At 43.8% G+C, this 45893-nt stretch carries 38 protein-coding genes and 5 tRNA genes (1 of these 43 cut by a window edge); 32 read left to right on the top strand and 11 right to left on the bottom strand.

Going from position 1 to position 45893, the window contains the following annotated elements; all coding sequences use genetic code 11:
* Positions 1 to 9: 9 nt before the first annotated feature.
* A tRNA-Trp gene (locus tag PR799_RS14965) sits at positions 10 to 85 on the top strand.
* A 313-nt stretch (positions 86 to 398) separates the two neighbouring features.
* On the opposite strand, the gene hdfR is transcribed toward PR799_RS14965, so the two are convergent.
* Positions 399 to 1229, bottom strand: a complete 831-nt coding sequence (gene hdfR / locus PR799_RS14960) for an HTH-type transcriptional regulator HdfR (RefSeq protein WP_272522603.1) — start codon at positions 1227 to 1229, stop codon at positions 399 to 401.
* A 111-nt stretch (positions 1230 to 1340) separates the two neighbouring features.
* On the opposite strand from hdfR, the gene PR799_RS14955 reads away from it, so the two are divergent.
* Positions 1341 to 1679, top strand: a complete 339-nt coding sequence (locus PR799_RS14955; protein WP_154603099.1) for a DUF413 domain-containing protein — start codon at positions 1341 to 1343, stop codon at positions 1677 to 1679.
* Positions 1680 to 1776: 97 nt separating this feature from the next.
* Here the strand turns inward: PR799_RS14955 and PR799_RS14950 are convergent, their stop codons facing one another.
* Positions 1777 to 3303 carry a YifB family Mg chelatase-like AAA ATPase gene (locus tag PR799_RS14950; protein WP_272522598.1) on the bottom strand — a complete coding sequence of 509 codons (1527 nt, stop codon included), beginning with the start codon at positions 3301 to 3303 and terminating at the stop codon, positions 1777 to 1779.
* Positions 3304 to 3783: 480 nt separating this feature from the next.
* Here PR799_RS14950 and ilvL point away from each other — a divergent pair, with 480 nt between their 5' ends.
* The 6 genes from ilvL to ilvA all read left to right on the top strand — a co-directional run bounded on the left by ilvL (position 3784) and on the right by ilvA (position 10358).
* Positions 3784 to 3882: an ilv operon leader peptide gene (gene ilvL / locus PR799_RS14945; protein WP_112837475.1), complete on the top strand. Its 99-nt coding sequence runs from the start codon at positions 3784 to 3786 to the stop codon at positions 3880 to 3882.
* A gap of 132 nt (positions 3883 to 4014) precedes the next feature.
* Positions 4015 to 5661: an acetolactate synthase 2 catalytic subunit gene (gene ilvG, locus PR799_RS14940; RefSeq protein WP_154628885.1), complete on the top strand. Its 1647-nt coding sequence runs from the start codon at positions 4015 to 4017 to the stop codon at positions 5659 to 5661.
* A complete protein-coding gene (gene ilvM / locus PR799_RS14935) occupies positions 5658 to 5927 on the top strand; it encodes an acetolactate synthase 2 small subunit (RefSeq protein WP_036948778.1) in 270 nt (89 codons plus the stop codon). The genes ilvG and ilvM overlap by 4 nt, the downstream gene beginning before the upstream one ends.
* A 12-nt stretch (positions 5928 to 5939) precedes the next feature.
* Positions 5940 to 6869 (top strand): branched-chain amino acid transaminase, encoded by a 930-nt coding sequence (locus PR799_RS14930; RefSeq protein WP_006658220.1) that lies wholly within the window; start codon positions 5940 to 5942, stop codon positions 6867 to 6869.
* A 61-nt stretch (positions 6870 to 6930) separates the two neighbouring features.
* Entirely contained in the window at positions 6931 to 8781 is a 1851-nt protein-coding gene (ilvD, locus tag PR799_RS14925; protein ID WP_154628884.1) for a dihydroxy-acid dehydratase, read from the top strand.
* Between the two features lie 2 nt (positions 8782 to 8783).
* On the top strand, positions 8784 to 10358 hold the full coding sequence (ilvA, locus tag PR799_RS14920) for a threonine ammonia-lyase, biosynthetic (RefSeq protein ID WP_272522596.1): 1575 nt from the start codon (positions 8784 to 8786) through the stop codon (positions 10356 to 10358).
* Here the strand turns inward: ilvA and ilvY are convergent.
* Complete coding sequence (gene ilvY, locus PR799_RS14915; RefSeq protein WP_154603095.1) at positions 10350 to 11246, bottom strand: HTH-type transcriptional activator IlvY; 897 nt, start codon at positions 11244 to 11246, stop codon at positions 10350 to 10352. The two genes, ilvA and ilvY, sit on opposite strands and share 9 nt — an antisense overlap.
* A gap of 188 nt (positions 11247 to 11434) precedes the next feature.
* Here ilvY and ilvC point away from each other — a divergent pair, with 188 nt between their 5' ends.
* On the top strand, positions 11435 to 12910 hold the full coding sequence (gene ilvC / locus PR799_RS14910) for a ketol-acid reductoisomerase (protein WP_154628883.1): 1476 nt from the start codon (positions 11435 to 11437) through the stop codon (positions 12908 to 12910).
* A gap of 308 nt (positions 12911 to 13218) precedes the next feature.
* Positions 13219 to 15246: a DNA helicase Rep gene (rep, locus tag PR799_RS14905; RefSeq protein ID WP_154628882.1), complete on the top strand. Its 2028-nt coding sequence runs from the start codon at positions 13219 to 13221 to the stop codon at positions 15244 to 15246.
* 66 nt (positions 15247 to 15312) lie between these two features.
* Here rep and gppA read toward each other — a convergent pair whose 3' ends face one another.
* Positions 15313 to 16815: a guanosine-5'-triphosphate,3'-diphosphate diphosphatase gene (gene gppA / locus PR799_RS14900; protein WP_154628881.1), complete on the bottom strand. Its 1503-nt coding sequence runs from the start codon at positions 16813 to 16815 to the stop codon at positions 15313 to 15315.
* A gap of 11 nt (positions 16816 to 16826) precedes the next feature.
* The gene (gene rhlB, locus PR799_RS14895; protein ID WP_154603091.1) at positions 16827 to 18113 is read right to left on the bottom strand and encodes an ATP-dependent RNA helicase RhlB; all 1287 of its coding nucleotides are present in this window, start codon (positions 18111 to 18113) and stop codon (positions 16827 to 16829) included.
* Positions 18114 to 18230: 117 nt separating this feature from the next.
* On the opposite strand from rhlB, the gene trxA reads away from it, so the two are divergent.
* From trxA to PR799_RS14800, 19 genes are all read left to right on the top strand, one after another.
* Entirely contained in the window at positions 18231 to 18557 is a 327-nt protein-coding gene (gene trxA, locus PR799_RS14890) for a thioredoxin TrxA (protein WP_036948804.1), read from the top strand.
* A gap of 581 nt (positions 18558 to 19138) precedes the next feature.
* Entirely contained in the window at positions 19139 to 20398 is a 1260-nt protein-coding gene (gene rho, locus PR799_RS14885; protein WP_004915469.1) for a transcription termination factor Rho, read from the top strand.
* Between the two features lie 517 nt (positions 20399 to 20915).
* Complete coding sequence (wecA, locus tag PR799_RS14880) at positions 20916 to 22001, top strand: UDP-N-acetylglucosamine--undecaprenyl-phosphate N-acetylglucosaminephosphotransferase (RefSeq protein ID WP_272522594.1); 1086 nt, start codon at positions 20916 to 20918, stop codon at positions 21999 to 22001.
* A 29-nt stretch (positions 22002 to 22030) separates the two neighbouring features.
* Positions 22031 to 23089 carry an ECA polysaccharide chain length modulation protein gene (gene wzzE, locus PR799_RS14875; RefSeq protein ID WP_181477695.1) on the top strand — a complete coding sequence of 353 codons (1059 nt, stop codon included), beginning with the start codon at positions 22031 to 22033 and terminating at the stop codon, positions 23087 to 23089.
* A gap of 96 nt (positions 23090 to 23185) precedes the next feature.
* Positions 23186 to 24316: a non-hydrolyzing UDP-N-acetylglucosamine 2-epimerase gene (wecB, locus tag PR799_RS14870; RefSeq protein ID WP_272522592.1), complete on the top strand. Its 1131-nt coding sequence runs from the start codon at positions 23186 to 23188 to the stop codon at positions 24314 to 24316.
* Positions 24313 to 25575, top strand: a complete 1263-nt coding sequence (wecC, locus tag PR799_RS14865) for a UDP-N-acetyl-D-mannosamine dehydrogenase (protein ID WP_036948818.1) — start codon at positions 24313 to 24315, stop codon at positions 25573 to 25575. The genes wecB and wecC overlap by 4 nt, the downstream gene beginning before the upstream one ends.
* Positions 25566 to 26639, top strand: a complete 1074-nt coding sequence (gene rffG, locus PR799_RS14860) for a dTDP-glucose 4,6-dehydratase (RefSeq protein ID WP_181477694.1) — start codon at positions 25566 to 25568, stop codon at positions 26637 to 26639. Before wecC ends, rffG begins: the two co-directional genes overlap by 10 nt.
* 8 nt (positions 26640 to 26647) lie before the next feature.
* Positions 26648 to 27529 carry a glucose-1-phosphate thymidylyltransferase RfbA gene (gene rfbA, locus PR799_RS14855; protein ID WP_154603089.1) on the top strand — a complete coding sequence of 294 codons (882 nt, stop codon included), beginning with the start codon at positions 26648 to 26650 and terminating at the stop codon, positions 27527 to 27529.
* Positions 27507 to 28247 (top strand): dTDP-4-amino-4,6-dideoxy-D-galactose acyltransferase, encoded by a 741-nt coding sequence (gene rffC, locus PR799_RS14850; RefSeq protein WP_272522590.1) that lies wholly within the window; start codon positions 27507 to 27509, stop codon positions 28245 to 28247. Before rfbA ends, rffC begins: the two co-directional genes overlap by 23 nt.
* Positions 28234 to 29364: a dTDP-4-amino-4,6-dideoxygalactose transaminase gene (gene rffA, locus PR799_RS14845; RefSeq protein ID WP_154603088.1), complete on the top strand. Its 1131-nt coding sequence runs from the start codon at positions 28234 to 28236 to the stop codon at positions 29362 to 29364. The genes rffC and rffA overlap by 14 nt, the downstream gene beginning before the upstream one ends.
* A complete protein-coding gene (wzxE, locus tag PR799_RS14840) occupies positions 29364 to 30614 on the top strand; it encodes a lipid III flippase WzxE (protein ID WP_272522588.1) in 1251 nt (416 codons plus the stop codon). Before rffA ends, wzxE begins: the two co-directional genes overlap by 1 nt.
* Positions 30611 to 31693 carry a TDP-N-acetylfucosamine:lipid II N-acetylfucosaminyltransferase gene (locus PR799_RS14835; protein WP_272522587.1) on the top strand — a complete coding sequence of 361 codons (1083 nt, stop codon included), beginning with the start codon at positions 30611 to 30613 and terminating at the stop codon, positions 31691 to 31693. The genes wzxE and PR799_RS14835 overlap by 4 nt, the downstream gene beginning before the upstream one ends.
* Entirely contained in the window at positions 31690 to 33045 is a 1356-nt protein-coding gene (wzyE, locus tag PR799_RS14830; RefSeq protein ID WP_154628875.1) for an ECA oligosaccharide polymerase, read from the top strand. Before PR799_RS14835 ends, wzyE begins: the two co-directional genes overlap by 4 nt.
* A gap of 10 nt (positions 33046 to 33055) precedes the next feature.
* The gene (wecG, locus tag PR799_RS14825; protein ID WP_036948834.1) at positions 33056 to 33793 is read left to right on the top strand and encodes a lipopolysaccharide N-acetylmannosaminouronosyltransferase; all 738 of its coding nucleotides are present in this window, start codon (positions 33056 to 33058) and stop codon (positions 33791 to 33793) included.
* A gap of 232 nt (positions 33794 to 34025) precedes the next feature.
* Positions 34026 to 35405, top strand: a complete 1380-nt coding sequence (gene thrP, locus PR799_RS14820) for a bifunctional threonine/serine APC transporter ThrP (RefSeq protein WP_108478785.1) — start codon at positions 34026 to 34028, stop codon at positions 35403 to 35405.
* Positions 35406 to 35569: 164 nt separating this feature from the next.
* A tRNA-Arg gene (locus PR799_RS14815) sits at positions 35570 to 35646 on the top strand.
* Between the two features lie 79 nt (positions 35647 to 35725).
* Positions 35726 to 35801, top strand: a tRNA-His gene (locus tag PR799_RS14810).
* Between the two features lie 16 nt (positions 35802 to 35817).
* Positions 35818 to 35903, top strand: a tRNA-Leu gene (locus PR799_RS14805).
* 43 nt (positions 35904 to 35946) lie between these two features.
* A tRNA-Pro gene (locus tag PR799_RS14800) sits at positions 35947 to 36023 on the top strand.
* A 778-nt stretch (positions 36024 to 36801) separates the two neighbouring features.
* Here the strand turns inward: PR799_RS14800 and PR799_RS14795 are convergent.
* From PR799_RS14795 to hemC, 5 genes are all read right to left on the bottom strand, one after another.
* Positions 36802 to 37032 carry a DUF4014 domain-containing protein gene (locus PR799_RS14795; protein WP_006658197.1) on the bottom strand — a complete coding sequence of 77 codons (231 nt, stop codon included), beginning with the start codon at positions 37030 to 37032 and terminating at the stop codon, positions 36802 to 36804.
* Between the two features lie 223 nt (positions 37033 to 37255).
* Entirely contained in the window at positions 37256 to 38455 is a 1200-nt protein-coding gene (hemY, locus tag PR799_RS14790; RefSeq protein WP_272522586.1) for a protoheme IX biogenesis protein HemY, read from the bottom strand.
* 2 nt (positions 38456 to 38457) lie between these two features.
* Positions 38458 to 39723 carry a uroporphyrinogen-III C-methyltransferase gene (hemX, locus tag PR799_RS14785; protein WP_272522585.1) on the bottom strand — a complete coding sequence of 422 codons (1266 nt, stop codon included), beginning with the start codon at positions 39721 to 39723 and terminating at the stop codon, positions 38458 to 38460.
* Between the two features lie 3 nt (positions 39724 to 39726).
* A complete protein-coding gene (locus tag PR799_RS14780) occupies positions 39727 to 40482 on the bottom strand; it encodes a uroporphyrinogen-III synthase (protein WP_272522584.1) in 756 nt (251 codons plus the stop codon).
* Positions 40479 to 41423 carry a hydroxymethylbilane synthase gene (hemC, locus tag PR799_RS14775; RefSeq protein ID WP_272522583.1) on the bottom strand — a complete coding sequence of 315 codons (945 nt, stop codon included), beginning with the start codon at positions 41421 to 41423 and terminating at the stop codon, positions 40479 to 40481. The genes PR799_RS14780 and hemC overlap by 4 nt, the downstream gene beginning before the upstream one ends.
* A gap of 615 nt (positions 41424 to 42038) precedes the next feature.
* On the opposite strand from hemC, the gene PR799_RS14770 reads away from it, so the two are divergent.
* The gene (locus tag PR799_RS14770; protein WP_272522582.1) at positions 42039 to 44630 is read left to right on the top strand and encodes a class I adenylate cyclase; all 2592 of its coding nucleotides are present in this window, start codon (positions 42039 to 42041) and stop codon (positions 44628 to 44630) included.
* 82 nt (positions 44631 to 44712) lie between these two features.
* On the opposite strand, the gene cyaY is transcribed toward PR799_RS14770, so the two are convergent.
* Positions 44713 to 45030 carry an iron donor protein CyaY gene (cyaY, locus tag PR799_RS14765; protein ID WP_006658190.1) on the bottom strand — a complete coding sequence of 106 codons (318 nt, stop codon included), beginning with the start codon at positions 45028 to 45030 and terminating at the stop codon, positions 44713 to 44715.
* Between the two features lie 217 nt (positions 45031 to 45247).
* Here cyaY and lptM point away from each other — a divergent pair, with 217 nt between their 5' ends.
* The gene (gene lptM, locus PR799_RS14760) at positions 45248 to 45427 is read left to right on the top strand and encodes an LPS translocon maturation chaperone LptM (protein WP_036948849.1); all 180 of its coding nucleotides are present in this window, start codon (positions 45248 to 45250) and stop codon (positions 45425 to 45427) included.
* 21 nt (positions 45428 to 45448) lie between these two features.
* Positions 45449 to 45893: the 5' portion of a diaminopimelate epimerase gene (dapF, locus tag PR799_RS14755; RefSeq protein WP_181478845.1), read on the top strand. Its footprint extends 380 nt past the window's final position; the window shows 445 of its 825 coding nt (coding positions 1–445); its start codon is at positions 45449 to 45451; its stop codon lies beyond the right edge, outside the window.

Raw genomic sequence — 45893 nt, 5'->3', positions numbered from 1 at the left:
ACTTAATTTAGGGGCGTAGTTCAATTGGTAGAGCACCGGTCTCCAAAACCGGGTGTTGGGAGTTCGAGTCTCTCCGCCCCTGCCAGTTACCAATTAAGTAATAATAAAAGAAGTATCTATTGATAACCCGATTATATTAATCGGGTTTTTCTTTTTGGATCCCTTAATTTTCTTCCTAACTGTGAAATTTCTTAGTATTTTTCATATCTTCATATCTTCATATCTTCATATCTTCATATCTTCATATCTTCATATCTTCATATCTTCATATCTTCATATCTTCATATCTTCATATCTTCATATCTTCATATCTACTTTTAAGTATTATTCCATCTAAGAGACATATATTTGCAATAAAAAAGGGCGATAGCTCGCCCTATTTTTGAATTCTTTAATGCCTATTGTGTGTTTGGTATTGGTGTTTTAATAAGTTGATTAATGAGGACTTGCTGATCATTTTTTTTCAGCCAAATGGCATATAAAGGCTTAATAATAACGTTATTTGAGAGTGTTTTTAACGTTGGATAATGTTGGAGCCAATGTGCTGGTAAAAATGCCGCTGAAAGCGACACAGGCAATAATTGACGCGTAATTTCTGCAGACGTCGTAATCATTACAGGGGAATCATCTTGCAGTAGAGTTGGCTCATTTTTGGGATGAAAATCAGCTCCCCATTCTAACTTGATAAAATTATATTGAGTAAGGGCTATGTTCTTTTGGGAAGCCATTAATTGAAGTTGAATAGAACCAATGATGGTACTTTCAAATTCATCCATTTTTGGTGGTTCGATCGCTATCAGTAAGTCTAATTCTCTAGAATGTAACTGTTTTACGAGTGATTGACGTGTGGAAACGCGCGCTTCTAATCGTAGTTCATCATGTTGGCTATATAGAACCTCTAACCAGCCAGTGAGATAGCTTTCCCATAATGATGACGTAGCGCCAATAGACAGTTCTGTATGTTGGGATGCGTGTGTGATCTCTTTTTTGGCTTGAAGCCATGTATTCATTAAAGATTCAGCATAGGGAACTAAACGTTCTCCAGCAGCAGTTAAACGAATATTATTACGGTGTCGTGTGAATAGGCTTGTGCCTAATTGTGTTTCTAACTGTCTGATACGAAAGCTAACGGCAGACTGGGTTAAGTAGAGAGATTCTGCGGCTCTGCCGAAGTGTCTGGTTCTACTGACTTCTAAAAAAGTTCTTAATAACTCGCTGTCCACACGTATCTCCAATAATTTTTGTCGTGATGATTTAAATGTTTTGTTTTACAGATTGTCAATGCTGTCTAATACTCCGCGCCATATAGAGTTGACCGTAATCAGTTAGGAGTGTGTCAGATGGCAGATAGCTTCATCACGACTAATCGTTTTTTTGATAATAAACATTACCCACGTGGCTTTTCTCGTCATGGTGATTTCACCATCAAAGAAGCTCAGTTGCTAGAACGTCATGGCCAAGCTTTCAATGAGCTTGATACAGGAAAACGCGCAGCGCAAACAGAAGAAGAAAAATTATTCGTCGCTGTTTGCCGTGGAGAGCGCGAACCTACAACCCTTGAAGAAAAGGTATGGGTGAAATATTCTAGCAGAATTAATCGTCCGAAGCGCTTCCATACACTATCAGGCGGTAAGCCACAGATAGATCCAACAGAAGACTATACCGATACGGATGATTAATTTCATTAGTATTAAAACAGTATAAGCATTAAAACAAATAGGGACTTCGGTCCCTTTTGTTGTTTATGTCTAATCATTAACTTTTGCCTTAATTCCTTCAGCTTACTTGTTTTTGCAAATGAAGCAATAACTTATCCATTGCTCGATACCCTAGCGCCTCTAGTAAATGTTCCCGTTGTATATTCGGTGAATAATTAAGATCTGCAATTGTTCTAGAAACTCTAAGAATTCTGTGCCAAGCACGAATAGATAGCCCTAGTTTATTAAGTGCATTCTCTAAGAATAGTGCATCCTCAGTGGCCAGTAGGCAGGTTTTTGTTGTTTCACTTGCGGTTAGCTGACTATTACTTTTACCAGCTCGATTGATTTGTTGGTTTCTTGCTTCAATAACTCGTAAGCGAATTTGTTTGCTAGTTTCGCCTTGATGCGTTTGCTGGCTTAAAGTACCTAGAGGGAGTAAAGGTATCTCAATAGAGAGATCAAACCTATCTAAGAATGGCCCTGAAACGCGTGATAAGTAACGTAGTACTTTCGCTGGAGAGGAACGACTCATTTCTCCTTGGTAATGCCCTGTGGGGCTAGGGTTCAGGGCGGCGATTAATTGGAAGTTAGCAGGAAAACACACCTTAGCCTTTGCTCTTGAAATGATAATTTGATGAGATTCTAGTGGTTCTCGTAAAGAGTCTAATACAGAGCGTGTGAATTCAGGTAATTCATCTAAAAATAATATACCGTGATGGGCGAGGGATATCTCTCCTGGCTTAGGTAATGAACCACCACCAATCAATGCGGTCATTGATGTATTGTGGTGAGGGCATCTAAATGGTCGTGTAGGCCACTTATCTATGGTTTCCATGGTTTGGCTAAGGCTATGTAATGCCATGACTTCTAGAGCTTCTTGAGGCGTTAAGGACGGCAGTAAAGTTATCAACCGGTGAGCTAACATAGTTTTACCTGTACCGGGAGGACCTAGCAATAATAAATTGTGCCCACCTGCAGCGCTGATTTCTAATGCTCGCTTTCCTTGCTCTTGGCCTATGATATCGCAAATATCGTTTTCATAGTCAGAGGGATAAGCATGTTGAATAACTTGTTGATTAGTCGATAGTGTACTTTTTTGATGCAAGTAATGACAAAGTTCCAGTAAAGATGTGGCAAAACTGACGCTGCTATCAGCTAATAAACTGAGTTGATATTGATTATCTTTCGATAGAATTAATTGCCTATTTTGACTTATTGCCGCTTGAGCGGCAGGGATCCCGCCGTTGACATAACGTATATCTCCGGAGAGCGCTAATTCACCAAGAAACTCATGGCGCTCTAATAACTGATCAGGAATTTGTCCGGATGCAGCAAGTATTGCAATCGCAATAGCTAAATCATAGCGACCACTTTCCTTCGGTAAATCTGCTGGCGCTAAGTTTACCGTCATCTTTTTTACAGGATATTCATAGCCGCTATTAACCATAGCACTCCGTACTCTATCTCGCGCTTCTTTAACTGCCGTTTCTGGTAAGCCAACTAAAGTTAACCCCGGTAGTCCATTACTAATATGCGCTTCAACAGTGACAAGTGGAGCGTCTAATCCAATAGATGCTCGAGTGTAAACAATCGCTAACGTCATAAATCATCTCCTTGATTGGCTAGCATAATATTCTGTTATGGATTAGACGTATTTTCCTATTGCGATTCCGATATCTGCGAAGCGACTCGATAATTAAATTGTTTAATTGCACGATGTTTCATTTTTTTTCGAAGCGCTTTGAAGCCTTTAATTTAGCTAGTTACATTCATTTTATTTTTTGAATAATAATAGTTTCAACAGCAAATTGGTTAAATTAAGTTAATTTTTTGGATAGGCATGATGGCGTACATTTCGCTAAATCAGAGGCAGAGAGTTGAGCTGAATCATGGGTGAATATTATTGCTAATCGCTGGATTTTTACTTTATTAATAGTTGTTTAGTCTGAATTCTTTGTAATTCATTGAATTTAAATGAGATAAAAAACTTAATCATTAAAAAAATAAATAAGGGTTGTCAAAGTAATTTTAAAATGATAACTCTTTAATAAAGATAACGATTAAAGTTGAAAAGATTAAACACATGAACAAATTCATCCAAGTGATTAGCCTAATTATTAGCGTGGTGGTGATTATTATCCCACCGTGCGGGGCTGCACTTGGACGACGAAGGCTGAAATAGTAGCCAAATCTTACGAGAACCCCGCACCGAAAGGCGCGGGGTTTTTTTTGACATAAAATTTATGCAAACCAACAAAGATAATAAAAACATAATAAATACAAGCAAATAAACAAAGGCAGATAGGTGATAAACATGAACGGAGCACAGTGGTTAGTTCAAGCATTAAGGACACAAGGCGTTGATACTGTTTTTGGATATCCAGGTGGCGCTATCATGCCTGTTTATGACGCATTGTACGATGGTGGCGTGGAACATTTGTTGTGTCGCCATGAGCAAGGTGCAGTTATCGCAGCCATCGGATATGCTCGTTCGACAGGAAAAACAGGTGTTTGCATTGCGACCTCAGGCCCTGGAGCAACAAACGTGATTACAGGGTTGGCTGACGCATTGCTCGACTCCGTCCCTGTTGTTGCTATAACAGGGCAGGTAGCTTCAGAGTTTATTGGTACAGATGCCTTTCAGGAAATTGATGTTTTAGGGTTATCTCTGGCCTGTACAAAACATAGTTTTTTGGTGGAATCCATAGAGGACTTACCTCGTATTCTCGCTGAAGCTTTCGCAATCGCAAATAGTGGGCGTCCTGGGCCAGTACTGATTGATATTCCGAAAGATATTCAGCTGCAACATGCAGATTTATCCCCCTATTTAATGCCTGTAGAGCAACAAGACTCGACTTCTGAGGATGCAATTCAGCAAGCAAGAATGCTGTTGGAGCAGTCAGAAAAACCAATGTTGTACATTGGTGGTGGAGTCGGGATGTCTGGGGCTGTAACTGAATTGAGAGCCTTTATCGAACAGACAAAGATCCCATCAGTTGTCACCTTGAAAGGTTTAGGTGCAGTGCATCCAGCAGATAAAAACTATCTCGGTATGTTGGGGATGCACGGTACGAAAGCTGCCAATATTTCAGTGCAACGTTGTGATTTACTCATCGCAGTTGGTGCGCGTTTTGACGATAGAGTCACAGGTAAATTAAACACGTTTGCTCCGAATGCGAAAGTTATTCATATCGATATCGATCACGTTGAATTGGATAAATTACGTCAAACTCATGTTGCACTATTGGGTGATGCGAAAGCGTTATTACCTCAATTGATGGTGACAAAAAATATCACGAGTTGGCAGGAAGAAGTTCAACAACTTAAGCAGGAGTTTGGTTGGCGTTATGACCACCCAGGTGAACCCATCTACGCCCCATTATTGCTGAAACAACTATCAGACAAAATGAAGCCCAATACTGTTGTGACAACAGATGTTGGCCAGCACCAAATGTGGTCTGCTCAACATATTGTTGTTGATGGACCAGAGAATTTTTTAACATCAAGCGGGTTAGGGACGATGGGCTTTGGGATCCCAGCAGCGGTGGGTGCGCAGGTTGCTCGCCCTGAAGATACCGTTCTTTGTATCTCTGGCGATGGCTCTTTCATGATGAATGTACAAGAACTAGGAACGATTAAACGCAAACAGTTACCCGTTAAGATTTTATTGTTAGATAACCAACGTTTAGGAATGGTTCGTCAATGGCAAGAGCTATTTTTCGAGCAACGCTACAGTGAAACCATTTTAACTGACAACCCAGACTTTGTTGCTTTAGCGAGCGCTTTTGGTATTCAAGGTCGCCGTATTACATGTAAATCAGAAGTGGACGCAGCACTCGATGAGCTACTGACAAGTGAAGGTGCGTTTTTATTACAGGTATCAATTAATGAATTAGAAAATGTCTGGCCATTGGTTCCACCAGGGGCTAGTAACGAAAAAATGATGGAGAAACCGTTATGATGCAGCATCAACTCTCGATATTAGCCCGTTTCCGCCCCGAGGTTTTAGAGCGTATTTTGCGAGTGACTCGCCATCGTGGATTTCGGATTAGTTCTATGAATGTGGATCAATTATCAGATAGTGATAATGTAAGTATCGAATTGACTGTCAGTAGCCAGAGACCGTTGGCACAGTTATGTGCACAGTTAACGAAGCTGGCTGATATCACTGAAGTTGAAATAAAACAACAAGAATCGCGACTATTACGCACACAAAGTGCAATGTAAGGAATAGATAAAATGACTAAGAAAGCTGACTTTATTTGGTTTAACGGTGAAATGACGCCATGGGCAGATGCTAAAGTTCATGTAATGTCTCACGCTCTGCATTACGGTACCTCCGTATTTGAAGGCGTCCGTTGCTATGATTCACACAAAGGACCTGTTGTTTTCCGTCATCGTGAACACATGCAGCGTTTACATGATTCTGCGAAAATTTACCGTATGCCAGTCAGCTACAGCGTCGATGAGTTAATGGAAGCTTGTCGTGCAACTCTGCGTAAAAATAACTTAGTCAGTGCCTATATTCGTCCATTAGTTTTCATTGGTGATGTGGGCATGGGCGTGAATCCACCAGATGGCTACAGTACTGATGTCATTTTAGCCGCATTCCCTTGGGGGGCGTATTTAGGTGAAGAGGCATTAGACCAAGGAATTGATGCAATGGTCTCTTCATGGAATCGTGTTGCACCAAATACTATTCCTACTGGTGCAAAAGCAGGTGGTAACTACCTATCTTCATTATTGGTTGGTAGCGAAGCGCGTCGTCATGGTTACCAAGAAGGTATCGCGCTGGATGTTCATGGTTATCTTTCTGAAGGCGCAGGCGAGAATATCTTTGAAGTGAAAGATGGCATTCTGTACACGCCACCGTTTACTTCATCAGCATTACCGGGGATCACCCGCGATGCCATTTTGACATTGGCGAAAGATATGGGAATCGAAGTGCGTGAACAAACGCTGTCTCGTGAATCTCTGTACTTAGCGGATGAAGTCTTTATGACAGGAACAGCTGCTGAAATCACTCCAGTTCGCAGTGTTGATGGTATCCAAGTTGGTATCGGTCGTTGTGGTCCTGTGACGAAGAAAATTCAGCAAGCATTCTTTGGTTTATTTAACGGTACAACAGAAGATAAATGGGGCTGGTTAGATCCAGTAAACCCTCAATAATTAAATACTATAAATTACAGGCGGTCGTTCCCCGCCTGTTTTAAAACTCGGGAGTTAAGATATGCCTAAGTACCGTTCAGCAACAACCACTCATGGCCGTAATATGGCAGGTGCGCGAGCATTATGGCGCGCGACAGGTATGACCGATGATGATTTTGGTAAGCCAATTATTGCCGTTGTAAACTCATTTACTCAGTTTGTTCCAGGTCATGTACATTTACGTGATTTAGGTAAACTCGTCGCAGAACAAATAGAACAAGCGGGCGGCGTCGCGAAAGAGTTTAACACTATTGCGGTGGATGACGGGATTGCGATGGGGCATGGCGGTATGCTGTATTCCTTACCTTCCCGAGAGCTAATTGCTGATTCTGTGGAATATATGGTGAATGCGCACTGTGCAGATGCCATGGTCTGTATCTCCAACTGTGACAAAATTACCCCAGGCATGTTAATGGCGTCTTTACGCCTGAACATTCCCGTGATCTTTGTTTCTGGCGGACCAATGGAAGCAGGAAAAACCAAGCTTTCAGATCAAATCATCAAACTTGACCTTGTGGATGCGATGATCCAAGGTGCAAACCCAAATGTCAGTGATGAAGATAGTGAAAAAATTGAACGTTCAGCATGTCCAACGTGTGGGTCATGCTCAGGAATGTTTACTGCGAACTCAATGAACTGTTTAACTGAGGCATTAGGTCTTTCTCAGCCAGGAAATGGTTCATTACTTGCGACTCACGCTGATCGTAAAACGTTATTTATCAACGCAGGTAAGCGAATTGTTGAACTGACTAAACGTTATTATGAGCAGAATGATGAGAGCGCATTACCGCGTAATATCGCAACAAAAGCCGCGTTTGAAAATGCGATGACATTAGATATCGCGATGGGTGGCTCCACAAATACTGTTCTGCATTTGCTGGCGGCTGCGCAAGAAGCGGAAGTGGATTTCACCATGGATGATATCGACCGCTTATCTCGCCAAGTCCCTCATTTATGTAAAGTTGCACCAAGCACCCAAAAATATCATATGGAAGATGTACACCGTGCTGGTGGCGTGATTGGTATTCTTGGGGAGCTGAGTCGTGCAGGTTTATTGCAGGAAGATGTGAAGAATATTTTAGGCCTTTCATTACCAGAAACATTGGCTCAGTACGATGTTATGTTGACGAATGATGAATCTGTAAGGTCTATGTTCTCAGCGGGACCTGCGGGTATTCGTACCACCCAAGCATTTTCTCAGAATTGCCGTTGGCCATCACTGGATACTGACCGTGAAAATGGTTGTATCCGTAACCTCGAACATGCTTATAGCTTGGATGGTGGCTTGGCGGTACTTGCTGGAAATATCGCTGAAGATGGTTGTATTGTGAAAACAGCAGGGGTTGATGAAGGTAGCTTAACTTTCCGTGGGCCTGCAAAAGTGTTTGAAAGCCAAGATGATGCGGTAGAGGCAATTTTAGGTGGAAAAGTTGTCGCTGGTGATGTTGTCGTCATCCGCTATGAAGGCCCTAAAGGCGGACCGGGTATGCAAGAAATGTTGTACCCAACTTCCTATCTGAAATCGATGGGATTAGGCAAAGATTGTGCACTGATCACCGATGGGCGTTTCTCCGGTGGAAGTTCAGGTTTATCTATCGGACATATCTCTCCTGAAGCGGCAAGCGGTGGATTACTGGCTCTGGTACAAGATGGGGATATTATCGATATCAATATTCCAAAACGTACCATGTCCCTAGATGTTAACGACAGTGAGCTGGCAAAACGTCGTGAAGCGGAATTAGCGCGTGGAGATAAAGCCTATACTCCGCGTAACCGTCAACGTGAGGTTTCTTTCGCTTTACGCGCTTATGCTTCTTTGGCGACGAGTGCGGATAAAGGCGCTGTACGCGATAAGTCTAAATTAGGAGGCTAATTGTGGCAGCCGCAAAACCATTACCAGCGGCACCGACAGGTGCCGACTATCTAAAGGCGGCGCTCAGTGCGCCAGTCTATGAAGCGGCGCAAGTGACACCGCTTCAGGAAATGAGCAAACTCTCTTCGCGTATGGGAAACACCATTTTAGTCAAACGCGAAGATAGACAGCCAGTTCATAGTTTTAAGTTACGTGGTGCTTACGCCATGATTGCAGGGCTGACTGAAGAGCAAAAAGCCAAAGGTGTAGTTACTGCATCAGCGGGAAACCATGCGCAGGGTGTTGCATTATCAGCTAATCGCGTCGGCATTAAAGCCAAGATTGTTATGCCGGTGGCAACCGCAGATATCAAAGTGGATGCTGTTCGCAGCTTTGGTGGAGAGGCTATTTTATACGGTGCAAATTTTGACGAGGCTAAAGCTCACGCGATTGAGATGGCAAAACGCGAAGGATATACCTTTGTACCACCGTTTGACCATCCGTCTGTGATAGCGGGTCAAGCGACTATTGCACTTGAGCTTCTTCAGCAGGATGCACACCTCGACCGTATTTTTGTGCCTGTTGGGGGTGGTGGATTGATTGCTGGCGTCGCTGTATTAATCAAACAGTTAATGCCTGAAATTAAAATTATCGGTGTAGAAGCTGAAGATGCAGCTTGTCTCAAAGCAGCATTAGAAGCTGGCCATCCAGTTGATCTCCCTCGTGTTGGTTTATTTGCGGAAGGCGTTGCCGTGAAACGCATTGGCGATGAAACCTTTCGACTATGTCAGCAGTATGTCGATGATGTGATCACGGTGGATAGTGATGCAATTTGTGCCGCACTGAAGGACATTTTTGAGGATGTGAGAGCGATTGCAGAACCTTCGGGGGCATTAGCGCTGGCGGGGCTGAAAAAATATGTTCAGCAACATAACATTAAAGGTGAAAGGCTGGCGCATATTCTGTCAGGCGCCAACATGAACTTCCATGGTTTACGTTATGTATCCGAACGTTGCGAATTAGGTGAACAACGAGAAGCGCTGCTTGCAGTGACTATTCCTGAACAGAAAGGCAGTTTTTTGCGATTCTGCCAATTGCTTGGTAACCGCTCAATCACTGAGTTTAATTATCGTTATACAGATGCTGATCCAGAGCGAGCCTGCATTTTTGTGGGTGTTCGCTTAAATGGCGGTGAACAAGAGCGGCATGACATCATTCAAGGGCTGCAAAATAATGGTTATGAAGTGGCTGATTTATCGGATGATGAAATGGCGAAGCTGCATGTGCGTTATATGATAGGTGGGCGACCATCGAAGCCATTAGATGAAAAATTGTATAGCTTTGAGTTTCCTGAATCTCCAGGGGCATTATTGAAGTTCCTAGAAACACTGGGAACTCACTGGAATATCACGCTATTTCATTATCGTAGTCACGGAACAGACTATGGGCGAGTGCTGGCGGCCTTTGAGCTTTCTGGTCCAGAAGTGCGCTTTGATCGCCATCTTGATGCACTAGGATATGAATATCATGATGAAACGGGAAATCCGTCATTCCGTTTCTTCCTAGCGCCGCAAGATAGCAAAAGAACATTAGATTGAGTGTTCTGGGAGCAATTCCCAAAATGCCTTAATTAATGGTTCACTTAGGCGTTTGCTGAGTAGGCAAACGCCAAGTTCAAATGGTTCTACCATCGAAATATTATCGAGTTGAGATACACGGCTACGGACAGGCTCGGGGCTATTATCAACGACGACACTTGGTATTAATGCAATACCACAGCCCAATGCCACCATAGACACAATGGCTTCATGACCCGAAACCGTCGCATAAATTACAGGGTTATGGATTCGATGACGCTTAAACCATAATTCAATACGTTTACGAGAAGGGCCATGTTCAGGAAGAATGAACGGTACCGTAGACCAATCCGGCTCCTCTTCAGTCACCATACTCCGTACTGCGCAAGGTAGTGATGGGGCAATAAGTACAAGGGGAATTTCCCCAATTTTGGCGAATCGCACGTTATCTGGCAATTTTTCAGGTTTACCTGCGATGCCTAAATCCGCCTCTTTGGTTTCGACTTTTTCAACGGCATCTGCGGCATCGCCCGTGGTGAGCTTTATTTCAACGAGCGGATGCAAAGCGCGAAATTTATCAAGCACTTGAGGTAAATGACTATAAGCAGCAGTGACAGAGCAAAATAGGCGTAATTCACCGCTTAATGATGGACTTTGCTGATTAAGCGCATGCTTTAGCTGCTGATATTGCAACAATGTTTGTTGGGCAAACTGTTTGAGATGCTCACCCGCTTGGGTCAGTTTCACCGAGCGGTTATCACGGATAAATAGTGGATGACCCAGTTGATCTTCCAAACGCTGAATTTGTCTTGATAGTGTGGATGGACTGACATGCATGGCTTTTGATGTGCGACCAAAGTGGCAGCTTTCAGCTAAGTGCAAAAACAGTTGTAGATCACGAATATCCATTTTGCCCTCTGATGATACCTTGATTGACGTTGCAAATATTGCAACATTATATTGTTAATATATCAATTTAAGCAATGCTCATCATCGCATATAGTAAATCCATAACTGCTCAATAATGAGCAACAGGTAACGAAGTTGCCTGATAATACGAACACAACAGAACACTGACCGAATAATGGAGTAAGACCATGGCGAATTATTTTAATACATTGAATTTACGTGAGCAGTTAGCGCAATTAGGCAAGTGTCGTTTCATGAAACGCGAAGAATTTGCGGATGAAGCTGGCTATCTGAAAGGTAAAAAAATCGTCATCGTCGGTTGTGGTGCTCAAGGTCTGAACCAAGGTTTGAACATGCGCGACTCTGGTTTAGATATCGCTTATGCTTTGCGCCCAGAAGCGATCGCAGAAAAACGTGCATCATGGCGTAAAGCGACAGAAAATGGCTTCAAAGTTGGGACTTATGAAGAACTGATCCCTGAAGCAGATTTAGTTGTTAACTTAACGCCAGACAAACAACACTCTACCGTTGTTCGTGCGGTTCAGCCAATGATGAAACAAGGTGCTGCGTTAGGTTATTCTCACGGTTTTAACATCGTTGAAGTTGGTGAAGAAATCCGTAAAGACATCACTGTTGTGATGGTTGCTCCAAAATGTCCAGGTACCGAAGTTCGTGAAGAGTATAAGCGTGGCTTTGGTGTTCCAACGTTGATCGCAGTTCACCCTGAAAATGATCCGAAAGGTGAGGGTATGGCGATTGCGAAAGCATGGGCAGCAGCAACTGGTGGCCATCGTGCGGGCGTTCTAGAGTCCTCTTTCGTTGCTGAAGTTAAGTCTGACTTAATGGGTGAACAAACCATTCTGTGCGGCATGTTGCAGGCGGGGGCGCTACTGAGCTATGACAAAATGGTTGCCGATGGCGTAGAGCCAGGCTATGCAGGAAAATTAATTCAGTTTGGTTGGGAAACAATCACTGAAGCGCTGAAGCAGGGTGGTATCACTCTGATGATGGATCGCTTGTCTAACCCAGCGAAAATTCGTGCTTATGCTTTATCAGAGCAGCTGAAAACCATTTTAGCGCCACTGTTCCAAAAACATATGGATGATATTATTTCTGGTGAGTTTTCATCAACAATGATGGCGGACTGGGCGAATAATGATAAAAACTTACTGACATGGCGCGAAGAGACTGGTAAATCGTCTTTTGAAAACTACCCAGAATTTGCAGGTAAAATTGCAGAGCAAGAATATTTCGACCACGGTGTTCTGTTAGTTGCGATGGTTAAAGCGGGTGTTGAGTTAGCGTTCGATACTATGTTGGAAGCGGGTATCTTAGAAGAGTCAGCATATTATGAATCACTGCATGAGCTGCCATTGATTGCTAACACAATTGCACGTAAGCGTTTATATGAAATGAACGTGGTTATCTCGGATACTGCAGAGTACGGTAACTACCTGTTCTCATTCGCAGCAGTTCCAATGCTGAAAGAGTTTATGACCAAGTTACAAGCAGGTGATTTAGCGAAACCAGTTGCAGATAATGGGACAGATAACGCGCAATTACGTGATATCAACGAAGCTATCCGTAATCATCCTATTGAGAAAATCGGTAAGACTTTGCGTGGTTATATGACGGATATGAAGAAGATTTCTAGCGCACAATAATTCCTCGTCATCCTTCGTACTATAGGTGCGTTGGCTTCACTAAACTACCCTAGTCACATACTTTTGTATGCTCCTAGGGATAGTTTTGTTTGCCGCCTTCCTCTAGTACAAATGATTTAGAGGAAGCTAATTGAGATTATTTTAAGTATAAAATTGAAGTCGTGCCATTTTATGGTGCGGCTTTTTTGCTTCTATGATCTTAATTACTTTAGATTGTCGACTGTTAGCTCAGTTATTTTTCTGTGAGGTTTGGTTTCTGCTACAATTCGGGTTGCATCTTTTAGCATTAGAGAGTGACGTAAAAAACCATGCGATTAAATCCTAGCCAGCAACAGGCAGTTGAATATGTAGATGGTCCGTGCCTTGTTTTGGCAGGGGCAGGCTCAGGTAAAACACGGGTTATTACCAATAAAATTGCGCATCTGATCCGCCATTGTGGTTATCAGCCTCGGCAAATTGCGGCAGTGACATTTACCAATAAAGCCGCGCGCGAAATGAAAGAGCGTGTGGGGCAAACATTAGGTAAAAAAGAAGCCCGAGGGTTAATCATTTCCACATTCCATACTTTGGGACTGGAAATTATCAAACGCGAATATAAAGCGTTAGGGATCAAAGCCAATTTTTCTTTGTTTGATGACCAAGACCAAATGGCGTTACTCAAAGAACTCACATTTGATCTGCTTGAGGAAGATAAAGATCTTCTTCAACAGCTGATCTCTGCGATCTCAAATTGGAAAAACGATCTGATCTCTCCGCAGCAAGTGGTCGGGCAAGCGAGAACTGAAAAAGAGCACCATTTTGCTGAGTGCTATCGTCGCTATGAGCTGCATTTAAAAAGCTGTAATGTCTTGGATTTTGATGACTTAATCAGCAAACCAACATTGCTGCTTTATCATAATGAAGAAGTCCGTGAGCGTTGGCAGCAAAAAATTCGTTATTTGCTGGTGGATGAATACCAAGATACGAACACCAGTCAGTATCAGTTAGTGAAATTACTCGTGGGCAGCCGTGCCCGCTTTACGGTCGTTGGTGATGATGACCAGTCTATTTATTCTTGGCGTGGTGCGAGGCCGCAAAACTTAGTGTTACTCAGCCAAGATTTTCCAAAACTGAATGTGATTAAACTGGAGCAAAATTACCGCTCATCAGGCCGTATTTTGAAAGCAGCCAACATTTTGATTGCTAATAACCCTCATGTCTTCGAGAAAAAATTATTTTCTGAATTGGGTTATGGGGCGCCATTAAAGGTGCTGACAGCCAATAATGAAGACCATGAAGCGGAACGCGTGATCGGTGAATTAATTGCTCACCACTTTATTAATAAAACCCAATATAAAGATTATGCGATCTTGTATCGAGGTAATCATCAGTCACGTATTTTTGAAAAAATGCTGATGCAAAACCGTATTCCTTACCGAATTTCGGGAGGGACATCCTTTTTCTCACGTCCTGAAATTAAAGATCTTTTAGCTTATTTGCGGGTGCTGACTAACCCTGAAGATGACAGTGCTTTTTTACGTATTGTGAATACGCCACGCCGAGAAATTGGCCCTAAAACTATCCAAAAATTGGGAGAATGGGCAAATCAGCGAGGCAAAAGCTTATATCATGCCAGCTTTGACTTAGGTCTGGAACAGACTTTAACAGGGAAAGGTTTGGAAGCGTTGCAGCGTTTCACTCATTGGATGGAAGGGATAGTCCGGATTTCGGAGCGTGAACCATTGATAGCGGTACGGGATCTTTTACGGGAAATGGACTACGAGAGTTGGTTGTATGAAACCTCAGCCAGTACCAAAGCCGCCGAAATGCGAATGAAAAACGTCAATCAATTGTTTACATGGATGAGCGAAATGATTGAAGGGGATGAGCTGAATGATCCAATGACGCTCAATCAGGTTGTCACTCGCTTTACGCTGCGCGATATGATGGAACGTGGAGAAGATGATGAAGATTCAGATCAAGTTCAGTTGATGACATTGCACGCATCTAAAGGTCTTGAATTTCCTTATGTTTTCTTAGTTGGAATGGAAGAGGGATTATTGCCTCATCAAAGTAGTATTGATGAAAATAATATTGATGAAGAGCGTCGACTGGCTTACGTGGGAATTACGCGAGCGCAGCGAGAGTTATTCTTTACTCATAGCCGCGAGCGTCGCCAATACGGCGAACTGATCCGCCCTGAACTGAGCCGCTTTTTGATGGAATTACCGCAAGATGATTTGGTGTGGGAGCAGCAACGAAAAGTGGTTACCGCCGAAGAGCGAATGCAAAAAGGGCAGTCCGCTTTAGCGGATATCAAGGCACGCTTGGGGCTAAATAAGAAAACCGATCAGTAGCGAAAGAGTTTAAGAGAGAGTTCCCACGACGAGGTGGGAACCTATCCTGATCAATTTAGAGCGATATCAATTGGAGCTATTACGCTCTTCTAAGGCCAGTTGCCAATTCACATACCCTTGCCACTGAACTTCTTGCTGTAAATTTTCAGCTCGTAAAGGGTGTTCCTCAAGCCAGCGGTATGGCAGTGCGATGGTTAAATCTTGCCCATTAGCGTTAAGGCGCAATGCTGGTAATGTATCGTCACGTCTACGGCTGGCAAAAATAATGGCTAGGCGCAATAAACGGCATAATGCGTAAGTTTGCTGAATAGGTAATGCATTTTGTTGGCTCAGCGAAGCGAGGTCTATTTGACCTTGCTGGTTCTTGAGAAGAACCGCGAGAAAGCGTTTTTGCGCTGGCGTGAAGCCTGGTAAATCAAGGTGAGTGATTAAATAACTTGCGTGCTCTGGGCCTTTGCGAAAATCAACACTCAGCCCAATCTCATGTAATGCACAAGCGCTGGATAATAAATCACGGCAACGGCTATCTAATTCCCACTCTTTGGCAACTTGCAGGTAGAAATGCTCAGCAAGCTGGCGTACGCGGCTAGCCTGTTCAATATCCACAAGGAAGCGACGCTGAATGTTGCGTAGCGTGCGCGCGCGAATATCTTGCTCAATAGGCAGTTCAAGCATGCCATACACTAAGCCTTCGCGAAGAGCGCCGCCAGCTAATGTCATATTTTCGATATTCAGTGCTTTGAAAATTGCGATCAGGATCGATAAGCCACTTGGGAAAACGAGGGCACGTTCAAACGTGAGGCCCTCGATTTCAAGCTCTTCTAATTTATGGCACTGGATAGCTTTGTGCTTCAGCTGCTGTAATTTACTCAGGGTGATGAGTTCATCCATCCCTTGAGCAATCATGATTTCCTGAATCGCTTGTACAGTACCCGATGCGCCGACACAAATTTTCCACCCGTGATTCTTAAGGACATCAGCGATAGGCGCAATGACGTGTTGAGCTGCCGCTTCGGCTTGAGCGAAGTTTTCTTCTGTTAGCGTTCTGTCGCTAAAGTAGCGTTCAAGCCAAGTCACACAGCCCATTTCGAGGCTATAAAGTAGCTGAGCTTTCGCGCCTGTACCGGTGACAAGTTCGGTACTGCCGCCCCCGATATCGACCACTAAGCGTTGCTCTGGTCCGCCAGTTGTATGGGCGACGCCTTGATAAATCAAGCGAGCTTCTTCTTCTCCTTGGATTACTTTTACGGGATTTCCGAGGATTTGGCTGGCTTTCTCAATAAAGACATCGGCATTTTTAGCAAGGCGTAATGTCGCGGTTGCCACAACTCGAATTTGCGAGTTAGGAATATCTTGCAGATGTTCTGAGAAGAGACGCAGGCATTGCCAGCCTCGTTCCATGGCTTGCTCAGATAAAATATTATCTTTATCTAAACCCGCAGCCAGACGAACTTTCCGTTTAACCCGAGAAATAATCTGAATGCTACCTGCAGTTTCGCGAACAACCAGCATATGAAAGCTGTTGGAACCCAAATCGATAGCGGCATACAGAGAAGAAGATTTCAGCATAGGGTATTTACTCAGCCTGCACGTTTATGGTTATTACGTGGGCCATTATGGCGACGCGGCGCATTAGAATTGCGGCGTGGACCACTTGGGCGCGGACGGTGGCGGCGTTTTGGTGCCGGCAGGTCGCTCAGCAGTGCATCACTGTTATATTTACTGACAGGGATGGAGTGCTGAATATACTCTTCGATTGCAGGTAAGTTTAGTGCGTATTCTTCACACGCTAAGCTGATAGAATTTCCGCTTTCACCCGCACGACCTGTACGTCCAATACGGTGTACATAGTCTTCGCAATCGTCAGGTAAATCATAGTTAAATACATGAGTTACTGATGGAATATGTAATCCACGAGCAGCAACGTCAGTCGCAACCAAGATATCAATTTGACCTTGAGTGAACTGCTCTAAAATGCGCAGACGTTTTTTCTGTGCGACATCGCCAGTTAATAACCCGACACGGTGGCCATCGGCAGCAAGGTGAGCCCAGATATCATCACAACGATGCTTCGTATTGGCGAAAATAATGCAGCGCTCAGGCCACTCTTCTTCGAGTAGCGTTTGTAGTAGGCGCATTTTTTCTTCGTTGGATGGATAAAATAACTCTTCTTTAATACGGTGACCGGTTTTTTGTAGTGGTTCAACTTCCACATATTCCGGGCTGTTCATTTGTTCGAACGCTAATTCTCTCACGCGGTAAGAGAGTGTTGCGGAGAACAGTAAGTTGAGTCGGTCTGCTGCGCCAGGCATACGGCGGAATAACCAACGAATATCTTTAATAAAACCGAGGTCGTACATACGGTCAGCTTCATCCAAAACAACAACTTGGATAGCTGCTAAATCAACGTGACCTTGTTTTGCATAATCAATAAGACGACCGGTTGTTCCAATAAGGATATCAACGCCGTTTTGTAATACGCGTAATTGCTCGTCATAGCCATCACCACCATAGGCTAGACCCATTTTCAAACCAGTGTACTCGGCCAGCTCTTTAGCATCTGAGTAAATCTGTACGGCTAATTCACGAGTAGGAGCCATGATCAGCGCACGTGGCTGATTGGTTTTTTTCCCCTCGATTGCCGGGTGAGTTAAGAGAAAATGAAATGTAGACGTTAGGAATGCTAACGTTTTACCTGTACCTGTTTGTGCTTGCCCCGCAACATCTTTGCCTTCGACAGTATAAGGCAGGGTAGACGCCTGAATAGGCGTGCAAAAGTTGAAGCCTTTTTTATTAAGTGCTTCAATGACTTTTGGGTGCAATGCGAAGTCGGAAAACTTCTTTTCTGTCAAGTGTGCTTTACTCATAGTATGTTAGAATATCAGTTATCGGTTGGTTTACGAAAGCGTATCTTTTGAAATAAAGCATACTGCTGCCAATTAATGTTACACTATGTCTGTAAAAATGATCCTTTGGAGTACAACATGAGCGACAAAATTAAACATATTACTGATGCAAGTTTTGAGTCAGACGTTCTAAATGCAAGTTCACCTGTTTTAGTCGACTTCTGGGCTGCATGGTGTGGACCTTGTAAAATGATCGCGCCAATCCTTGATGAAGTTGCTGAAGAATATACAGGCAAAGTGACTATCGCAAAACTGAATATTGATGATAATCCAGCGACTGCCCCAAAATTTGGTATTCGCGGTATCCCTACACTGTTATTATTCAAAAACGGCAGTGTAGCTGCAACTAAAGTTGGTGCTTTATCTAAAACTCAACTGAAAGAATTTCTAGACGAAAATCTGTAAGTTATAGCTTTATATAAGCCAAAACGTTTAGCGGCGCATTTATTTTATATAGAGAGTCGCTAGACGTCCCCATTTAAGCATGATAAGTTATCCGCATTCCTCATAGAGTACCCATAAGAATTACCTTGTTTTCCTTTGCTCTTTTCTGAAACGTCTAGCTTGCAGTTCTGTTCAATGCCAATTTTAGTTACTGACTATTAATCTAAAGTTGATAATTCATGGTTGTATCACTGTGACTTAAGTCTTGAGTAAATAAATGGGCTGTATTAGGGATAAGATGTTGTCCTAAAATGTATAAAAAACTATTGCTAATATTGATTACGTTTCTAATAATATGCGGCATGTCATCTTGATGATTACAACGCTTTCGTTAGTCACAACACCTTCACAGCAATATTAGTTGTAGCTAGCACAAATTTTAATGCATTGTTGTTGGTTATGAGTTCATATCTATCAACAGGGCACTATAAAGTTAAACTGGCGCTTCATAGGTTCACTATACTAAATAGGTTCACTATAAAAGTTGCCTCCAATTTACGTTCATAGTTCGAGAAATACCCCGAGTTAAAGAACCCACCATTATGAATCTTACCGAATTAAAAAATACGCCAGTATCAGAACTGATTACGTTAGGCGAAAACATGGGGCTAGAGAACTTAGCCCGTATGAGAAAGCAGGATATTATTTTCTCAATTTTGAAGCAGCATGCTAAAAGTGGAGAAGATATTTTCGGCGATGGCGTACTGGAAATATTGCAGGATGGATTTGGTTTCCTCCGTTCAGCAGACAGTTCTTACCTCGCAGGCCCTGATGATATCTATGTTTCCCCTAGCCAAATTCGCCGCTTTAACCTACGCACCGGCGACACCATTTCAGGAAAAATTCGTCCCCCGAAAGAAGGTGAACGCTATTTTGCACTCTTGAAAGTTAACGAAGTTAACTTTGACAAACCTGAAAACGCCCGCAGCAAAATCCTTTTTGAAAACTTAACCCCACTACATGCCAATAATCGTCTGCGCATGGAGCGTGGTAACGGTTCTACTGAAGATTTAACGGCACGTGTATTGGATTTAGCCGCACCTATCGGTCGTGGACAGCGTGGTTTGATCGTTGCACCACCGAAAGCGGGTAAAACCATGTTACTGCAAAATATTGCGGCTAACATTGCCCATAACTACCCTGACTGCGTATTGATGGTTCTACTGATCGATGAGCGTCCAGAAGAAGTTACTGAGATGCAACGCTTAGTGAAAGGTGAAGTTATTGCTTCAACGTTTGATGAGCCAGCTGCGCGTCACGTCCAAGTTGCTGAAATGGTTATCGAGAAAGCGAAACGTCTGGTTGAGCATAAAAAAGACGTTATCATTTTACTCGATTCTATTACTCGTCTTGCTCGTGCATACAACACCGTCGTTCCTTCATCAGGTAAAGTATTGACTGGTGGTGTGGACGCAAACGCATTACATCGTCCAAAGCGTTTCTTCGGTGCTGCTCGTAACGTCGAAGAAGGTGGTAGCTTGACTATCATCGCGACCGCATTGGTTGATACCGGTTCGAAAATGGATGAAGTGATTTACGAAGAATTTAAAGGAACAGGTAACATGGAATTACACCTGTCCCGTAAAATTGCTGAAAAACGTGTTTTCCCTGCGATTGATTACAACCGCTCTGGTACTCGTAAAGAAGAGCTGCTCACCTCCCAAGATGAGCTGCAAAAAATGTGGATCCTGCGTAAGATTATTCACCCAATGGGCGAAATCGATGCAATGGAATTCCTCATCAGCAAATTAGCAATGACTAAGACTAACGAAGAGTTCTTTGATTTTATGAAAAGAGCATAGTCTCGTTAGGATTATGAGTATAGAAATAGGCGCTCTAATTAGGGCGCCTATTTTTTTATCAGTGAACAGTGAACATTCACAAAATAATAGTCTTTATTATTTATCAACATAAGCATGAATTACTTTCTTGATGAGTAAAATGAAATAATCAACGGATGCTAGCTTATTCTTTATAAGATGGTATTTTTTACATTAATTTTTATACTTAGATTTATCCAATAACTGATATTTACTCATTCATATGAAAAGTGATAGTGATGGTCGGTTAATATGTTGGAGATTGTTTTTATGGCATGCATCTTGCAGTGTTAAGAGATAAAATCTTTAAGGTGAGTTTGTAACGCAAAACTATATCGTCGTATTGGCTTTTTCGGCATGTTTTGTGCATATCAAAACGCAGGAAATCTGTTTTAGAGTACCATTTTTTGTTCGAATACTATGTGGCGGCAGTAATTTATCACAGCAACCAAAAGTTTTAGTGTTTAAAAGTTGGATAGAAATATAAGAGAGTAGAACAGTGGATAGCACACACTTTGTAAGTAATCTCTTCTATGTCTTTTTGTTTACCTTAGCTTTTATTTTTGTCGCGCGTATTGTGGCGAAAAAAATTGGCTTGGTTGATAAACCGAATTTCAGGAAGAAACACGTAGGATTGGTTCCTCTCGTTGGAGGGATCTCTGTTTTCTTTGGCGTTTGCTTCGCGTTTATGATCACGGAAGAATACATTCCCCATAAGTGGCTATATATTGCTTGTGCGGGGCTCTTAGTGTTCGTTGGTGCTCTGGATGATAGGTTTGATATCAGCGTGAAATTACGCGCTGGGGTTCAAGCTATCGTCGCTGTCGTCATGATGACAGCGGGTGGGTTGTCGTTAGAGTCTCTAGGCCATGCATTTGGTCCTTGGGAACTGGTACTTGGGCCATTTGGTTATATCGTCACCTTATTTGCCGTTTGGGCTGCGATCAATGCCTTCAACATGGTCGATGGCATCGATGGCTTATTAGGCGGATTGTCCTCGGTTTCCTTTGGAGCCCTTGGTTTCTTACTGTATCAAAATGGTAACTATGCGTTAGCGTTTTGGTGTTTTGCATTTATAGCGGCTATTCTTCCTTATATCCTCATGAATATGGGCGTTTTAGGGCGTCGCTTTAAAGTGTTCATGGGTGATGCGGGAAGTACGTTGATTGGCTTTACCATTATTTGGATCCTTGTTGCTTCAACACAAGAAGATGTCCATCCAATAAACCCTGTGACTGCATTATGGATTATTGCTATTCCGCTTATGGATATGGTGGCAATTATGTACCGCCGAATTCGTAAAGGTATGAGTCCATTTTCACCGGATCGTCAGCATATTCATCACTTGATTATGCGCTCAGGTTTTACCCCGAAAGGGGCATTTGTAATCATCACATTGGCTGCGGCAGTTCTTGCGTGTATTGGTATTATTGGCGAGCGCCTTTCATTCGTTCCTGAATGGGTAATGTTGGCATTATTTTTGCTTGTATTTATGATGTATGGTTACTGCATCAAGCGAGCATGGAAAGTCGCCCGTTTTATCAAGCGAATTAGACGTCGTGCGCGTAAGAGTGCGGTCCGGTAACGACAAACGAACTATAGAGGTTCTGTGCAGTGAATAACTCAGAAACGCAACCTAATCAACATCAAACCTCGCTTGAAGCGGAGTTAGATATTCGTGATTTATGCCGTTCACTATGGCAGGGTAAAATTTGGATCGTCGCATGTGCAGTGATTTTTGCTGCGATTGCACTGGGAGCATCCTATTTTATGCAGCCGAAGTGGAGTACAACGGCTATCACGGATTTACCGACTGTGAACAATCTGGGAAGTTATTATTCTCAGCAACAATTTCTGCGCAACCTTGATTCTCGTATTAATGCGGTGGGGCAAGAAGGGCAACTACCAACGATTGCCAAAGAAGCTTATGAAGAATTTACCAAACAATTAGGCTCTTATGATACTCGCCGCCAATTTTGGTTAGGTACTGAGTATTATAAGCAACGCTTGGAAAATGACCCGAAAGCGGATGCGGCATTGTTAGATGAGCTGATCAACAATATCGAATATACGCCAGCTGATGCACTCAAAAACCCAACAGATAGCGTGAAGTTAGTGGCTGAAACAGCAACAGACAGCAATCAACTGTTACGTGAATATATTGAGTTTGCTAATCAGCGTGCAACCACAAATTTGAATGATGAATTGAAAGGGACTTGGGCAACCAAAACCCAATCAATGAAAGCGTTAGTTAAACGTGAAGCGATGGTAGCAACTGCAGCATATGACCGTCGTCTAAATAGCCTTGAACAAGCTCTTAAAGTGGCGGAAAAGCAAGGTATTTCACGTAATCAAACGACTGCGCCAGTGGATGAAATTCCTGACTCAAAAATGTTCATGTTAGGTGTTCCATTACTGCAAGCTCAAATTGAGACGTTAAAAGCCACAGGTCCAGATTTTGATACAGATTATGATCAGAATGTGGCGATGTTATCGACGCTGAATGTTGAACCTGTTCTTCAAGATAATTTCCATGCGTATCGTTATCTGCGAACGCCTGAAGATCCAATCAAACGCGATAGTCCGCGCAGAGCATTTATTGCTGTTCTGTGGGGTGCAATTGGTATGTTAGTAGGTGCCGGAGTGGTACTGTCTCGCCGTCGCCCATCGTAATGTCACATTCGCCACCGGCAGCAAGGTCGGTGGCGAAATAGCATCATTAAAACTAAAGAAAGCAGTAAACTGCGAAGAAAATATAAGAGAGTCACTGTGAAAGTATTGACTGTATTCGGCACACGGCCTGAAGCCATTAAAATGGCTCCATTGGTTCATGCTCTTGCTGATGATGCAGACTTTGAAGCGAAAGTGTGTGTCACCGCTCAGCACCGTGAAATGCTAGATCAAGTACTGAACTTATTTGAGATCACGCCCGATTATGATCTCAACATTATGAAACCAGGTCAGGATTTAACCGATATTACTTGCCGTATTCTGGAAGGATTAAAGGCAGTATTTGCGGATTTCCAACCGGATGTTGTCCTTGTGCACGGCGATACTGCCACAACAATGGCAACCAGTCTTGCGGCATTCTACCATCGCATCCCAGTTGGGCATGTTGAAGCTGGACTGCGCACAGGAAACCTCTACTCACCATGGCCAGAAGAAGGTAACCGTAAAATTGCGGGGCACCTTGCTCAGTACCATTTCGCGCCGACAGAAAATTCGCGCCAAAACTTACTCAACGAATCTATTCCCGATAGCCATATTTCGGTGACTGGTAATACAGTCATTGATGCGCTGTTGTGGGTCAAAGAGAAGGTCATGGGTAACCAAAATATGATGGCTGAATTAGCCGGAAATTACCCATTTATCGATCCAAGCAAAAAAATGCTGCTTGTGACTGGTCACCGCCGTGAAAGTTTTGGTGGCGGTTTCGAGCGTATTTGTCATGCATTAGCGGATATCGCTCAAGCACACCCTGATGTTCAAGTGGTTTACCCAGTTCACTTGAACCCAAATGTGAGCGAGCCAGTAAAACGAATTCTGCATGGTATTGATAATATTATCTTAATTAGTCCTCAAGAATATCTGCCGTTCGTCTATTTGATGAACCACGCGTATCTGATTTTAACGGATTCCGGCGGTATTCAAGAAGAGGCGCCATCTTTAGGCAAACCTGTTTTAGTTATGAGAGATACCACCGAACGCCCTGAAGCGGTTGATGCAGGGACAGTTCGTTTAGTGGGAACAGATACACAAACCATTGTAAATGAAGTTAATCGGTTACTGACAGATGAAGCGGAATATCACGAAATGAGCCGCGCACATAACCCGTATGGTGATGGTCATGCTTGTCAGCGTATTCTTGCAGCATTAAAAAGCAATCAGGTGAAATTATGAGTTTTGAAACTATTTCTGTTATCGGCCTCGGTTATATCGGTTTACCAACAGCGGCAGCCTTCGCATCTCGTAAGAAGCAGGTTGTCGGCGTAGATGTCAACCAGCATGCTGTTGACACTATCAATCAAGGTAAAATCCATATTGTGGAACCTGAGCTGGACGTTGTGGTGAAAAAAGCAGTTGAAGAAGGCCACTTAAAAGCCTTCACCAAGCCACAACCTGCAGACGCATTCCTGATTGCTGTTCCTACGCCATTCAAAGGTGAACACGAGCCTGATTTGGTGTACGTGAAAGCGGCAGCTGAATCTATCGCGCCAGTCCTGAAGAAAGGTGACTTAGTGATTCTGGAGTCCACGTCTCCAGTGGGTACGACTGAGCAAATGGCACAGTGGTTAGCAGCAGCTCGTCCTGATTTGACCTTCCCTCACCAAGCAGGTGAAGAAGCAGATATCGACGTAGCATACTGCCCTGAGCGCGTACTGCCAGGCCAAGTGATGGTTGAATTGATCAAAAACGACCGTGTTGTCGGCGGGATGACACCGAAATCTTCACTGCGTGCTAGCGAACTGTACAACATCTTCTTAGAAGGTGAGTGTGTAATCACTAACTCAAGAACGGCTGAAATGTGCAAGTTAACGGAAAACAGCTTCCGTGACGTTAACATCGCATTTGCTAACGAATTATCGCTGATTTGTGCAGACCAAGATATCAATGTTTGGGAACTGATTAGCCTTGCAAACCGTCACCCTCGCGTGAACATTTTGCAACCGGGCCCAGGCGTTGGCGGTCACTGTATCGCGGTCGACCCGTGGTTTATCGTGGCTCAAAGTCCAAAACAATCTCGTTTAATCCACACTGCGCGTTTAGTTAACGATGGCAAGCCAATCTGGGTTGTTGATCAAGTGAAAGCGGCCGTGGCTGATTGCTTAGTGGAAACTGGCAAAAAAGCGAATGAAATCAAAATCGCATGTTTCGGTTTATCGTTCAAACCAAACATCGATGACCTGCGCGAAAGCCCAGCAATGCACATCACCAAAATGGTTGCGAACTGGAACCCAGGTAAAACATTTGCGGTGGAACCGCATATTCACGAGTTACCAACAGCACTGAAAGGTATTGCTGAACTGGTTTCTATTGAAACGGCCGTGAGCGAAGCGGATGTGATCCTGATGTTAGTCGACCATAACCTGTTTAAAGGTATCCAAGGTTCTGCTATCCCACAAAAATGGGTTGTGGATACAAAAGGAGTATGGCGTTGAAACGTATTTTAATTACAGGCGGAGCCGGCTTTATCGGCTCCGCTGTTGTTCGTCATGTGATTGAAAACACAAAAGACCACGCGATTGTGGTTGACTGTTTAACCTACGCGGGCAATTTAGAGTCATTAGCGGAAGTTGCCAATAGCGAGCGTTATGCTTTTGAACAAGTGAACATTTGTGACCGTGCTGCATTGGATAAAGTGTTTGCTGAACACAAACCTGATGTTGTGATGCACTTAGCGGCAGAAAGCCACGTTGACCGTTCAATTGATGGCCCTGCAGCATTTATAGAAACTAACATCGTGGGTACTTACACCTTGTTAGAAGCGGCGCGTCATTACTGGTCTGCACTTGAAGATAGTAAAAAAGCGGCTTTCCGTTTCCATCACATTTCAACTGATGAAGTGTATGGCGACTTGGAAGGTCCAGATGGCTTCTTTACGGAAACTACACCGTATGCACCAAGCAGCCCATATTCAGCCTCAAAAGCGTCTAGCGATCACTTAGTACGTGCGTGGCAGAGAACGTATGGTTTACCGACCATGATCACCAACTGCTCAAATAACTATGGCCCATATCACTTCCCTGAGAAGTTGATCCCATTGATTATTTTGAATGCGATTTCCGGTAAGCCACTGCCAGTGTATGGCAAAGGCGAACAAATTCGCGACTGGCTGTTTGTGGAAGACCATGCGCGTGCGTTGCATTTAGTGGCGACTCAAGCACAGCCGGGTTCAACCTACAATATTGGTGGTCATAACGAGCGTCGTAATATTCAAGTGGTTGAAACAATTTGCGAATTACTTGAAGAGCTGCACCCGCAGAAACCTCAAGGGGTTGCTCATTACCGCGACTTAATCACGTATGTGAAAGACCGCCCAGGTCACGATATGCGCTACGCCATTGACGCCGATAAAATTGAGCGTGAATTAGGCTGGACACCAGAAGAGACGTTTGAATCCGGGATCCGTAAAACGGTTCTGTGGTATTTAAACAATGAAACTTGGTGGCGTCGTGTGCAAGATGGCTCCTATGCTGGTGAACGTCTAGGCTTGGGCAGCTAGGAGGCAATATGAAAGGTATTATTCTGGCTGGTGGTTCGGGAACGCGTTTGCACCCGATCACTCGCGGCATCTCAAAACAGTTGCTGCCGATTTATGACAAGCCAATGATTTATTATCCGCTGTCGGTATTAATGCTGGCAGGGATCCGTGAAATTTTGGTCATTTCGACTCCCGATGATCTGCCGATGTTCCAGCGTTTATTGGGTGATGGTCATGAATTTGGTATTGAACTGAGCTATGCAGAGCAGCCATCTCCTGATGGGCTCGCTCAAGCATTCATCATTGGTGAAGAGTTCATTAATGGGGACTCTTGCTGCTTAGTGCTTGGAGACAATATTTTCTTCGGTCACTCATTCAGCCCTAAATTAATGTCAGTCGCCGCACGTCAAAAGGGTGCGACAGTATTCGGCTACCAAGTAATGGATCCTGAGCGTTTTGGTGTGGTGGAATTTGATGACAACTTCAAAGCGTTGTCTATCGAAGAAAAACCAAAAAAACCAAAATCAAACTGGGCAGTGACGGGTTTATATTTCTATGATAACCAAGTGGTTGATTTTGCTAAGCAAGTAAAACCTTCCGAACGTGGTGAACTAGAAATTACCTCCATCAACCAAATGTATTTAGAGCGCGGTGAGCTTAGCGTTGAGCTGCTCGGTCGTGGCTTCGCTTGGTTAGATACGGGAACCCATGACAGCTTAATTGAAGCCGGAACATTTGTTCAGACCGTTGAGAAACGTCAAGGCTTTAAAGTGGCTTGTTTAGAAGAGATTGCATGGCGTAATGGCTGGTTGTCTGACGACCAAGTTAAAGAAGCCGCCGCTCGCCTGAATAAAACAGGTTATGGCAAATACTTAGAGGACTTACTTCGTGTCCGTCCGCGCCAATATTGATCCCCTAGATTGGGAATCTGATTTTTTCAAACGTTCAACGGCGAAACTGGATTTTGCCGCGACTGATGCGCAAATTATTCTTTCTTATCAACTGGATAAGTTTGATATTGTGCAAGCGAAAGTTGCGGCATCTGAGACAGCTAAAATCGATGAGCTAGCCAGTATGGGGTTCAGTTTCGTTGAAGGCGAAATTGATTTTGCGTTAACGGTTGGCACAGAAAATGCTTATCTAAACACAGCGTTATCAGAGACGGATAATGTGGTTGTTGCACAAACAGGGGATATTGTTTCTCTGCGCGACACTGCCGCCTCTGTGTTTAGTAACAGCCGCTTTAGAACCCCTTGGTACCATGAAGGGGACAGCGGTCGGTTTTATGCATTATGGATAGAAAAAGCTGTTCTTGGCACCTTTGACCACACCTGTTTACTCCTTAGAGGTAATGCAGGTGATATTTTAGGTTTCGTTAGCCTACGTAGCCTTGATGTAGATACAGCCAGAATTGGGCTATTAGCGGCAACGCCAAATGCAACAGGACGCGGTATCGGTCGGAAATTAATGTCAGCAGCGTATCAATGGTGTGTGCAACACCAAAAAAGACAGTTAAATGTTGCCACGCAAATGAGCAATGTTGCGGCGTTAAATCTTTATTCACGTAGCGGTGCGGCAATCGCCAGCACAGCATATTGGTTATACAGGGGACAACATGATTCCATTTAATAAACCACCCGTTGTAGGTACTGAAGTTGAGTATATGAAGCAGGCCATGGCTAGTGGCAAACTGTGCGGGGATGGTGGTTTCACTAAGCGTTGTGAAGAGTGGATGGAGAAACGTTTTAACTGTCCGAAAGTCCAGTTAACACCGTCTTGCACCGCTTCATTAGAAATGGCAGCGATCCTGATTGATATTAAGCCGGGCGATGAAGTCATCATGCCAAGCTTTACCTTCGTATCGACCTCTAACGCATTCGTGTTACGTGGCGCCAAAATTGTGTTCGTGGATATTCGTCCAGATACGATGAATATCGATGAAACCAAGATTGAAGCGGCAATCACTGATCGCACACGTGCAATTGTTCCTGTTCACTACGCAGGCGTGGCTTGTGAAATGGACACCATCATGGCTATCGCGAAGAAACACAATTTATTTGTGATTGAAGACGCGGCACAAGGCGTGATGTCTACCTACAAAGGTAAAGCACTGGGTACCATCGGCCATATTGGTTGCTATAGCTTCCATGAAACTAAAAACTACTCTTCAGGTGGTGAAGGTGGTGCGACTTTAATCAATGATAAAGCGTTGATTAACCGTGCAGAAGTGATCCGTGAAAAAGGCACAAACCGCAGCCAATTCTTCCGTGGTCAAGTGGACAAATATACCTGGCGCGACATCGGTTCAAGCTATCTGTTATCTGACTTACAAGCTGCCTATTTATGGGCGCAGTTAGAAGAAGCAGACAAAATCAACGAACGCCGTTTACTGCTGTGGGATCGCTATTATCAAGCGTTACAACCGCTGGTAGCTGCAGGTCGTTTAGTGTTAGCCACCGTGCCGGAAGATTTGAAACATAATGCCCATATGTTCTATATCAAACTCAAAGATGTGGAAGAGCGCACTGAGTTTAATGAATATATGAAATCTCATGGTATTTTGACGGTATTCCACTATGTGCCACTGCACACCAGCCCTGCTGGAATGGAATTCGGTTATTTCCACGGTGAAGATAAATACACTTCGGTTGAAAGTGACCGTTTAGTGCGTCTGCCAATGTTCTACAACATGACAGACGACGAGCAACAAGTGGTTATTGAGCGAATCAAAGCGTTCTTTGCCTAATGTCTCTCGCTAAAGCATCGGTTTGGACTGCTGGGTCTACCCTGATTAAAATCGGGGTGGGCCTGTTGATCGTGAAATTATTTGCAGTCTCATTTGGCCCAAGTGGTGTCGGGCTGGCGGGGAACTTCCGCCAATTAATTACTGTGCTAGGTGTATTGTCTGGCGCAGGGATTTTCAATGGCGTCACAAAATATGTGGCAGAACACCATCAAGATCCGCAGAAATTACGGGCTGTACTGGGAACGTCTTCAACGATAATCCTCGGATTTTCAACGTTACTGGCGATTATTTTCTTACTATGTAGTGCCCCAATCAGTGCTGCGTTATTTGACAGTGAGCAATACAGCAATGTGATCCGCATGGTTGCCTTGATTCAAATGGGTATCGCATATGCGAACTATTTCTTGGCGATTTTAAAAGGTTATCGAGACGCTGCTGGGAATGCGACGGCCATCATTTTTGGTAGCATAATCGGCGTAGTCGCCTATTATTTATGCTATCTAATGGGTGGCTATGATGGTGCACTCGCAGGGTTAGCATTGGTTCCTGCGTTGGTGGTATTGCCTGCGGCAGGTATGGTTATTCGACGTAAACAGTTTGCGTTGTCATCCCTCAAACCTGCGTGGGATAAAGCCATTGCCACTAATCTGGGTAAATTCACTATCATGGCGATGTTGACGGCGATTACGCTGCCAGTCGCCTATATCATGATGCGAAATTTACTGGCACAGACTTATAGCTGGGATGAAGTGGGGTTATGGACGGGCGTCACCACGATTTCGGATGCCTATTTACAATTTATCACAGCAACATTTTCGGTCTATTTGCTGCCGACGTTATCCCGTTTACAGCATAAAAATGAAATTTCTGCCGAAATTGTTAAGGCATTGAAGTTTGTATTACCTGCTGTTGCCGCCGTGAGCTTTACGGTTTGGCTGCTGCGTGATTTTGCGATTTGGCTGCTGTTCTCAAAAGAGTTTACAGGGATGAGAGACCTGTTCGCTTGGCAGCTGGTCGGCGACGTATTGAAAGTGGGTGCTTACGTCTTTGGTTATCTGGTCATCGCGAAAGCGGCACTGCGTTTTTATGTTCTTACGGAAGTGAGCCAATTTGTTCTGTTAACGGGCTTTGCCCATTGGTTTATTCCTGAACATGGCGCCGTGGGAGCGACACAAGCCTATATGGCGACCTATATCGTATATTTTACTCTCTGTTGTTGCGTATTTTTGATCTACCGTAGGCGAGCATGACAACCTTAATACATGTACTGGGATCTGATCTCCCGCATCATAATCAGACGGTTTTAACGTTTTTTAATAACGTTATTTGCCAAGAGATGGCACCGTCACAAAAGCCGCATTTTATGGTGGTGAGCCAGGATGCGCAGCTTGCTGCTGCCTATCCGATGCTTGAAATTGAAGTTTTTGACAGCAAACAATCTATTGCAGATAGCGTAATTCGTCGCGCGAAAGCGGAACGTCGGACACGCTTTTTCTTCCATGGGCAATTTAATGCGCCAATTTGGTTAGCACTGCTTTTTGGCAAGATAAAATCCCATCAATTTTGGTGGCATATTTGGGGGGCTGATCTCTATGAAGAATCTAGCTCGCTGAAATTTAAGCTATTTTATATTCTACGTCGTCTGGCACAAAAGAAAGTGGGGCACGTTTGTGCAACGCGGGGAGATTTGTGCCATTTCCAGCAGTCGAATCCTAATGTGCCATCGTCGGTTCTTTACTTCCCGACGCGTATGGATCCAGCATTGACGCTAAACGAACGTCAGCCTCGTGAGGGCGAGCAGTTAACTATCCTGCTCGGTAACTCAGGTGACCGCTCCAATCGTCATGTGGAAGCACTGAGCGCGATTAAACAGCAATTTGGCGACAAGGTGAAAGTGATAGTCCCAATGGGCTACCCAGCGAATAACCAAAACTACATTGCAGAAGTTGAGCAAGCAGCACAGAGCGAATTCTCTCAGGGGCAGGTGGATATTCTTAAAGAACGTATGGCGTTCGATGACTACCTGAATTTGCTGAAAACCTGCGACCTTGGCTACTTTATTTTTAATCGCCAACAAGGGGTTGGAACGGTCTGTTTGCTTATTCAGTTCTCTATTCCTTTTGTCATTAGCCGCCAAAATACCTTCTGGCAAGATTTAACGGCGCAGAATGTCCCGGTCTTTTTCTATGGTGATGAGCTGACTTTGCCATTAGTGGATGAAGCACAACGCCAAATGAATTCGCTTAATAAACAGCATATTGAATTCTTTGCGCCTAACTTTACTGATGGCTGGAAACAGATCCTCAGCATTGCGGAGGCGAAAGCATGACATTGCTTGAATTGGGTGGCTTAGCGCTTATCTACCTAATCTCTATTATCTTTATCGGCACACTGATGTATAAAGAGTTTTTACGTGTGCGCTTTAATTTTAATATTTTCTTTACTTTATTGTATTTACTGACGTTTTACTTCGGATTTCCACTGACTTGTGCATTGGTTTTCCAGTTTGATGTCGCGATAGTCCCTGCCGATTACTTGATGTATGCCATGCTGGCGTCAACCAGCTTCTACGCCATTTACTATGTGACATACAAAACGCGTTTAACTAAGCGCGTGGATACCCAGCGTCGTGCGGTATTTAGCATGAATAAAGTGGAAACCAATTTAACCTGCCTGCTATTGATCACTGTCGCGGTGGTCACTGTGGGTATTTTCTTCATGGACAATGGTTTCTTACTGTTTAAGTTAAAATCCTATAGCCAGATATTCTCCAGTCAGGTGTCGGGCGTGGCATTGAAGCGCTTTTTCTACTTCTTTATCCCTGCAATGCTGATTGTCTATTTCTTGAAACCCACGCAAAAACGCTGGATTTTCTTCCTGATTAGCACGGTCTCATTCGGTTTCTTAACCTATGTGATTGTGGGCGGAACCCGTGCCAACATTATCTTGGCATTTGCCCTGTTCCTATTTATTGGGATTGTCAGAGGGTGGATCACGCTTTGGATGCTGGCAGCGGCGGGTGTGGCAAGTATTGTTGGGATGTTCTGGTTAGCTCTCAAGCGTTACGGTCTTGATGTGAGCGGTGCTGAAGCATTTTACACCTTCTTGTATTTAACCCGCGATACGTTCTCGCCATGGGAAAACTTAGGGTTATTGCTCAGTTATTATGACCAAATGGAATTCCAAGGTTTAGCGCCGATTATCCGTGATTTCTATGTGTTTATTCCTGCATGGGTATGGCCGGAGCGTCCTGATACGGTATTAAACTCAGCTAACTATTTTACGTGGGAAGTGCTGAATAACCATTCTGGGTTAGCGATTTCGCCGACGTTAATTGGCTCGCTGGTGGTCATGGGAGGCGTGCTGTTTATCCCGCTGGGCGCCATCGTGGTGGGTATGATTATTAAATGGTTTGACTGGATTTATGGTTTAAGCCTAAAAGAATCCAACCGTTACAAGGCCGCGATTATGCAGGCATTTTGTTTCGGCGCCATCTTCAACATGATTGTATTAGCTCGCGAAGGGGTTGATTCCTTTGTCTCGCGCGTGGTCTTTTTCTGTTTAGTCTTCGGGCTATGTTTAGTGTTAGCTAAATTACTGTACTGGTTATTTGAAAGTGCCGGTCTTATTCGTATTAAAGCCGCTTCATACTTAAAAAGTGGTCAACGGGAAAGCCGTTAAAAGGAGCATCATGGAACAGTCGTCAATTCCTCAATATAGCATCAGAGGTCATAATATTTGGGGCTTTAAAAACATGGCCCATTTCTTGGACTATCTGTTTGCTGACGGTAAGACCAAAACCGGCACACTTGTGGCTATCAACGCAGAAAAAGTGATGATTGCAGAGCAAGATACCGCGCTGAATACCTTATTAGGGCAGGCGGAATACCTTTATGCTGATGGGATCAGTATTGTGCGCGCTATTCGCCGTAAATACCCGAAAGCCGAGGTTTCTCGCGTGGCAGGTGCCGATTTATGGGAAGGCTTGATGGAGCGCGCAGGAAAAGAAGGCACGCCAGTATTTTTAGTGGGTGGCAAGCCAGAAATTCTTGAGCAAACTAAAGCGAAGCTACGCGCACAATGGAATGTCAACATTGTGGATTCCCAAGATGGCTACTTTACGGCAGAAGATCGCAGTGCGCTGTTTGAGCGTATTCACGCGAGCGGTGCCAAGATTGTGACAGTAGCGATGGGTTCGCCTAAGCAAGAAATCTTTATGCGTGATTGCCGAGTCGTGCATCCCGATGCGCTGTATATGGGCGTTGGTGGAACTTATGACGTGTTCACTGGGCACGTTAAGCGCGCGCCGAAAGTCTGGCAAAACTTAGGGTTAGAATGGCTGTATCGCCTACTTTCCCAGCCAACGCGAATTAAACGACAGTTTAAATTGCTGAAGTTTTTAGGTTACTACTACGGTGGTAAGCTTTAAGCCTCCTTCTTACTGAATAGACCCGCGTAATGCGGGTTTATTTTTTCTGGCGCCCCCATTCTCGCTTCAAATATACCTGTAATTGTTCAAAAATAGATGCAACCTAAGGGATCTCACGGTATCTTGGGAGATTGTATTTTTTATTTTATTTTCGACAACCAGCCGCGATAACTAAAAAGTTATGGCTATTAGAGCTGCGAATATCGAATGGTTATTATCGACAGGGGAAATTATGGATAAGCCACAGCAAGGTCTTCAGCGAGGGCTAGAAGCCCGTCATATTGAGCTGATTGCTTTGGGCGGAACAATTGGAGTTGGGCTATTTATGGGCTCAGCGAGTACGTTGAAGTGGGCGGGGCCATCCGTACTACTGGCGTATATTATCGCAGGGCTATTTGTCTTCTTCATCATGCGTTCTATGGGCGAAATGCTCTTTCTGGAGCCAGTCACTGGTTCATTTGCTTCATTTGGTTATAAATACTTAAGTCCTTTTTGGGGATGTTTAACCGCGTGGGGTTATTGGTTTATGTGGGTCGCGGTTGGAATTTCAGAGATAACCGCAATCGGGGAATATGCAAAGTATTGGTTCCCTGATGTGCCCCAGTGGATATTTGCGATGGTTGCCGTTGCGTTGGTGGCACTGGCAAACCTCGCCGCAGTGAGGCTATACGGTGAGCTGGAATTCTGGTTTGCGATGATCAAAGTGACTACGATCGTAGTGATGATTTTGATTGGTTTGGGGCTAATTTTCTTTGGTCTTGGCAATAATTTCGAGCCGATTGGATTGGCTAACTTGACCGAACATGGTGGATTCTTCGCTGGCGGTTGGAAAGGTTTCTTATTTGCGTTGTGTATCGTGGTTGCGTCTTATCAAGGCGTTGAGCTCGTTGGGATCACCGCAGGAGAAGCCAAAAACCCACAAGTGACACTGAAAAAAGCCATCAATAATATTCTTTGGCGCATTCTGATTTTCTATGTTGGTGCCATTTTTATTGTGGTGACGCTGTTCCCGTGGACGGAAGTAGGACAACAAGGCAGCCCGTTTGTGATGACGTTCGCTAAAGTGGGGATTGTCTCGGCCGCCGCGGTCATTAACTTTGTGGTGCTCACCGCAGCATTATCTGGCTGCAATAGCGGCATGTACAGCGGCGGACGTATGCTATACGCGCTGGCGCAGAATAAGCAATTACCGAGTGGACTATTAAAATTGACGAAAAACGGCGTTCCAGCGCGTTGTGTCGGTTTTACTATTTTATGTTTAGTTGCTGGGTCGAGCTTGAACTACATCATTCCAAACCCTGAGCAGGTGTTTGTGTATGTGTATAGTGCGAGCGTCTTGCCGGGAATGGTGCCTTGGCTAGTGATCTTGACCAGTCAGCTACGCTTTCGCAAGCAGAACCAGCAGCAGATGGCAGGACATACGTTTAAATCGATCCTGTTTCCATGGGTGAATTACGCCACACTGTTGTTTTTAGCTTGTGTGCTGGTGGGAATGGCGATTAACCCAGAAACGCGTTTGTCACTGATTGTAGGGGCTATCTTTTTATTGACGGTTTCAGGGCTTTATTTTGTGATCCGCAGCTTTAGTCGCCACGATAAAAGCCCATCGTAAAAATATTTTGTGGGTAAAATTTCATCTAATAGACGAGAAAGAGGGAAAAAATGCTCTCTTTCTCGACGAAATGGATAAAAGGCAAGCAATCGATAATTTTATTGAAAAAAGGACTAGACAGCAGGGGGATAAATCCGTACTATCCTCTCCCGCAACGGCGTTAAGCGCCCGTAGCTCAGCTGGATAGAGCGCTGCCCTCCGGAGGCAGAGGTCTCAGGTTCGAATCCTGTCGGGCGCACCATCAAAAGGTGACAAGCTACGGTGGCAAAATAAAGTTGTATGTAGTAGTATGACAACACTTTGAAATAAGTGAAGTTATGGTGGCTATAGCTCAGTTGGTAGAGCCCTGGATTGTGATTCCAGTTGTCGTGGGTTCGAGTCCCATTAGCCACCCCATTTTTTTTGTGACATTGCGAGGGTGGCGGAATTGGTAGACGCGCTAGCTTCAGGTGTTAGTGTCCTATGGACGTGGGGGTTCAAGTCCCCCCTTTCGCACCACGAAAAAAATGATGTCGAGTTACTGCCTTAAGCAGTTAAATTTCGGCGAGTAGCGCAGCTTGGTAGCGCAACTGGTTTGGGACCAGTGGGTCGGAGGTTCGAATCCTCTCTCGCCGACCAATTTAAAGAACCCCGCTCAATCGAGCGGGGTTTTTGCATTTTAAAACCGTCATTATTTCTAACCTGGTTATGTTCCCTTCCGTATTCTTATCTTCTTATCTTCTTATCTTTATCCTTGCATCTGTTTTTTATTATCTTTATTCCGATATCTCTGCTATCTCTTTTAACAAGAATGGTTCTTATCTGAGTGTGCTTATAACATTATGTTTTTAATCAATAAAAATATTTGTCGCAGATCCGATACAAACCCTCATTTCCATGTCGTCAAAAAGAGACACTTTACTGATTGATTTATATAAAGAAATTAATAGGCATTCTAAGCTGTCTCTAAATTGAGACAAAATAGCTGAATCGAACAGAATGGGATTTGGTAAGAATGAGGTGTTAAAAAATAACAATAAGTAAGAAATGAAAATATCGTTTAAAAGCAGGGGAGTTACGAGGTGAGAAAAGAAAAATGTGGAACGATATAAAAGTTGGCATGCATTCTGCATTATCTATTGTGTAGATGCTCATCCCACTTATTATGACAGCCTAGCTTCATAAACCCAGGGATGACGCAAAGCCGATTATCGGTGCCTATTGTCCAATTTAGATGATCAAGAGCTAATCCTCTTACCATCAGCGAACGGGCGAAACGTTGAGTGAGGCACCATCCGTCTGTAGACCTGATTGTTATTTACACCTGCTTCGGCAGGTGTTTTTTTTGTATCAATCTTGGGTTGTCATTTTCTTTCCTAACCAGATGAGCATTAGGAAAGAAACATTATCTTCTCGCTTACGCTTTTTTCTCTTTGCTTAACCACTTGCTGATCCAGCGAGTCACATAGGTATAGGCAATAATAATAAAGGTAATAATAAAGATATCTTTATTCAGATCGGCAGTATTGAAGCCAATGATCGAAATAAAAATAAACGGGGATAAAATCAGAAGTAGCAGGTCAAAAAAGATCTGTAAACGATTTTGGCTCGCTACAATCCAACGCCAGAGAGTTTTCACTACATTCATATCTTTATCCTGAATTCATTCAAAACGAAAATGTATACGATTATTTATACACTATGTGACCCTTTTATAACATAGCAATATGCGGTTTGCCTCGATTCGCTAAAAGTGACGCTCTCAGAGACTATCTTTTTGAGATAAATAGTAAAGATCCAAACGGTAGACATAAAAAACGCCTCGGACTAGGAGGCGTTTTAGATCATAGCTTAATGAATGAATTAAAAATTTATCCTTTTGCTCGCTCTTGCTTGAGGGAGTGAGTGAGCGCCTCTTGGCGAATTTTCGCTGCTTCATGCGGTTTGTGTAGCTTGTCATAAGCATCGGCTAACCAAGCAGCATCATAGGCATCAAAACGCTGTGCCAATGCGGCTTTAAAGTAGGTTTCTGCTTTTTCCCATTGGGCATGTTGAAGTGCAAGGATCCCTAATGTGCTATTGAGTAATGGTGTTGCGCCAGATTGTTTGACGAGGCTTAACAGTATTTTTTCAATCGCTTCAGGTTGCTCACTTTGTAATTTCGGGATCAGCAGCAGTAAACGTTCGTCATATTGCTGTTTTAATCCTTCGATGATCATTTTTTCTGCGCTACGCGTATCACCACATTCAATTAAATGTTCAGCTAAGAAGGCTTGTAAAGGGACTTCATGGCGAACTTTACGTGGCTGAGCTTTCCACCAATTTTTCAAACCATCGCTACCACCTTCAGCCATACATTGGTTCATGAGCCCTTTGTACGATTTGAGTTTTAACGCTTCCAGTTCATCTTCATTGTGTAATTGGACTTTCGCCATAATCGGCAGCAGCTCAATGAGCGCTTGGTATGCCCCAGTACCTAAGTATGCTTGTTCAGCTAAACGTAAAATCTCTGGGTGACGTGGTGCTTGGTCGAGCAGTTTGTCGATGCCATTACGGGCCGCATGAATTTCGCCTTCCGCCAATTGGATGCGAACACGGCTAATATCCACGGGAAGTTGATCTTTACCTGCGGCTTCAGCCGCTCTATCTAAATATTGATGGGTACGATAACTATCCCCACGTTGCTGGGCCGCTTCTGCTGCCATTAAGTAGTTAATCACTGGCTGCTGAGAGAAATCAGCGTGCTTACTCATTAATTTTTCAACTTGCTCCAAATCCCCTTCAGCTAATTTGAGCAAGGCTTTTTGAGTTTGAGTGTGTGCTTTCTGATATTTATGACCACTGAACCAGCCTTTTGTCCGTGAGGTCGTGCTCATAAAGCGGCGGTAGCACCATCCAAGGAATAATAGAACAAATTGCAGCAGGATAAAGCACAGCACAAGGCTGGTGACGCTGGTCGTAATATCGTAGCTATCGGTACGAATAAATACATAGCCTTGGTGCCCTGCTAATAGAGGACCCAAGATAATGCCAGCAATCAGGACGATAAAGAGAACAAAGACTTTAATCATGATCACCCCTTATGCTCAGGGGCGTTTGCCGCATCCGTTACGGGAGCTTCGACGGCAACGTCCGGTTTGTTGGTTTGCGTATCTGCAGGAGCCGTTGCCTCTTGGGTGGCTTTATCAGCTTCTTTTACCGCCTCAAGTGCGGCATCTTCGGAAACGCCAGTTGGTTCTGGATTTTGAGATAACAGATTACGTACTCGCATTTGCATCACTTTTTCTAGTTTCGCTTGGCTTTCTAAAGTTTCAGGCATATCGGCATCAATCGGTTGATTGATTAAATCATCGAGTTCCGTCAAAAAGGCTTTAGTAGCTGGCGCTTCTACATCAAAGTAAGCGCGTACCCACGTAGAAGCTTGTTCGAGAGATTGTTTATATGTCTCTTCTTGATAACGCGGTACAGCTTGGGCTGCAATGAGCAATTGGGAGCGAATATTTTCACGCAGATAAATATCTTGGTTTGGGGCTAGCAATGGGGCTTCAGATCCATCACGAGCGCGCACGGTGATAAAATCGCTGGTGAAATTTTTCCAGCTGCGTGCGAGGTTGTCTTTCCAGTCTGCAATATCGTCACTGACATCAGTACCGGTATCTTCAGGAGCATCGCCATTATTTAAATCAGCGAGGCGTAAGTTATCGACATCATTACTGAGTTGATTCAAACGCAAAATAATGCCGTCATAGTCAATTTGATTGATGGCAGCTAGCTTGTTCATATCATTGGCGATAGCTTTACGAATATCCAGCAAACTCGGGTCATTCATTTCCGCTAAACTGGTATCTGCGCTTTTGAGTAGTACGGCAGCGGTAACAGGATCATGGTCATTCCATAATTTGCGGCCAGCCATTTTCACCATAAAATCAGCTTGGGCAATCAGCCAGTTTTTTACGTCCGAACTGGAAAGTGCCGTGACGTGAGCTTGTAATTCTTGCATGCGACGGTTGAGTTGATCTTCATAATCACGCGCATGATTTTTCAGCTCCGTGTTGGTCGCGATAAGCGCATCCACACGTTGCCTATCGGCATTTTGTTGTTCAACTAATTCACTGACTTGTTGTTTCAGTTGGTTATTGTCATGAACCAATTGCGCATTGCTTTGCTGAGTAAAGTAGTACATCCCGCCGCCCATGACGACGATAATGGCGATAGCGATCGCACTGACTGCAAGACCAGGGCGTTTCTGTTTGGATGACGGCGTTGGCTGACGAGTTTCTTTTTTCTCTGTCACAGCTTCATCATTAACAGTATCGGTAATTTTGTCTTGTTCCGTCATAAATTAGCATCCCATATCGGTTGAAATTAATGCTTCAAGTAAAGCGTGATTATCTGCGCTAGTTGCCACACAGACTCGACGCCACCCACTTTGGCGGGCTTTTTCTGCAATTCGTTCGCTGACAACCAGTAGTCGGCGGGAATACCACCATTGTTGCAGATCTTCAGCAATCAAATCGTTAAGTAGGGTCAACATTTCACCGCTTGTAACCACAATGTCGGTGATATCCGTGTTAAACCAAGTTTGGTTAAACTTAGGTTTATCATAGTGTACAGGTCGCCTTGCGTAGCATTCGCAGTAATCAACATCTGCACCTCGAGCGCGTAATGTTGAGGCAAGGAGTTCGCGACCGCCATTACCTCGCAAGAGTAAGGCTCGTTTCCCCTCTAAATTTTGCAGGCCAGGGTGGGTGAGTAACACCTCGCTGGTTTCTCCTGCTTCAGCCCAACGGATAGTTTGTCCTGTTAGTTGCTGAAAATAGTGACCTGTAGATTGTCCTATACCATAGTAGGATAACTTATCTGACCAGTCTCGTCCTGTTTGTTCCAATGCTAAATTTGCATACCAGACGGCATTTTTAGATAAAAGAAAGACAAGGTCGTTTTCCGATAATCCATCTAAGCGAGAGCACAAAGTGTTGAGCTGTGCACCCGCTTCAATCGTAATTAAGGGAGCCGGATAAGCCTGCCCCCCTGTAGCATTAATGGCTGTTATCAACGCGGAGCCTGATGGCTCTGGGCGAGTAACAAGGACCCTCATGCGGGTGCATTGCCTTTATAGACTTCCGCGAGAATTTCCCGGGCACCATTATCAAGCAACTCTTCTGCGAGAGAAATACCGGCTTGGATTGCGTCGGCAGGCGCGATTAAGCGTTCTCCACGAATGACTTGGCTACCATCTGGGGCACCGACGAGCGCGCGTAACCAGATTTTATCCCCTTGCCAAATAGCATAGCTCCCAATAGGGACTTGGCAACCACCTTCAAGGCGCATGTTCATTGCGCGTTCAGCAAGGACACACACGGAGGTTTCATCGTGATTCAATGCTGCGAGTAAGTCACGGGTCCGTTGATCATCTAAGCGGCATTCGATACCTACGGCGCCTTGTCCAACAGCGGGTAAAGATTGCTCTGGCTCCAGTGCGGCTTTGATACGCTCATCGAGTTCTAAGCGTTTTAGACCTGCCACCGCAAGGATAATGGCATCGTATTCGCCATTGTCGAGTTTAGATAGGCGGGTGCCGACGTTGCCGCGTAGGTCACGGATAACTAAATCTGGACGTAATTCTCGTAACTGGCACTGACGGCGTAAGCTGGATGTACCGACGATGCTGCCCGCTGGGAGTGCATCAATATTGGCATAATGGTTAGAAACGAAGGCATCTCGTGGGTCTTCGCGCTCACAAATGGTGACTAAGCCTAACCCTTCTGGGAACTCTACAGGCACGTCTTTCATCGAGTGAACGGCAATATCCGCGCGACCTTCAAGTAAAGCTAACTCTAATTCTTTGACGAATAAACCTTTTCCACCGACTTTTGCTAATGGGGTATCTAAAATAATGTCCCCTTTGGTGACCATTGGGACTAACTCTACCTGTAAGCCTGGATGGCGTTGCTCTAATTCTGCTTTTACGAAATAAGCTTGCCATAGAGCGAGAGGGCTTTTACGCGTTGCGATACGCACGATATTTGTTGATGTCATTTCACTGTTTTCTCAGGCGAATATCGCCGCAGATTAACCATACAATTGGCGTTAGTTTTAACATGTTAGCGGTAATTTTTCCAGTTGGTCGCAGAATGAGCGATATAAGAAGAATGAACGGATGAGATGTATCAAGTGAAGTTCGCTTTTTTACATCTTTTTTGTGAGCTTCTTAGAAAAAAATGACTTAAAAAAGGATCTACATAACAAATTTCTTTAGCTATTTGTGCTTTTTTCGGATTGCAGTAGGCATTATTTTGCAGGAATTTTGTTGAAGCGTGTAAGCGTAGACCCTGCCAGCACTGGGATGAATTTAGATTAAGGCTGCTTTTTTGTTATACAATCCATGATGGTGATATTATTCCATTGAAAAACAAGGGATATTTTCGCGATGCAAAAATAAAAAGTCTTTTTATACAATATGTTGAAAAATAATTTGTACTAAAAATAGACGGGAAAAATTATGTGATCTACTTTACCCTTTTGCTCCAAGGTGTTAAATTGATCACGTTTCCGACAATCCCTTTGAAAAGTAATTTAAGTTTTTCTCTATCTGTTGGGTGCTGGGAAAATTCCCCAGGTTTGTCATTACATTCTTTCAGTCAGGCGTAACCTTTGTACCTCTATATTGAAACTTTAAAACAAAGACTTGATGCGATAAACCAATTACGGTTAGAACGCGCGACGGCTTCTATGAGTGAAACCTTTTCGAAGGTTTACAGCTTGTTGCCGGTCTTGTTTCATTATCATCATCCAATGATGCCGGGTTATATTGAAGGCAATGTCCCTCATGGCGTCTGTTTCTTCTCGCCAGATGCAGAACAACTCAAATGGTTACAACCTTTCGAACGCTTCTTATCCACTAACAACCAAGCTAATGGTGAATTGCCAATTACAGGCATTTACTCAATGGGTAGTACCTCCTCTGTGGGGCAAAGCCACTGCTCTGATATTGATGTGTGGGTTTGTCATCCTTCTTGGTTAGATAACGAAGAAAAACGATCTTTACAGAAAAAATGTACGCTAATTGAACAGTGGGCAGCCTCGCTGGGCATTGATGTCACCGTATTTTTAATCGATGAAAATCGTTTTCGCCATAATGCGAGTGGGCATCTTGGTGGTGAAGATTGTGGTTCCACACAACATATTTTATTGCTGGATGAGTTTTATCGTACAGCGGTACGTATGGCTGGGAAACGTCTATTATGGACAATGGTGCCTGTTGAAGAAGAGCAACACTATGACGAATATGTCATGGGACTGTACGCTCAAGGGGTACTGACACCGAACGAATGGCTGGATTTAGGCGGTCTCGGTGAATTGTCAGCTGCGGAGTACTTTGGTGCTAGTTTGTGGCAGCTATATAAAAGCGTCGATTCCCCGTATAAAGCGGTGTTGAAAAGTATTTTGCTGGAGTCCTACTCTTGGGATTATCCGCACGGCAAATTGTTAGCGTTGGAGTTTAAACGCCATTTACATGCCGGTGAAATCGTCTGTTATGGATTGGATTCATACTGTTTGATGTTGGAGCGCGTTACCCGTTATCTGACTGAAATTAATGATTCCACGCGTTTGGATTTAATTCGTCGCTGTTTCTATTTAAAAGTCTGTGAAAAACTTTCTGAAGATGAAGGTGACCAATGTTCCGGTTGGCGCCGTGATGTGCTGTCCCAGTTAGTGGAGTCGTGGGGATGGAGCGCCGAGCGTCTGGCGTTGTTAGATACGCGTAGCCAGTGGAAAATTGAGCGTGTGCGTGAAGCGCATAATGAGCTGCTCGATACGATGATGCAAAGTTACCGTAACTTAATTCGATTTGCCCGTCGTAATAATTTAAGTGTTAGTGCTAGCCCACAAGATATTGGGGTATTAACCCGTAAGTTATATGCTGCGTTTGAAGCTTTGCCGGGCAAAGTAACGTTAGTCAATCCACAGATTTCGCCGGATCTTAGCGAAGAGCACCTGACATTTATTTATGTGCCAGAAGGGCGCGCAAATCGTAGTGGCTGGTATCTGTATAACCAAGCGCCGCAAATTGACACGATTATCGGTCATCAACCGTTAGAATATAACCGCTATCTGAATAAGCTGGTGGCATGGGCCTATTTTAATGGGCTACTGACTGAAAATACGCAAGTCCATATGCATCATGGTAAATCCCAATGTGATGAACGTAAGTTACTGGAATTAATGCATGATGTATCAAGCCATTTCCCAATAAGATTGCCAGCTCCAACCCCTAAAGCGCTGTATAGCCCGTGTGAAATTCGCCACTTAGCGATTATCGTTAACTTAGAAAAAGACCCGACACAGGTCTATTCTGAGCAGGTGGTGCATGTGGATTTCAGAAAACTGGATATTTTCAGTTTTGGTGAGTCTCAGCAGTGTTTGATAAGCAGCATCGATCTTCTGTATCGCAATTCATGGAATGAGGTTCGTACCCTGCATTTCAGCGGTGAGCAGTGCATGCTAGAAGCACTGAAAACCATCCTTGGTAAAATGCACCAAGATGCGGCACCACCAGAAGCGGTTGAAGTATTCTGTTATAGCGAGCATTTACGCGGGCTTATTCGTACTCGCGTACAGCAATTAGTGTCTGAATGCATTGAATTGCGCTTATCCAGCAATCGTCATGAACCGGGTCGCTTTAAGGCATTGCGCATTGCAGGGCAAACATGGGGCCTGTTCTTTGAACGCTTAAACGTCTCTGTACAAAAACTCGAAAATGCCGTTGAGTTCTACGGCGCAATCTCCCATAACAAGCTGCATGGTTGGCCGGTAAAATTACAAGCGAAAGGGGATAATCATCTTCCTGCGGTTGTGGATGGCTATGCCAGTGAAGGGATTGTGCAGTTTTTCTTTGAGAATACGTCCGATAATACAGGATTTAATATCTACGTATTGGATGAAGCGAATCGCGTGGAAATTTACTCTCATTGTGAAGGTTCCAAAGAAGAGCTGGTGCGCGATGTCAGTAAATTCTACTCTTCCTCCCATGACCGTTTTACCTACGGTGCTAACTTTATCAATTTCAATTTGCCGCAGTTTTATCAAATTGTGGAAGAAGAAGGTAAAAAGCAAGTTATTGTCTTCTCTGATGCCTCTTGGTCATTTACTGAAGATGAAGAAGACGATGAATATCCCTCGGCACCACAATTAAACCAGTCTGAACAGCTAGACCATTCTAAACAGCACGCTCAATACTATTAATTTTATTATGTTGATTTTATGATGATAAAAAAACAGACAGAGTAAGTTATAGACTCTGCCTGTGATTTTTTGATGCGCGTGTTTAGAACGAGAATGGGAAGTGGCTTTGGAAGGTAATCGCATTGCCCAGCATGGACAAAAATTCTTGACCAGAGCGGTCACAGATCCATTTTCCATCTTTATAATCATAATGATAGCCACCTTGTTTGGTTGCTAACCAGATTTGGTGGAAGGCTTCTTGTTTGTTGATGATGATTTTGCTGCCATCTTCAAAGCTTAAGGTCATGACGCCGCCATTAATTTCACTATCAATATCCGCATCGCCATCGTAATTATCTAAATGCTCTTCAATCGAGCTGAGCAATTGCTCTGCTAACTGATGAAATTCGCTATCGTTCATGATGTATTTCCTGTTTATACTTTTATTTAGGCGAAATTATAGGGTTGAATGTGTTCAAGGGTCAAACGGCGCACATCTTACTTGTGAGATGCCATTTGAATTATTTAACGTATATAATATTAATATGTTTGATAAACAGGCGTGATTTGAAAAGCGACACCTGTTACTGTGTGAAATATCAGATTGCAAAATTTAGTCTTACAGGCGAAACATCATAATGAAAAAAAGTTTATTTGGACTTAGCGCACTTCTCGTTTTATTCACCCTTTCTGGCTGTGGCTTAAAAGGGCCGTTGTATTTTCCGCCTGAAGACAATGCAGCGGCGCCTGCTAAATCTGATGTGCAACCTAAAGCTCCAAGCAGCTCGAACCAAGAGCCTGCAGCGACCAAACAGTAAGCCTCTGTTATGGAACGTGAATTGCAGTTCTCAAAAATGCATGGTTTAGGCAATGATTTTATGGTGGTGGATGGCGTCACTCAGAACGTCTATTTTTCACCTGAACTGATTTGCCGTTTAGCGGATAGGCATACTGGCGTCGGTTTTGATCAGCTTTTACTGGTCGAAGCCCCTTATGATCCTGATCTCGATTTCCATTACCGTATTTTTAACGCAGATGGCAGTGAAGTTGCACAGTGTGGCAACGGGGCGCGCTGTTTTGCACGTTTTGTCCGCTTAAAAGGTCTGACAAACAAGCAGAAAATTAAAGTGAGCACTCAATCTGGGCGTATGACTCTCACAATTAATGAAAATGATGATGTTTGTGTGAATATGGGCGAGCCTGATTTTGAACCGCAAAACGTCCCATTTCGTGCCGTGAAAGCGGAAAAGACCTATATTATTCGAGCACAAGAACGTACAGTGT

The organism is Providencia sp. PROV202 (assembly GCF_028479565.1).
Lineage (GTDB): Bacteria > Pseudomonadota > Gammaproteobacteria > Enterobacterales > Enterobacteriaceae > Providencia > Providencia zhijiangensis.
The sequence above is the reverse complement of the archived record's forward strand: the minus strand, read 5'-3'. Positions and strand labels throughout refer to the sequence as shown.

Coding starts and splice junctions, on each gene's coding strand:
- PR799_RS14955 (WP_154603099.1), top strand. CDS start 1,341: ATGGCAGATAGCTTCATCACGACTAATCGTTTTTTTGATAATAAACAT.
- PR799_RS14950 (WP_272522598.1), bottom strand. CDS start 3,303: ATGACGTTAGCGATTGTTTACACTCGAGCATCTATTGGATTAGACGCT.
- ilvL (WP_112837475.1), top strand. CDS start 3,784: ATGAACAAATTCATCCAAGTGATTAGCCTAATTATTAGCGTGGTGGTG.
- ilvG (WP_154628885.1), top strand. CDS start 4,015: ATGAACGGAGCACAGTGGTTAGTTCAAGCATTAAGGACACAAGGCGTT.
- ilvM (WP_036948778.1), top strand. CDS start 5,658: ATGATGCAGCATCAACTCTCGATATTAGCCCGTTTCCGCCCCGAGGTT.
- PR799_RS14930 (WP_006658220.1), top strand. CDS start 5,940: ATGACTAAGAAAGCTGACTTTATTTGGTTTAACGGTGAAATGACGCCA.
- ilvD (WP_154628884.1), top strand. CDS start 6,931: ATGCCTAAGTACCGTTCAGCAACAACCACTCATGGCCGTAATATGGCA.
- ilvY (WP_154603095.1), bottom strand. CDS start 11,246: ATGGATATTCGTGATCTACAACTGTTTTTGCACTTAGCTGAAAGCTGC.
- ilvC (WP_154628883.1), top strand. CDS start 11,435: ATGGCGAATTATTTTAATACATTGAATTTACGTGAGCAGTTAGCGCAA.
- rep (WP_154628882.1), top strand. CDS start 13,219: ATGCGATTAAATCCTAGCCAGCAACAGGCAGTTGAATATGTAGATGGT.
- gppA (WP_154628881.1), bottom strand. CDS start 16,815: ATGCTGAAATCTTCTTCTCTGTATGCCGCTATCGATTTGGGTTCCAAC.
- rhlB (WP_154603091.1), bottom strand. CDS start 18,113: ATGAGTAAAGCACACTTGACAGAAAAGAAGTTTTCCGACTTCGCATTG.
- trxA (WP_036948804.1), top strand. CDS start 18,231: ATGAGCGACAAAATTAAACATATTACTGATGCAAGTTTTGAGTCAGAC.
- rho (WP_004915469.1), top strand. CDS start 19,139: ATGAATCTTACCGAATTAAAAAATACGCCAGTATCAGAACTGATTACG.
- wecC (WP_036948818.1), top strand. CDS start 24,313: ATGAGTTTTGAAACTATTTCTGTTATCGGCCTCGGTTATATCGGTTTA.
- rffG (WP_181477694.1), top strand. CDS start 25,566: ATGGCGTTGAAACGTATTTTAATTACAGGCGGAGCCGGCTTTATCGGC.
- rfbA (WP_154603089.1), top strand. CDS start 26,648: ATGAAAGGTATTATTCTGGCTGGTGGTTCGGGAACGCGTTTGCACCCG.
- rffA (WP_154603088.1), top strand. CDS start 28,234: ATGATTCCATTTAATAAACCACCCGTTGTAGGTACTGAAGTTGAGTAT.
- wzxE (WP_272522588.1), top strand. CDS start 29,364: ATGTCTCTCGCTAAAGCATCGGTTTGGACTGCTGGGTCTACCCTGATT.
- PR799_RS14835 (WP_272522587.1), top strand. CDS start 30,611: ATGACAACCTTAATACATGTACTGGGATCTGATCTCCCGCATCATAAT.
- wzyE (WP_154628875.1), top strand. CDS start 31,690: ATGACATTGCTTGAATTGGGTGGCTTAGCGCTTATCTACCTAATCTCT.
- wecG (WP_036948834.1), top strand. CDS start 33,056: ATGGAACAGTCGTCAATTCCTCAATATAGCATCAGAGGTCATAATATT.
- thrP (WP_108478785.1), top strand. CDS start 34,026: ATGGATAAGCCACAGCAAGGTCTTCAGCGAGGGCTAGAAGCCCGTCAT.
- PR799_RS14795 (WP_006658197.1), bottom strand. CDS start 37,032: ATGAATGTAGTGAAAACTCTCTGGCGTTGGATTGTAGCGAGCCAAAAT.
- hemY (WP_272522586.1), bottom strand. CDS start 38,455: ATGATTAAAGTCTTTGTTCTCTTTATCGTCCTGATTGCTGGCATTATC.
- hemX (WP_272522585.1), bottom strand. CDS start 39,723: ATGACGGAACAAGACAAAATTACCGATACTGTTAATGATGAAGCTGTG.
- PR799_RS14780 (WP_272522584.1), bottom strand. CDS start 40,482: ATGAGGGTCCTTGTTACTCGCCCAGAGCCATCAGGCTCCGCGTTGATA.
- hemC (WP_272522583.1), bottom strand. CDS start 41,423: ATGACATCAACAAATATCGTGCGTATCGCAACGCGTAAAAGCCCTCTC.
- cyaY (WP_006658190.1), bottom strand. CDS start 45,030: ATGAACGATAGCGAATTTCATCAGTTAGCAGAGCAATTGCTCAGCTCG.
- lptM (WP_036948849.1), top strand. CDS start 45,248: ATGAAAAAAAGTTTATTTGGACTTAGCGCACTTCTCGTTTTATTCACC.